The sequence below is a fragment of the Solirubrobacter deserti genome (genome assembly GCF_027587175.1).
Lineage (GTDB): Bacteria > Actinomycetota > Thermoleophilia > Solirubrobacterales > Solirubrobacteraceae > Solirubrobacter > Solirubrobacter deserti.
Map to the genome: position 1 here is coordinate 53,916 of NZ_JAPCID010000014.1, position 55,084 is coordinate 108,999.

Sequence of the window (55,084 nt, forward strand, 5' to 3'; positions counted from 1 at the left end):
GGTTCGGGTGGTCCGGGTACAGGCGCCACAGCACCGGCAGGATGCCCTTGTTGGACCACATCATCTTCCAGATCGGCTCGATCCACAGCGTCTGGTTCTGCTCGTCGCCCATCCGGTTCAGGGCGGCCTCCGCGAACTCCTCGTGGACGAGCCACTCCCACGGGTAGAGCTTGAAGATGCTGCGCATCGAGCGCCCTTCGCGGTCCACGAAGCCGACGTGCTGGTGTAGGCCCATCTGCTCGATCGGCAGCAGCTCGCACGTGAACCCGGCCTCGCGCGCGACCTCGACCATGTAGGCCGCGGTCATGAAGTCCTCGCCGGACTTCTCCGCGCTGGTGTGGACGAAGTGCACGCGGTCGCCCGGCAGCCGCGGCAGCAGCTCCTTCCAGCGCTGGACCAGCAGCTCGTGGACCATGTTCCACTGGTCGCCGCCCGCGCCGTAGACGTCCTGCACCCAGTGCCACTGGATCGCCGTCTCCACCAACGCGGTCGGCGTGTCCGCGTTGTACTCGAGCATCTTGAAGCCGTCCTCGCCGTAGGCGAAGTCGAAGCGCCCGTAGACCATCGGCGGCTCGGACTCCCACGTCTCCTTGATGCGCGGGACCGCCCAGCCGGGGATGCCCAGCTCCGAGAACAGGTTGCTCTCGATGATGTAGTCACCGGCCTCGACGAGCATCTCCATCAGGAGGCGCACGCTCGCCTCCATCTCGTAGACCTCGTCGCTGGTGAGCGTGTACGCGTTCGACTCGTGCCAGTAGGGCATCATCGACCCGTCCGGCAGCTCGGTCTTCCAGTAGATGAGGCCCTGCTGCTCGATGATCGTCGGCCAGCCCTGGCGAGGCTCAACCTCGATCCGGTACACCGCGGCTCAGCCTCCGGAGGAGCGGGAGGAGGCGACCGAGCGCCCGACGCCGCTCGCGCTGGTGCCGCGGCTGGAGGAGCCGAAGCCGCCGCGGCGCGCGTTCTCCGCGACGTTGGAGGCCGAGACGCGCTCGCCGCCCTTGAGCTTGGTACCCGTGGTGTAGCGGCTGCCGCTGACGGGGCTGCCGCCGTAGAACCAGAAGAACGCGCCGCCGCCTCCGCCGTTGCCGGCGTAGGCCTCGTCGTCGCAGTAGCGGTTCTCGACGATCTGGTCGTTCTCGTCGACGCAGTACGCGCTCTCCTCGTCGTCGCCGCAGGCGGCGAACGCGATCGCGAGGACGGGCACGGCCAGCAGCGGGACGGCGCGGGAACGGAGGCGTCGGCGTTCTGGGGTCACTTCATCTCTTCCTTGGAGGCCTCGTTGGCGTGGATGCGACGCAAGGCTTCGACCACCTCGGGGTGCGATACCCGCGCGCGGAGCTTGTCCATCTCCGCTTCAAGGATGGCCATCACGTGCTCAATATCGTCGTCGAGCTCAGGAGTTTCGTCACGCCCGTGTATCCGGGCCTCGCGGATCTCGTCCGCGAGCAGGCCGGTGAGGATGGCGACGGAGCCGAGCCCGCCCGCCATCACGAACATCGCGACCCAGCGGCCGGCGATCGAATCCGGCGCGAAGTCGCCGTACCCCACCGTGGTGAGCGTGACGATCGCCCACCACATGCCGTCGATCCAGTCGACGGGGTTGTCGGGGGGATCGTTCTCGACGAGGCTGAAGAACCCCCCGCCGAGGATGACGGTGGACACCAGCAGGTACAGGCAGGCCCGTCCGGGAAACTGTGCGATGAAGCGCAGGATGCGGCTCAAGGAGACGCAAGGCTAACGAGAGTCGCGGCGGTCTGCATGCGGTACGAGTCCCGCTAACGTCTCCGGGCGCGATGGCCTACTACGTCACGACGCCGATCTACTACGTCAACGCGGCGCCCCATCTGGGTCACGCGTACACCACGATCGGCGCCGACATCCTGGCCCGCCACATGCGCCAGCGCGGGGAGGAGGTCTTCTTCCTCACGGGCACGGACGAGCACGGCGAGCCCGTCGCGCAGGCGGCCGAGAAGCTCGGGATGACGCCGAAGGAGCTCGCGGACAAGAACGCCGAGCGCTTCCTCGCGCTCGGCCCGCGCCTGAACACCACCAACGACTTCTTCATCCGCACGTCCGACCCGCGCCACAAGCGGCGCGTCCAGGACGTGATGCAGCGCATCCACGACAACGGCTTCACGTACAAGGGCGCCTACGAGGGCCTGTACTGCCCGCGCTGCGCGGATTTCAAGACCGAGCAGGAGATCGGGCCCGACCAGACGTGCCCGATCCACAAGATCCCGCTCGAGCACCAGAGCGAGGAGAACTGGTTCTTCAAGCTCTCGGCCTTCCAGGAGCGCCTGGAGGCGTTGTACGCGGACCGGCCGGGCTTCGTGGCGCCGCGCTCGCGCTACAACGAGGCGCTGTCGTTCATCCAGGGCGGGCTCAACGACGTCTCGCTCTCGCGCTCCAAGCTCACGTGGGGCGTCGAGGTGCCGTGGGACGAGGGCCACGTCTTCTACGTCTGGTTCGACGCGCTGCTGAACTACTACACGGCCTTGTCCTTCGCGCGCGAGGGCGAGGACCTCACCGACACGTTCTGGCCAGCGTTCCACATCATCGGCAAGGACATCCTGAAGTTCCACGCCGTCTTCTGGCCCGCGATGCTGATGGCGGCGGACATCGAGGTGCCGCGCGAGATCTTCATCCACGGCTTCCTGCTGCTCAACGGCGAGAAGATGTCCAAGTCGCTCGGCAACGTGCTCGATCCGTTCGAGGTCATCGATCGCTTCGGCACCGATGCGCTGCGCTACTACTGCTTCCGCGAGGTCTCGTTCGGGCAGGACGGCTCGGTCTCCACGGGCGGGTTCGAGGAGCGCTACACGAGCGAGCTCGCCAACGACTTCGGCAACCTCGCCAGCCGCGCGACGAACATGGTCGCGCGCTACTGCGACGGCGCGGCGCCCACGGCGGAGCTGGACCCGCTGCTCGCGAGCGACTTCGAAGGCCTGCTGGACGAGGTCAAGGCGCTGCTGGACAAGGCGGAGGTCACGCAGGCGCTGGACCGCATCTGGCAGCGCGTGCGGCGGCTGAACCGCTACGTCGAGGAGACGCAGCCGTGGCAGCTGGCCAAGGACGAGACGCAGGCCGAGCGGCTGCAGGTCGTCCTGCGCTCGCTCGCCGAGGGCCTGCGCGTGGTGACGGTCCTGCTCGTGCCCTACATCCCGGAGTCCACGGAGAAGCTGCTGGCCGCGCTCGGCACGCCGGACACCGACCTGGAGGGCGCCCGCTACGGCGCGCACCCCGGCGGGCAGCCGGTCGAGAAGGTCGCTCCGCTGTTCCCGAAGCCGGAATGATCGACAGCCACACGCACCTGCACGCCGACCCCGCGGTCGCGGCCGAGTGGGTCGAGGCTGCGCGGGCGGTCGGCGTGAACCGCATCCTCACGATCGGGACCGACGAGGAGTCCTGCGGCGCGGCGGTGCGGGCGGCCGAGGCGCACGAGGACGTCTTCTGCGCCGTCGGGCTGCACCCGAACTACACCACCGACTACGCGGGGATCGAGTGGTTGCGCGCGCTCGCCGACCACCCGAAGGTGCGCGCGATCGGCGAGACCGGGCTGGACGACTTCCGCGACTACGCACCGCGGGGAGACCAGGAGCGCGCGTTCGCGGACCAGATCGCGCTCGCGCGCGAGGTCGGCAAGCCGCTGGTCATCCACACGCGCGCGGCCGACGAGGACACGATCTCCACCCTGGCCCGCGACGCCGCGGAGCTCGAGGTCATCCTGCACTGCTTCTCGATGGCGGACCGGCTCCAGGAGTGCCTGGACCATGGCTGGTGGATCTCGTTCGCCGGCAACGTGACCTACCCGAAGGCGAGCGACCTGGCCGAGGCCGCGGAGAAGGTGCCGCTGGACCGGCTGCTGGTCGAGACCGACGCCCCGTACCTGACGCCGCAGGCCGTGCGCAAGGAGCGCAACCGGCCGGCGTACGTCACCCACACCGCGCGCTTCATCGCCGAGCGTCGCGGGATCGCCTACGAAGAGCTGGAAGCCGCCGTCGAGGCGAACGCTGCCAAGCTCTTCGGCTGGTGACTCAGCCTTCTCAGCCCTCCATCCGGCGCATGCGCGAGTTCGGCGTGCGGCCGAACCGTGACCTGGGCCAGAACTTCCTCGTCGACTCGAACATCCTCGACGTCATCGGGCGTCTGGCCGAGCTCGACGAGTCCGACGTCGTGCTCGAGGTGGGCGGCGGGCTCGGCGTGCTGAGCGAGTACCTGGCCGAGCGGGTCGCGCACGTGCACGTCGTGGAGCTCGACCGTGGCCTGGAGCCGGCGCTGCGCGACGCGCTGGACCCGTACGACAACACCAGCTTGCATTTAGCCGACGCGGTCAAGCTCGACCTCGATGCACTGGAGCCCGCTCCCACGAAGGTCGTCGCCAACCTGCCGTACGGCGTGGCCGCGACCGTGATCCTGCGCACGACCGAGCTGGCGAGCGTCACCACGTGGGTGGCGATGGTGCAGAAGGAGGTGGGCGAGCGCTTCGCCGCGTCCGCCTCCACGCCCGCGTACGGCGTCCCGTCCGTGCTCGCCCAGCTCGCGTGCGACGTGCGCGTCGGCCGCAAGATCCCGCGCAACGTGTTCCACCCGGTGCCGAACGTCGACTCCGTGCTGGTGGTGCTGGAGCGCCATTCGCCCGCCCCGCCCGCGTCGCTGCGGACGCTCGTGCAGCGTGGCTTCAAGCACCGCCGCAAGGCGCTCGCGAAGTCGCTGGAGCTCTCGGGCGGCGGCAAGGACGAGCGTGACCGCGCCCGCGCCGCCCTGGAGGCGATCGGGAAGCCCGCCGACGCGCGCGCCGAGTCGCTGTCGCCGCCGGAGTGGCGTGCGCTGTGGGAGCGCCTGCGGTGAGGGCGCCGGGGAAGGTCAACCTGTGCCTGCTGATCGGCGCGCCCCGTCCCGATGGCCTGCACCCGCTGGTCTCGCTGGTGCAGCCGACGGACCTGGCCGACGAGTTGACGACGTCGCCCGGGGAGCGCGACGAGGTGATCTGCGCGGGCGTCGACGGCGAGAACCTCGCGTTGCGGGCGCTGCGGGAGTTCCGCGCGGCGACGGGGTGGGACGGGCCGCCGCTGCGGATCGAGATCACCAAGCGGATCCCGATCGCGGCGGGCATGGCGGGTGGGTCGAGCGACGCGGCGGCCGCGCTGAGGCTGATCAGCGAAGCGAGTGGCATCCCCGTCCCCGACGACGTGCCGATGCGGCTCGGCGCCGACGTGACCGTGATGCTGCACGCGCAGCGCGCGCTGATGACCGGAGCGGGGGAGTTTGTGGAGCCGTTGCCCGGGAACAAGCCGCCGCTGATCGTCGTGCCGCTCGGCGCCGCGCTCGGCGCGGGTGAGGTGTACCGCGAGTTCGACGCGCACGACCGGCCGCGGACGCCGGAAGAGCTCGAAGCCGCCGCGGCCGCGTTGCGCGACGGGACGTTCGAGTACGTCAACGACCTGGAGCCCGCCGCGCGCCGTCTGTGCCCGCTGATCGACCCGGCGCTGGACGCCCTGCGCGCGGTCGGCGCCGAGCACGCGATGGTCACCGGATCCGGCCCGACGGTGTTCGGGATCAGCGCCGACCCGGAGGCCCTCGCCTTCCTGCAGCGCACGTACCCGCGTGCGGTGGCCGCGTGAAGTTCACCTGGCTGCTCGCGGCCGCGGCGCTCGCCGGCTGGCTGATCATCCGCCGCCACAAGCAGCACCGCTGGGTGCAGGTCGCCGAGGTGGTCGCGATCGTCGGCGCGTGCCTGGTCGGCCTCGGCGTGATCGAGCTGCCGAACTTCGAGCACATCCTCGAGGACGCCGGCCGCGCGCTGGGCAAGTGGACCTATCTGGCCGTCGGCCTGCTGGCGTTCCTGGAGACGGGCGCGTTCCTCGGGTTCGTCGCGCCGGGCGAGACGGCCGTGATCGTCGGTGGGCTGGTCGCCGGCCAGGGCGAGATCTCGCTGCTGGCACTGATCGGGATCGTGTGGGTGTGCTGCGTGCTGGGCGACCTGACCGCGTTCGAGCTCGGCCGCCGGCTCGGCCGCCAGTGGCTGCTCACGCACGGCGAGCGGCTGAAGATCACCGAGGAGCGCCTGCAGACGGTGGAGTCGTTCCTCGACAAGCGCGGTGCGATCTTCATCGTCTTCGGTCGCTTCCTCGGCCTCGTGCGCCCGCTGATCCCGTTCACGGCGGGCGCGTCGCGGATGCCGATCCGGCGCTTCCTCCCGTACGACGTGCTCGCCGCGGGCCTGTGGTCGATCCTGTTCTGCACGCTCGGCTTCCTGTTCTGGCGGTCGATCGACCAGCTCACGACCTACGTGTCGCGCGGGCTGTTCGCGCTCGGCACGACCGTGGTCGTGATCGGCGGGATCGTCGCGCTGGTTCACCTGCGGCGCAGCCCGGAGGCCCGCGCGAAGGTCCGCGAGTTCATCTCCGAGCACGACCAAGAGCCGGGCTGGAAGCACGTCGCGAAGGTCGCGCGCCCGCTGTGGCACATGCTGCTCAGCCCGGCGGCGAGGGTCGCGGACGTCGCCGCGCGCTTCACCGCCGACCGCGTCACGCCCGGCAACCTCGGCCTCGAGCTCACGACGCTGCTGACGTTCGCGCTGGCCGGCTCGTTCAGCTTCTTCCTGATCGGCGACGCGATCCTCAACAACCCCGAGCCGCGCATCGACCGCATGGCGGCCGACCTCGCCGAACGCCTGCGCAGCGAGACGCTGGTGGATGTCGCGCGGGTCGTGACCGAGATCGGCTCCTCGCCCGTCACCGCCGCGCTGACGCTCGCGACGGCGGGGTTCGCCGCGGTCAAGCGCCGCTGGATCGACGCCGTGGCGCTCGTCGTGGGCTGGCTCGCCGTGTGGGGCGCCGTCCACTCCACCAAGACGGCCTACGACCGCGACCGGCCCGCCGAGGCGTTCACGGACACGTTCAACCAGGCGTTCCCCTCGGGCCACACCGCGTACGCGATCGGGCTGATCGCGCTGGCGACCGTCCTCGTGCGCGCCGGCGTCGGCTGGGCGGTCCGCATCGCGCTCGTCACGGTGGTGGTCATCCTGGCCGTGATCGTCGGCGTGACGCGGATCTACCTGCGGGCGCACTTCCTCACCGACGTGCTCGGCGGCGCGGCCCTGGCGATCGCGATCTGGGCGATCGTGGGCACGTTCGCGTTGTTCGCCGGGCGCGTCCGCCACAATGTGCCCAGCCAATGAGCGACAGCGAGAAGACCTACATCATCATCGGCGCCGCCGCGCTCGTCAGCCTCGTGGCCTGGCTCGTGCTGGTGGTCATCCCCGCGTGGAAGTCCTACTGGCGCCTGCGCGATCGGATCGTCGCGACCGTGCTCAGCGTCTACATCCTCGCCGCGTTCGTGCTCGCCGGCACCGGCGTCGGGCTCGCGGCGCTGTGGTACTTCAGCGACAGAGTCGAGTTGTAGAAGCAGGGGGGCATCCCCTCCGCCCCACCCCGATCATCCGACCTTGCTCACCGGTGTTCGAACGCGAGCATCAGCGGTAGCGCCTGGTAGAGCGCGTAGTCGCTCGTCGGCTGCAGGTCGTCCTCGCCCGGCAGCCAGACGCCCTCTTCGTCGGCGTCATACCAGGTGAGCTCGTGCTCCTCGATGCCCTCGTCGGTGTGGCGCAGGACGACCAGCGTCGTCTCCACGGCGGCTTCGAGATCGGGCGGCGTCGCGTCCGCGTCCAGCTCCGGATGCGTGTCGGGCCAGATGCCCAGCGCCTCGATCAGCCCGGAGTAGATGACGTCGGCCACCGGCTGCTCGAGCAGCGTGTACGTGTCGTCGGCCTCGGCCACCACGCGCAGCGCGCTCTGGCGCGGCAGGTCCACGTAGAAGCTCATCGCGGCGACGACGTCCATCGCGCTGCGCTCGATCCGGAAGACGTACGTCGGCTCGAGCGCGAGCGCGGCGAACTCCTCGCGCGTGACCGTCTGCTCGCTCACTGCGGCGGCCACCCGTAGCCCGTGACGTTGGCCAGCGGTACGGACTTCTCGTACACGCCGGTGCCGCCGCTCCCGCTCGTGTTGCCCGAGATGTAGTAGACGCTGTGGCCCTCGATCCGGGTCACGATCCCGATGTGATCGCTGGTGACGCCGCCGTTCTTCCAGTCGAACATGACGGCGGCGCCGATCCGCGGCGCGGTGTGCCAGTCGCCGCGGGCCTTGAAGTAGTCGATCCACTGCGAGACGGCCGCGTAGCCCTTGCCGTTCGGGCCCACCGGCTTGCCCGCCTGCGCGTAGGTCCAGGAGACGAAGTCCGCGCACCACGGCTCGGCCGGCCGGTTGGCCCAGGCGCTGAACTTGTTGCCGTTGTTGCCGTACTCGTCGTAGCCCCGCTGGCCGCGCGCGATCTTCACCAGCGAGGCGCCGAAGCCCTTGCCGGCCGCCGGCGCGTCGCCGCTCGGGCGGGTGACCGGCTTGGGCACGGGCTGGCCGAGCAACGCCGCCCACGTCTTCTGCCCGACGACGCCGTCGCTGTCGAGCTTCTTGGCCCGCTGGAAGCGCTGCACCGCGGCCTGGGTGAGCGGGCCGAAGATGCCGTCGACAGCCAGCGGCCCGAACCCGAGCCGGTTCAGCAGCCGCTGGAGCGTCTTGACCGTCGCGCCCGTCGCGCCGCGCGCGAGCACCGGCTTGCGCGCGAGCTTGGCCTTGCCGGCACTGCGCCGTGAAGCGCCCGCGGGCTCGTCGATGCGGTTCGCGCGCTTGCGCAGGTCCTCGGCCTGGTCCTCGGCGCCGTTGCCCAGCGCACGCATCCGGTACTGGATCGCCGCGATCTCGGCGAGCACGTTGGTCCGGACCTGCGGCGGCAGCGTCACCTTGCTGGCCTGCGTCTTGATCAGCTGCGCGTCCCGGTCGAGCTCGTTGCTGGTGCGGGCCAGCAGGCTGGCGGCGGAGCGCATCTTGTCCGGGTCCAGGACGATCATCGGGCCGCGCTTGGCGCCCTCGTTGACGAGGCGCCCCCGGCCGCCGTTCTTGGCGCCCTTCTCGTCGTCGGAGACCGGTCCCGGAAGCTTGCGGTCGCCGTCTTCGCCGGGCGGGTCGAAGCCGATCGCGACGCCGGCGCCGACCGTGATCCCCACCATCGCCGTCGGCAGGAACGAGACGATCGCCTTGCGCCGGGCGAGGACGTCGGAGGAGTAGTTGTCCCCGGTGGTGCGCGAGTCCACGGCGCCGGAGCGGTAGCCCGCCAGCGCGCCGCCCATGCCGGCGTTGTAGCCCGCCACGGCCACGCGCAGCCGGTCCTTCTCCGGGACGCCCTGCTCCTTCGCGTACTTCATGTTGCTCGCGATCAGCGAGGCGGCGTACATCGCGGAGGCGTCCACCGGCGGTGGCGAGCCGTGCTTGCGCAGGAAGTCCTGGTGGTAGCGGTCGTCGATCTGGAACACGCCGCGGCCGTGCCCGCCGTCGCCGTTGATGTTGCGCATGTTCGTCTCGCGCGAGGCGATCGCGAGCATCAGCCCGCGGGGCAGGTCGTAGCGCTCCTCGGCCTCCTGACACGCCCGGCGCAGGCCGATGGCCGCCGCGTTCTCGTACTCGCTGCGCAGCTGCGCTTGCGTCGGCATCGAGCTCACCGCTTTGCCGGGACGGCGAGCCGCTGTGCCTCTTCGAGTGCCTGGGCCTCGCGGCGCAGGTAGTGGGCGAGCTCGTCGAGCTTGCCCTTGGTCTGCGCCGCCTGCACCTGCTGATCGTTGGCCCAGTGGCGCAGCCGCTGCGCGGCCGGCCCTTCGTACGGCAGGTCCGTCACGCGCGTGTTCATCTGGTGGGCGGCCTGCCCGACCTGGCGACCCATCGCCACGAGCTGGTCAGCGAGCCTCCGCATTCCGTGCACATCGCCCACCGGCACGCCCTTTGCCACGCCCGGACCGTAACACAGACCAATCGGCTTTTGTCGAAGCGATTTGCCGGTAAGCTGGCCCGCGTACGCATTGGTGAAAGCGGCGAAGGGAGACGGAGCATGTCGGGCCAAATCGGCGCCGAGATGGGCCAGTTGGACGCACTGCGCAAGAAGTTCGATCAGGAAGCCGTGAACGTCTCGCAGTTGACGTCGAGCATCGGCAGCCAGATGGGCTCGACGTGGTGGAAGGGCCCGGCGGCTGACCGCTTCCGAAGCGAGTGGGAGAGCACCTTTCAGCCCACGCTGCGCCAGCTCGAGCAGGCTCTCCGCGAGGCCTCCGGCGAGATCGCGCGCCGCCACACCGCCCTCACGCAGGCGGGCTCGTAGCGCCCGAGCAAGGAACCGGCGGCCCGCGCCCACGGGCCGCCGCATCACCGCTGGATGCATCCTCTCGCTCCCGTTCCCGGCGACCCGGCCGCGATTCGCGCCTTCGCCGCCCGCGTCCGGTCCCAGGCGCGCCAGGTCAGCACCGTCGAGGCTGACGTGCGCGGCGCCGTGGACTGCATGACCTTCCAAGGCCCCGCGGCCACCGAGTTCCGGGCCGGCGCCGGCTCCTGGCGCGGGAGCGCGCGCTCGGTCGCCGCCGAGCTCGAGTCGATCGCGACCCGGCTCGAAGGCATCGCACGCAAGGTCGAGCACGACCAGCGCGAGCGGGAGCGCAAGCTCGAGCGGATGCGGCGCATGGACGCGGACGAGCGCCGCCGCGAGGCGCAACGCAACAAGCTGTGACGCGCATCGTCATCGATCCCGGCTCCGTCCGCTCCGCCGCGGGCCGCATGCGCACCGCGGCCGGCGAGCTGCAGGCCCTGAGCAGCCAGGTCTCGTGCGCGGCCATCCCGGAGATGCCGCCGGGCGAGCGCTGGGAGATCGAGCTGCGGCTGCGCACGGCCGGCGACCAGCTGCTGCGCGGCGCCTCCAGCATCCGCAGCGCGGCCGGAGACCTCGACCGGCGGGCGCACAAGGCCGTGCTCGCCAACCAGGGCAGCTTCATGGGGCCGGTGTTCGGCGGCCGCTCCTTCTGGCGCAGCACGCGCAAGATCGGCGGCCGCAACTGGCCCGGCTGGCGCCACGGATGGAAGCTCAGCCCGGGGACGTGGGAAGGGCGGAGCCTCGCGCGCGGCCAGCAGCCGCTGACCAAGAGCCAGCTCCGGGACTTCCGGCGCAACATCAACTCGGGCAACCGGGTGAGCCGCGACCTGGGCATCTACGTCGGCGACGGCGGCTCGATCGCGGCCAAGCGCTGGGGCGGCAAGGGCAGCAACCACGAGGTCGCGCTCGGCGAGGTCGCAGGCGAGTACAAGGCCGGCGCCAAGATCGGCCCAGACGGCGTCCGCGCGGCCGCGGAGGCGTCGGTCGCCGCGAACCTCGTGCGCGCCACCCGCCGCTTCGGCGGCGACGGGCCGCTGCAGGGGGAGATCGGCGGCTCGATCGGGGCCAACGCCAAGGGCGAGGTCGAGGCCAAGGTCGGCCGGGACGGCGTCGCCGGCCGCGCCGGTGGCCGCGCGTTCGTCGGCGGCGAGGCGCACGTCTCCGGCAAGGTCCAGCTTCCGGCGGGCGTCCAGAGCAAGGCGCAGGCGGGCGTCAGCTACGGCGCGGGCGTCCAGGCCGAGGCCGACTTCTCCGTGGGCAAGAAGATGAAGGCCAAGGTGCACATCGGCGCGACGCTCGGTATCGGCGGCAACGTCGCGGTCGAGGTCGAGGTGGACGCCGAGAAGGCGGTCAAGGACGTCGCGGGCGTCGCGGACAAGGGCATCGACGCCATCGGCGACGGCTTGGACAAGTTGGGGATCTTCTAGATGAGTCAGCGTTTCCGCCACCCGAGTGCTGAGATCCCGCCGTTCGCGGCCTTCGAGCTCGAGCTGCCCGACGGCTGGCGCGCCGACGAGGCACCGGACTGCCTCGCCGTGTTCTTCGACCCGGCCGCCACCGGCTTTCGCACCAACCTGCTCGTGAGCGCCGACCGCGTCGACGCGTCCGTGGACCTCGAGCAGGCGGCGCAGGACACGCTCGCGGATGCCGCGGCGTTCGCGGACTTCCGCGTCGAGCGCGAGAAGGTCGACGAGATCGGCGGGCAGCCGGCCTCGCTGCGCTACCAGAGCTTCACGGTCGAGGGCGTCCCGGACCGGTTGCTGCAGCTGCAGGTCCTGCTCTTCAGCCCGCCCGGCGGGCGCACCAAGACCCGCGACCTGTTCCACATCGACGGCACGTGCCTCGGTCGCGACACGGAGACCTATGCGGGCGTTTTCCTCGACATCGCCCGCAGCTTCACCTTCCTCGACTGACGTGACCGGGGTCCTGCTCACCGCCGAGGAACTGCACTTTCTGGCCGGAGCGTACGAGCTCGACGTGGTGCCGGGGCTCGAGCCGCTGCCCGTGGACCCTGACGACGCACCGGCGATGCGGCTGCTGATCGGCACGGCCGCACGCTCGCTGGTGGCGCGTGAGCTCGGCGCCTACGGCGCGGACGACAAGTTCGTGCCCGCGTCCTGGCTGGACCCGCTGCTGGAGACGCTTCCCGACGCGACATGGAGCATCAGCGCCGAGTTCGCGAGCGCCGAGGAGCTGGGCGCCGCGGCCTGGTGGGGCGGCGACGGGTTCGCCGTCGAGTTGATCCGCACCTCGTTCTCGGACTACGCGCTGAGCCTCGTCGAGGACGACGTGCGTGAGCGGGTGGGAGCGTTTCTCGGGTTGACCGGGGACGACACGAGCGTCGGCGCGCCGGAGCCGTTCGACGCGGAGGCGCTGCGCGAGGACCCGTCCCTGATCGCGCGCGCGTCGCGGCTGACGGTGGTCGGCGAAGGCGCCGAGGGCGTCGAGCTCGAGTGGCTGGACCGCGGTGACGGCCCGGTGCTCGTGATCGAGGACGACGCGCTGACGCCGACGGGTCGCGCGGCGGTCCTGGACGAGCTGTTCGGCTAAGTGGCGACCTGGACCAGCTCCAGCGCGCCGCGCCACACGTAGTAGCCGCGGCCGGGCGGGAAGACCGCGTTCGTGCGCCGCGGCAGGCGGACGCCGAGCAGGTCGCCGTCGACGTCCAGGTCGGGATCGAGCAGCAGCCCGTGCTCGTCCTTGCGCAGCTCGCGCAGCCAGCCGCCGTAGGCGCGCAGCACGGCCTGGGTCTCCGCGGCGGCGACGATCCGCACCGGCGCGTCCCGCCCGCGCCGCACGAGCGTCTCCAGCGCGGAGGAGCCGAGCGTCTCGGCCAGCTCGTCGCCGTCGTCGATCACGACCACGAGCGGCCGGTCGCCCTCGTCCATGTCCGCGGCGAGCGCCGCGAGCTCGGCCGCCTTGGCGTCACAGGCCTCGACGCCGCGGGCGACCGACGTCCAGCCGACGTCCGCGGTGGGCAGCGGGCTGCGACGCGGGGCGAGCAGATGCACCGCCGTGCCCGGGTCGCCGTCGAGCAGCGAGCGGGCGATCGTCTCCAGCGTCGTCGAGCGGCCCGAGCGGTACGGGCCGGCGACGAGGAAGTGCGCGTCGGCGAGGTCGACGGCGACGCTGTCGAGGTCCTCGTCGCCGAGGCCGAGGACCGGCCGCAGATGGGAGGCGGGCGGGAGCTCGTCGCGCGAGACGGACGCCGGCAGCGGCGCGATCGGCGGCACGTGGCCTTCGCCGTGGCGGTCCCGGAGCGCGCGGGCCGCGCGGTTGATCGCGGCCAGCTGGCCCTCACCGGACGGGTCGTCGCCGACGAGCGCGATCTGGGCCTCCATCGCGCCGCGCACGAAGCCGCGGCCCGCGGGAAGCGCCACGTCCTTGGTCGCCCGCATGTCCAGCCCGAGCGAGCCGTACTCGTCCGGGTCGGCCATCCGCAGCACGACCTTGGTCGGCACGATGCCGCTGAGCTGGCCGGAGATCGTCGCGCGCCGCTCGGCCGTGATCACGAAGTGCACGCCGAGCGGGCGGCTGTCGGCGACCAGGCGCGGCAGCAGGTCCACCATCTCGCCGAGGTTGATGCGCTCGAAGGCGGCGAAGAAGCCCGCGTAGCCGTCGAACAGGATCACGATCCGCGGCAGCGTCTCGTGCTCGGGGACGGCGCGGTTGTACTCGCTGAGCGTGAACGCGCCGCGCGCCGCGAAGCGCTCACGGCGGGCGGCGAGCGTCTTGCGGATCGTGCTGACCAGCCGCGTCACGCGCTCCTCGTCCTCGCCGAGGACGACGCCGCCGCAGTGCGGCAGCGCCTCCAGCGACGTGAGGCCGCGCGTGGCGAAGTCGAGCCCGTAGAGGTGCAGGCGGTCCGGGCCGGTCTGGCCGGCCAGGGCGAGCGCGATCGTGCGCAGCAGCGCCGTCTTGCCCGCGCCGCTGGCGCCGTAGACGAGCAGTGAGCCGTCGTTCTCGAAGTCGTGCGTGAGCGGGATGCGGCGCTGTCGCGCGGGCTCGTCGATGACGCCGAACGTCACGACGGGATCGGCGCTCGGGGGCAGCGACTCCAGCGGGATGATCGGCTCCAGCGCCGGCAGCCACGGAGACCGCTGGCGCGGGATCTCCTCGCGCTCGGCGGCGACGTTGACCGCCTTCACGAGCTCCTCGAGGTCGGTGGAGACGGTGCCGAACGCGCTCGAGGGGCGGCTCGGCTGCGCGCCGTCGTCGGCGGCGCGGCCGAAGCCGAAGTCGCGCAGCTCGATCGCGGGCGCCGAGTCCGCCGCGGCCGTGATGCCGCCGACGTAGGCGGCCTGGAACTCCTGCAGCTCGGCCGCGCCCACGCGGGCGAGCGCGCGGCCGGGCGTGGTGCGCGGGATGCGGGCCGCGTCGCCGACGCCGACGACGTCCGCGGACTCGGTCGCGGCGGCCATGCGCAGCGCGATCCGCAGGTTCACGTTGGCGCGGATGTTCTCGGACACGACGCCGCCCGGGCGCTGCGTCGCGAGCACGAGGTGCACGCCGAGCGAGCGGCCGCGCTGAGCCACGTCGACGACGCCCTCGACGAACTCCGGCACCTCCTTGGCCAGCGTCGCGAACTCGTCGATCACGATCACGAGGCTCGGCGGCGCGTCGCTGGAGCGGCGCTCCATGTCGATCAGGTCCTTGGCGCCCGCGTCCTTGAGCACGTGCTCGCGGCGCTTGAGCTCGGCGTTCAGGGACGTGAGCGCGCGCTGGGTGAGGTGCGTGTCCAAGTCGGTGACGAAGCCGACGGTGTGAGGGAGCCCGACGCACTCCTTAAACGCGGCGCCGCCCTTGTAGTCCACGAGCAGGAACGTGAGCCGGTTCGGCGGGTGCGCGAGCGCGAGCGAGGCGACGAGCGTCTGCAGCAGCTCGGACTTGCCCGCGCCGGTGGTGCCGCCAATCAGCGCGTGCGGGCCGTCCGTTCGCAGGTCGACCACGAGGTGCTCGTCGCCGGTGGCGCCCAGCGGGGCGGCGAGCTTACGCCTGGCGTCGGCGCGCCAGCGCTCGACGACGTCCTCCGGCGTGTGCTCGGACTGGCCGAGCAGCTCGAGCAGGGTCACGCGTGACGGGATGCCGCCGCGCACGCCGCTCGTGCTGGTGTCGCGCACGGGCGCGAGCGCGAGCGCGATCTCGCGCGCGCTGGCGCGGCTGAGGCCGTCGACCGTGACGTCCTCCAGCACGCCGCCGGTGCGGGCGTCGGTGACCACGACGCTCGCGAGCAGCGGGTCGTGCTCGATGGTGACGCGGCACTCGCCGGGCAGCTCGCGCATCTCGCGGCCGAGCCAGAGCACACCCACGTCGTGCTTGCCCGTGGCGCCGAGCAGCTCGGCGATCAGGCTGCGCTCGGGCGCGACGCGCTCGTCGAGCACGAGCAGCACGAACAGGCCGCGGCGCGGCGGGCCCGCGCCCATCCGCTCGGCCTCCGCGCGGCGGCGGCGCTGCAGCGCGATCACCTCTTCCACGAGCCGGCGCGCCTCGACGGGGCCGACCGCGAGCGGCTCGCCCTCGAGCGGGGACCCCTGCGGGCGCGTGTGCGGCGTCCACTTGATCCAGCCCAGCTCGGGGACGAGCTCCTCGCGCACGGCGGCGGCGACCATCATCTCGCGCGGGCTGTGCAGCGTCACGGCCTGGGCCAGCAGCCAGCGCGTGAGCGCGGTGACGCCCGCGGGCGAGCCGCCGAGGCCGACGGCGCCGGCCTCCGGGATCGCGACCAGCACGGGCGCCGCGGGGATGGTGCGGTGCTGCTCCTCGACGGTCTGCGCCTTGCGGCGCAGCTCCTCCTCGCCGCCCATGTCGACCGCGACCTCGTAGCGGGCGCGCTGGTCGGCGGTGCCGACGCGCAGGTGCAGGAAGTCGGGATCCGACGGGCGGCGCTCCCACAGGTCGGCGGTGTGGGAGACGGCGCGGTGGATGAGCTCGCCGGCGTCGGGCGCGGCGGCGTTGCGCTCGTGCTCCTCCTCGGCCGCCGCGGTCGCCAGCTGCTCGGAGAGCTTGGCCAGCTCGCCCTCCCAGCGCGTGCGCTCCTCCGCGCTGGCCTTCCTGCCGCCGCGGCGGTCCTCGATGTAGGTCCAGATCGCGAGCACCGGCGTGAGCGCCATGAACAGCAGCATCAGCGGGCTCTTGGTCACCAGGTACATGACCGCGCCCATCAGCAGCGGCGCGAGGCTGGCGGCGAGCGGCAGCCGCGCCTTGGTCGGCTTGCCGGGCGGGGCGGGCAGCTGAAAGCGCTGCGGCTGCCAGCGGCGCGGGACGCGCGGCGGGCGGTTGAACGCGACGTTGCCGGCGCCGTCGTCGCCGAGCGCGTCCTGACGCGGGCGGCTCGGGCGGATCGTGATCAGGCTGCGGGCGAGCCGCAGGCGCTCGCCGTTGGTGAGCGTGTAGGGCTCGTGGTGGCGCAGCGGAGTGTCTCTGACGAACGTGCCGTTGCCCGAGCCGGGGTCGACGACCGTGACCGCGTCGGGCAGGACCTTCACGCGCAGGTGCTGGCGCGACATCGAAGGGTCGGCGAGCGTGACGTCGCAGGCCTCGTCGCGGCCGACCATGAACGTGCCGGCGGGCAGCGAGACGATCTTGCCGGCGGCCGGGCCGCCGACGACGACCAGGTCGAAGCGCGCGTTGCCGGTGTCGGGCCGGCGCGCGGGCGCGTGGCCGAGCGTCAGCGTGTCGCCGTTGCGGACGCCGGCCGCGAGCAGACGCTCGTCGGCGCGCAGCGTGGTGCCGGTGCGCTCGAGCGTGACGGCCTGGGCGAGCGGCGCACCGAGCTTCGTGGCGATGGCGTCCGCGAACGCGCCGACGGTGACGCTGGGCGCGATCTCGGCCACGAGGTCGTGCGCGCGGTCGGCGCCGAGCCGGGCGCGCACGTGCAGGACGGTGCGGGTGCCGCTCATTGGATGAGCGCCCCGCGCAGCGCGTCGATCTCCTTCTGGAGCGCGGCCTCGGAGCGGCCGATGGATTCGGCCGTCCGGTCGTAGATGCCCTTCTTGTTCGTCTCCGCGGCCTGGCGCATCGTGCCGAAGCGGGTGGCGAGCTGGTCGACGCGCTGGACGAGCCGCCGGTGTCGGGCGGCGTCCGCGGGCGGCGCCTTGATCGCCTCCAGGTCGTCGCTCGCCTGCTCGAACGTTCGCTCGAGCCGGCCCACCGCGTCGATCTGGTCGGGGACCGTGGCCGCGTCGGCGAGCGCCCGGCGCTCGGCCCGGTAGGTCAGGCCGAGCCGGTCCACGGTGTCGTCGACGGCCTCGACGTAGCGCACGTGGGCGCGCTCCTGCGTCGACGGCCCGCGATCGGAGAGCGCGAAGCCGGAGCCGGCGGCGGCCGCGGTGATGACCACCGCGAGGGTGATCGTGATCGGCTTGCGGTAGGAGCGCCGCTCGGTCGGGCGCGGGCCGACCTGCGATGCCGAAGGCGGCCGGTCGACGAGCGTCTGGCCCGCCTGCGGCTGGATCAGCCGGCCGCCGAACGTAGTCGACGCGCTGCGCTCCTGCGGGCGCTCGCCCGTCGAGGTCCGGCGCGCGATCTCGGTCGGCGGTGGCGGGGGCAGGCGGGTTCCCGCGCCGGTCGCGGCTTCCAGCTCGTCCATCACGGCGGTCGCCGAGTCGACGCGTTGCTCCGGGTCCTTGGCCATCGCGTGGGCCAGGACGTCGTCCACCTGGCGCGGGACGTCGGGGCGGACCTCGCTCGGGCGCGGAGGCGGCTCGGAGACGTGGGCGAACAGGATCGCGGCGTCCGACTCGCGCTCGTAGGGGACACGGCCGGTCAGGCACTCGAACAGCACGGCGCCGAACGCGTAGACGTCGCTGCGGCGCGTCGCGGGCCTGCCGTGGATCTGCTCGGGCGCGATGTAGTCGAGCGTGCCCACGAACTGGCCCGTGCGCGTGAGACCCGGCTGCCCGAGCGCCTGCGTGAGGCCGAAGTCCGCCAGGTAGGCGTGGTCGCGGCTGCCGATCAGGATGTTCTGCGGCTTGAAGTCGCGGTGGATCATCCCGGCGTCGTGCGCGGCGTCCAGCGCGTCCGCGATCGGCCGCAGGATGCGGATGACGCGGTGCAGGTCGAGCTCCCCGCGCGTGATCAGGTCCTTCAGGCTCGGGCCCTTGATCAGCTGCATCGAGATGTACAGCTGGCCGTCGGCGTCCCCGAAGTCGTGCACGGTCACCACGTGCGGGTGATCGAGCGCGGCCTGGCTGCGCGCCTCGCGCCGGAACCGCTCCTGGAAGCGATCGTTGCGCGAGAGCTCCGGGGTGATCACCTTCAGCGCGACCCGGCGGTGCAGCGAGAGCTGGATGGCCTCATAGACCACGCCCATGCCTCCCTGGCCCAGCAGCGCTTCGATCTGGTAGTTCCCGATCAGGGATCCCGTTTGGAGCATCGACCCTGGAAAGGGTACGTTGGAGTGACGATGATCGAGCTTGTCGGCGACCCCGCAGCAATGCAGGCCCAGGCCGCGGCCTGGCGCGCCATCGCGGGGCGGATCGCCGACGCGGGCGCCCGTGGCGCGGCGGCCGTCACCGGCGCGCACTTCGAGGGTCCCGCGGCCGCGCGCGCGAAGGCCGAAGCGCGCTCCGCCGCCGCGCGCGCGACGGGCATCGCGGCCGAGCTGCGCGCGTTGGCGGGCGCGCTCTCGCGCGACGCCGAGGAGCTCGAAGCCGCCCAACGCCGCCAGCGCGCGCTGGAGGAAGCGGAGGCCGCCGAGTCGGCGGCCCGCGCCGCGGCCGCGGGGGCGGCCGGCAAGTCGTGAGCGGCGCCGCGCCCGCGCGCCTCCCGGCGCCCGCCCATCCCGCGGGACGTCGATGACGCGGATCTCCATCGAACCGTCCAGCGTTCTGCGGGCGGCGTCGGCGTTGCGCGATGTCGCCGGCGAGCACCGGCGGTCCGCGTCCCGGCTCGCCTCGGACGGGCTGCCGAGCATGCCGCCGGACCTTGTCGGGCGCTACGCGGGGCGCATCCGCGCACTCGCGGCCGACCTCGACGCGTTGGCGGGCGAGCTGGTGCGGGCGGGTTCGAACCTGGACAAGCGGGCGCGGCTCGCCGAGGCCAGCCAGGCCGGCGCGAGCACGACCACCGTCGTGCCGATCCCGATCCCGCCGCCCGAGCCACCGCTGCGCACGCCGCGCATCCCGAGCGTGAGGATGCCGCAGTCGGGCGGGCGGGCCGCGCACCTCGCCAACGCGCTCGGCGCGTCCGGCGGCGCGCCGCCCTCGCACCCGGCCGGCGCGGCGTCCCAGCAGGACGCCGCGTGCTGGCTGGCGGCGCAGTCGCGCTCGGCCGGCGCGCCCGGCGAGCTGCTCGTGATGGCGGCGCTGACCGAGTCGGGCGGCCAGAACCTGTCCTACGGCGACCGTGACAGCGTCGGGTACTTCCAGATCCGGCCGTCGACGAACTTCGCGCCTGCGGGGTTCGGCGTCCCGCCCGAGACCAAGGTCTCCGGCGACTGGTGGGTGCAGAACCCGGACGCGCAGGCGGCGTGGGCGCGCGACAAGATCGCCGAGACCGCGGGCGGCGAGCGCGACGCCGACCTCTCGGACCCGGTCGCACTCGGCGCGTGGGCGCAGGCGATCGAGCGCTCGGCCTACCCGGACCGCTACGCGCAGCACTACGACCAGGCGCGCGAGCTGGTCAAGCACTGCTCCGCGCAGGAGCCGAGCCGGGGCGGCGGGGACGCGCTGCGGATCGCGGCGCGCGAACTCGGCGTGCGCGAGTCGGGGGACAACACGGGCGCGCGCGTGTCCGTCTTCCAGGACGCGACCGGCGCCTACAACGCGCCGTGGTGCGCGAGCTTCGTCACGTGGGCGCTCGAGGAGTCCGGCCGCTCGATGCCCGACGGCAACTGGGCCGCGGTCGCCAGCTGGGTGGCCGCCGCGCAGGCGGGCACGGCGGGCCTGGAGCTCGTGTCCGCGGCCGAAGCGCGGCCCGGCGACCTCGTCGCCTACGACTGGGGCTTCGGTTCCGACTTCGGCCAGGACGGCCACATCGGCATGCTCGCCACCGACGTCTCGGGCGGGACGTTCGAGGCCATCGAAGGCAACTACCAGGACGCGGTCACGCACACGTCGCGCTCCGTCGACGACGCCAACGTCGTGTTCATCCGCGTCAGTTGAACGTCCTCGCGCTCACGGTCGACTACGGCGCGGAGGAGCTGAGCGCGCTCGGGCGCCTGCTCGCGGCCGACGACGCGCCCGGGCTCGCCGCGCCCGAGCCGGCGCCGATGACGCCGGAGACCCGCCGCGCCGTGCACGCCGCCGCCTGGCGTGGCCTCGTCGCGCGCCGCGCGATCCTGCTGGAGCCGGGCCCGCCGGCGTCGTTCGCGCTCGCCGAGCCGCACGCCTCGCTGCTCGCGCCCTTGATCGCGCCGGAGCGGACGGTCGTGCTCGACCGCTGGGAGCCCCGCGGCGGCGAGCGCCGGGTCGCGTTCTACCTGCGCGAGAACGTCGCGGTCGAGCAGGAGGCGTTGCCCGGGCTGATCTACCGGCACACGCTGATCGCACGCGCGGCCGTGCGCGAGCGGCTGCTGGCCGCCGCCGCCATCCCGGAGGACCGTCCGCCGGCGCAGGGCCAGCCGTTGGAGACGACGCGCAAGGCGCTCACCGCATCGCGCGACGACACCTCGCCGCCGCTGCTCTACGCCGCGCTCGCGGTCGGCATGGTCGGCGAGGAGGTCTGGGTCGACGGCGGCGAGCTCGGCCTCTGGCGCGGCCGCGGACAGCGCACGGTGACGCTGCGCCCGACCACGCCGGACGAGCTGCGCGCCGCGCTCAGTCCTCGATGATGATCGCCGGCGTGGGCTTCGGCTTGGGCTTGGACGTCTGCGGCCGCGGCGCGGTCGTCTGCCGGCGCGGCGCGCTGTAGACCGTCGGCACGGCCGTCACCTGCGGGGCGGCCGTCGGCTGCGGCGCCGGCGCCGACTGCGTCCGCTGGACCGTGGTGCGCCGCTTCGCCCGCGGCTTCTTCTTCTTGGGCTTCGGCTTGGGCGTCGCCGTCGGCGTGGGGGTGGCCGTCGGGGACGGCGTCGGCGTGGGCGTGCGCAGCGCGGGCACCGCGCCGCCGACTGCGAGCGTCGGCGCGGCGGAGTCGGCGTCCGCCGCCTGGGCCGCGGGGGCGCGGTCGAGCGCGCCGCCGCCGAGGTACGCGGCCGCGAACGCGCTCACGGCGAGCGTCGCGATCACGGCGATGGCGGTGACGGTCGAGCGCATCCGAACCGAAGTATGGCTCAGTGGCGAGCAGACCTGATCGAACGTCCGGCCAGCACGAGTCTAAGCTTGTCCGGTGACCTCGCCCGCCCGCAACGAGGCGGCGCTTCCCGACCTCGGCGCGCTCGGGGCCATGTCCGATGCCGTCGAGTCGGGCCTCGGCCTCCCGGAGGTCGTCCGCGCCGCGGCTCGCGCCCTCGACGCGTCGCTCGTGCTGATCGACCGCTCGAGCTCCGTGCTCGCGGTCGCGGCCCGCTCCACAGCGGACGAGCGCCAGCTGATGCGCGACGCCGAAGGGGTCCAGACGCACGAGCTGCGCGTCGGCGACGTCGTCGTCGGCCGCCTGCGCCTGCGCCCCCGCGGCGGCGGCCCGTCCGCGGCCATCCTGCGCATCGCGACCACGATGATCGCGTCCGAGGTCGAGCGCCTGCGCGCGCCCGACCGCGCGTCCGAGGCCGCGCAGTCCGCGTTCCTCACCGCGCTGCTGCAGCGCAAGGTCACCGACCGCGGGGACATCATCGCCCGCGGCTCCGAGCTGGGCGCCGACCTCTCGGAGGGCGGCGCGGTCGTCGTCGTCCGCGCCCACCACTTCGCGCCCGCCGACGACGACTGGCGCGCCCGTGTGCTCGCCGCCGCCGAGCGCGCTGCCCGCGCCGGCGCTCCCGGCGCCCTGGCCGCGGTCCACGACGAGCACGTGGTCGTGCTGCTCCCCACGGCGGAGGACAGCGCGCTGCGCCGCGTCGCGGACGCCATCGCCCGCGAGTTGCACGCCTCCGTCCACGGCTTCACCTTCGCCGTCGGCCACTCGCGTGTCGCCCAGGACCCGGTCGACCTCTACCGCGCCGGCAACGAGGCGCTGCTCGCCGCCAACGTCGCGACCGGCAACGAGAGCGACGACGACGTCGCCATGCTCGCCTTCGAGGACACCGGCGCCTACCGCCTCCTGCTGCCCGCCATGAGCGAGGACCCCGCCGAGCTCCAGCGCTTCTACGAGGAGACCGTCGCCCCGCTCGTCGCCTACGACGACCAGTACGAGACCGACCTGGTCCAGACGCTCGAGACGTTCCTGGACGCCGACGGCAACGTGGCCGGCACGGCCGCGCGGCTGTTCACGCACCGGCACACGGTCCGGTACCGGCTCGAGCGGGTGAAGGACCTGAGCGGGTTGGACGTCGCCTCGACCGACGGTCGCGAGAAGCTTGGGCTGGGACTGAAGGCGATGCGCGTGCTGGGCATCGCGGCGCCGCGCGGACCGGCGACGGAGGCCGGGACCGCGGGTGGGCGGGTCCGGCGCGAAGCGAAGGACCGCTAGACGCCCCGTGGCGCTTAGCTAGTAGCGCGCGAGGGGCGAGCCGTGTTCAACGGCGGCCACCGAGGGGGGCAGGGAGTGGCGGAGATCACGTGTGGTCGCTTCCTCCTGGTCCGGGCCCGAAACGATCACACTCGGGTTCGACCGCGCTTCGGACAAAGGGGGTGATGTACAAACGGGTCCTGAGAGGCGACGTTTGTACATCACCCCCCGCAGACCGGTGTTCGTTTCCACGAGATCCGCACACGGCGGGCGGAGATGGGGCGCCCCTCGATGAGCCGTTCTGCTGTTCGTCACGAGACCGCTGCCGGCGCCCGGCGGGAGCACCCAGCGGCTCGCCTCTAGGTCTCCACCGTCACCAGGTGCCGTCCCTGCACCCGCCCGGGCACGCGCACGACGACCTCGATCCCCTGGTTGGTCCTGCGCACCTGCGGCCGACGCACCCGCTCGCCGTCCAGCCACACCCGCTTCGGCCGGCGCGGCACCGTCGCGCCGATTCGCAGCATCCGTACGCGCTCGCCTCGGTAGGTGACCCGCGTCTCGTAGATGCGGTCGTCCTGGAGCGCGCGGACCGCCACGGTGTCGCGCTCTCCCAACCGGATCGAGTTGCCCGCGATGTACTCGTCGGCACCCACGTTCGCGACGACGTCGAGCCGGCGCTCGCCGACGGACGGCCGAACGCCGAGCTGCTGGGCGATCACGGGCCAGGCCGTGCCGTAGTGACCCCAGGCCTGCATGAACATCGACCGGCACGTCCAGCAGCGGTCGATGTTGCGGTTCTGATCGGGTGACGGGAGGATCTCGGGCAACGCGCCGGGCTGCTCGTCGACGACGCCGGCGGCGTTGGCGTCCGTGTAGCGGCGCTGGGACTCCGCGCGGCCGTACTCGCCATCCGCGACGGCCTTGATGGCGGTGTTGAGGCTGAAGACGGTCCGTTCGCCCTTGCCCTCGGGCCCGCCGGTGCAGCCGGTGTGGAACATGCCGAGGTTGAAGGGGGCGAAGCCGCTGAAGCAGTCCGACTCGCGCACGTCCAGGGCGGCGTCGGCGTGGGCGCGCGGGGCGAGGCCGATCTCCATCGGCGTCACGCCGGTCCAGTGCTGCTGCACGATCGGGCGGTTGCCGGCGTCCAACGAGTCGCCGTACTGGTTCGTCGCCGCGCTCCACCACGTGCGGTCGAACGCGCCGCGCAACCGGTCGGCGAGCCCGGCGGCCCAGCGCAGCGTCGCCCGGTCGCGCTTGAACTCGGCCATTGCGGCGAGGTCGGTCAGCCCGCGGATGAGGTAGACGGTGTTGTCGAGCTTCTCCTCGCCCATGCCCTCGCGCTCGACGTTGCCGAGGCCCTCGGGCCAGCCGTCCTTGTCGGCGTCGAGGTTGTCTACGACGTAGCGAGTCGCCCGGCGCGAGAAGTCGTAGAGCCGGTTGAGGAAGCGGTTGTCGCCGCTCCAGCGCCAGACGAGCGCGACGGCGCTCGGGAACTTCACCGACTCGTCCGTGTTGCCCGGGTCGGTGTTGGCGCCGAAGTACACCGAGCCGTCGGTGACGATCTCGTGCGCGACCTTGCCCGACTTGGCGTTGAGCCGGTCCGACACCTGCTGCAAGGCGATCAGGTGAGACTTGATCGGCTCGAACTGGCCCAGCGCGACCGCCGCGAACGCCGTGTACTCGCCGTCGGTGGCGAACAGCCACGGGTAGTCGGGGTAGCCGGCGCCGATGAAGGTGACGCGGTCCAGGGCGCCGATCGGGCGTGGGTACGCCTTGCCGCGGTCGACGAAGCGCAACTGCAGGTTCTCCGCCGTCTGCGTGAGGTCCGCGAGGTTCTGCTTGCCGTAGTCGACGGCGTTCTGGAGGGTGCGGTTGCCCGGAAGGCTGACGCGGCTGCGCTGGTGCAGCTTCGTGCGCGCCAGGTACTTGTCGCGCAGCGCCTCGTCGGGGTTCGCGAGCGCGCGCCGCAGGTCCTCGCGCGTCGCCGCGACCGCGAACCACAGCGTCGTCGGCTGGTCGAGGTTCACCTGATAGCGCAGCTGGCCACCGGTCCCGCGGCCGACCGGACCGTCGTCGCACCCGGACGGCAGCGACTGGTTCCCGTCCGCGCAGACGATGCCCGTGCGCGGCCCGCGGTGGCCGGGGCCCGTCTCGACGCCCACAGCGGCGGTGTCAGAACCGGCGAACGCGGTCAGCGGCCCGTCACTGAAGGTGAGCACGCCGTCACCCGCCGTGACCGCGTCCTGCCCGTTGTCGGACGCCGTCGGATGGCCCTGGCTCGAGGTCCACGGATACGCGGTCAGCAGCTCGGAGTGGACGTCGACCTTGACGGTGTGCGTGCCGCTGCCCGTGAGCGTGAGGCCGAACAGCGCGCCACGGACGCCGTCCGGCACGAAGTCGGTCCGCGTCATCTTCACGCCGTTGATCGCCGGCAGTTCGTAACGCACGTAGCCGCGCCCCGAGGTGAAGCGCGTCGCCGGCCCGACCCACTGGTCGTCGACGCCGAACCAGACGCCGTCGGCGAGCTTGAGCGGCGGCGCCCAGATGCCGCCCATCTCGCCCGTGATGTGCCAGCCGTTGGCGTACCAGCCGCCGTCCTGGAACCCGACGGCGTACGCGCGATCTCCCGCGGCGACCTCCCGCCGGTCCTTGAGCCGGTCGGTGGTGGACACCTCGTCCGCCGCCTGTGCCGCGGTCACCGGAAGCGCCGCGAGCACCATCGCCACGATCAACGCACGCGCCATATCTGCCTCTCTCTCCCCTGAAGCGCTTCAGGATTGCTACCCGTGCAGCGTTCGTGGGTAACGACGTGCGGAGTGACCCGTCGCCGTCCCACGATCGCCGATGTCGCGCGCCGCGCCGGCGTGTCGGCGGCCGCGGTGTCGTTCGCGGTCAACGACCGGCCCGGCGTGTCGCCGGAGACCCGCGAGCGCATCCTCGCGGCCGCCCGGGAGCTGGGCTGGCGACCTTCGGCGAGCGCCCGCGCGCTGACGGAGGCGCGCACGCGGGCGATCGGGCTCGTGCTCGCCCGCGACGCTGCGCAGCTCGACGTCGACGCGTTCTTCGTCCGCTTCCTGTCCGGGATCGGACGCGCGCTCAGCGCGGCCGACTACGCCCTGCTGCTCCAGCTCGTGCCGGAGGGCGCCGCGGCCGCGCTGCCCGCCTACGAACGGCTCGCGGCCGCGGGGCGGGTGGACGGCTTCCTGCTCACCGACGTCGAGGTCGACGACCCGCGGTTCGCGGTGCTGGAAGCGGCGGGCGTGCCGGTCCTGCTCGCCGGGCGGCCCGTGGGGGAGTGCCCCTTCGCATGGGTCGAGACGCGCCACGAGGAAGGCATGGCCGGGCCCGTCGCGCACCTCGCCCGGCTCGGGCACACCCGCGTGTGCTTCTTCGGCGGGCGCGCCGACTTCGAGCACGTGCAGGTGCGGCGCGAGCGCTGGCGCAACGCGGTGGACGACGCGGGCGTGGAGGAGGGCGTCGCCGTGCACGCGGCCGACGACGAGATGGCCGAGGCCGCGCGGGTGCTGCTCACGAGCGAGCCGACCGCGGTCGTGTGCGGCAGCGACGTGCTGGCCGTGGCGCTGGTGCGCGCCGCGCGCGAGCGCGGGCTCGACGTCCCCGGCGACCTCTCCGTCACCGGGTTCGACGACTCACCGCTGGCCGCGCTCTCGGGCCTGACCTCGGTGCGGGTGGACTACGCCGAGTTCGGCGAAGCCGCGGCCGGCGCGTTGCTGGCCGAGCTCGGGGTCGCCGAGGCCCCCGCGTTCGAGCCGTCGGCGCCGGAGCTGGTGCTGCGCGCGTCCACCGCTCCCCCGCCGTCGCGCGGGTAAGGTCCCGCGCCATGGCGATCGGCATCCTCACCGGCTCCGGCACCTACGCCCTCCCGGGCCTGTCCACCTCCGGCTCAGAGCCGGTCCTGACCGAGTGGGGCGAGGCGTTCGTCTCGCACGGCACGTGGGGCGGGGTCGACGTGCTGCATATCTCCCGGCACGGGGTCGGGCATCCGCGGCTGTCGAACCACGTCACGCACCGCGCGAACATCGCGGCGCTCAAGCAGCTCGGCGCGCAGGGCGTGCTGGCCGTGACCGTGTGCGGCGCCGTCGACCCGGACGCCGACCTCGGTTCGGTCGTCTGCTTCGACGACCTGCACTTCGTCTCCAACCGCCTGCCGGACGGCTCGCTGTGCACGTTCTTCACCGAGCCGGGCGCGAAGGAGCGCGGGCACTGGATCTACGAGTCGCCGTTCTCCGCCGACCTGCGGGCGGCGTTGCTCGCGGGCACCGAGGAGGCGGGCGTGCCCGTGCGCGACGGGGGCTGCTACGGCCACGTCGACGGCCCGCGCTTCAACACCCGCGCCGAGATCCGCGGACTCGCGGCGGCGGGCGTGACCGCCGTGTCCCAGACGGCCGGCCCGGAGACCGTGCTGGCCGGCGAGCTGGAGCTGCCGTACGCGCTGCTGGGCTTCCTGACCGACTACGCCAACGGCGTCAAGGAGGAGGCGACGCCGGTCGAGACGCTGGTGGAGATGATGGCCGCCTCGACCGAGACGTTCGCGTCGATCCTGCGGGCCGCGCTGCCGCACGCCGCGGCGGCGACCCCGGCGCCGCCCGGGGTCGTCTACCGCTTCGGGGCCTAGCGGACCACGCGGGTCGACGCGTCGGCCGTGCCCGAGATGCGGAACTCGTCATCCCGGAACGCCTCCACGCGCGAGCCGCGGCCGGCGCGCACGGTCACGCCGTCGAAGCGCCCGATCGCCTTGATCTGGGCCTCGAGTTCGCGCAGGCTGCGCGGACCCGGGTCGCCGCCCTCGTCGCGCTCGTCCTCGTCGCCGATGATGATCGTCGTGAAGCCGTCCTCGCCCTGGTCGGCGTCCTGGCCGACGAAGCGCAGGCGCTGCGTGCCGCGCGCCGCGTCGGACGGGATCCGCATCGTGTAGCTGCGCGTGAGCGTCCCGCCGCGCACGCGCTGCAGGGAGACGCGGACGCGAACGCGCTGCCCCGGGCGCACCCGCGCGGGCAGCTTGACCGAGCGGATGAACGCCTGGTCGGCGCCCCGGCGGACCTTCATCAGCACGTTGACGCCGGTGACGTTCGGCGGGGTCCCCGTGTAGGCGTCGATGGCGGAGATGGCGGTCGCGAGGTCGTTCGACGCGCCGCTCAGCACCGCGTTGAGCGTCGTGCCGTCGTCGGCCTGCGCCGCCGACACCGAGACGTACCGGTTGCAGAAGCGCACGGGCTTGCCGATCTGCTGGATCGTGATCCGCGCGCACATCTCGCCGGTCAGGCGTGAGGGCACGCTGCCGAGCAGGCCCGCCGCGGCCTGCGAGACCGAGAGCGGCGCGACGAACGACGTCCACGACCCGCCGCTGGGCAGGTCCACGGCCGCCTCGTCCGCCGCGGCGGCGTTCACGGCGAGCAGCCCGTTGGTGTCCTGGTCGCGTGCGATCACCTGGACCGGCACCGTGTGCGGCAGCGCGCCGGTCCGCCCCGCGACGGCGCTCAGCCCGTCCGAGCTGATCGTCCCGAGATCGTGCCCGGAGGACGCGAGCTTGTACGTGCTGCCGATCTGTCCCAGCGCGTTCGGGTTGTTGACGATCCGGAACACGTACGCGTCCTGCAGGATCAGCGCGCGCCGCCCGACGCCCTCGAGCTGGTGCCCGAACACCCACACGCGGTCGCCGTCGACGTAGGTGACCGTGCCCACCGAGCTCGTCCGCACGTCGCCCGTCGAGTACCCGACCGCGACCGCCGACCCCGGCTGCAAGGTCTGCGGCGGGAAGAACCCGAGCGGCCCGGGCGGGACCGCGAGCACCGGCCGCCCGGCCTTCGCCGACGCCTTCACGAGCGCGTCCGCGACGGTCCCGGTGAGCCCGCTCACGCTCATCGGCGCCGCGATCGGCTTGGCCGACGCGAGCGCCGCCTTCATGCGCGCGGACGTGCCCTTCGTGCTCGCGCGCGAGGAGGCGGCGTTCGTCCGGCCGGGCACGTCCACGGGGGTGCCGAGGATGGCCTCGATCGGCGTCGCCAGCGCGGCCTTGCCGCCGTACTCGTTGATGGACTCGGAGATCGCGCCGATGACCCGGTTGGTGCCGGCGGCGTCCGGGCAGTAGATCGGCGAGCCGGAGAAGCCGGGCCCGATGCCGGTCGCGTCCACGGCCGGGCCGGACACCTCGACGAGGATGCGGCCGCCGCCCGAGGCCTCGCCGGCCGCCACGTCTTGGACGAGGACGTCGAACGAGCTGATGGTCGTGCCCTGGATCACCGAGTAGCCGGTGCAGCGCATCCCGCCGTGCACCTGCCACAGGGGCATCGTCGGGTCGCCCGCGAACGCCGGCGCGGCGGGCACAAGAAAAGCCGCGACCGCGGCGGCAACTCCAAGCAAGCGCATGAGGTCGCCAGCCTAGGGGGTTGAACGCATTCATCGACCCCTGCCCGACGAAAGGCTGACTCGGGCGGCGCGTTGGCACTCGCGGGCGTTTCACTGGGGGGCCCGGATTCGAACCGGGGTCGCAAGGCACCAAAAACCTGCGTCTTGCCGCTAGACCACCCCCCATCGCTCGGTGAACCCCATTGGTCCAGGGGCCGAGCTGCCCTCGGATACTACGATGCGAGCGGTGTCTGCGCCCACCGTCGTGATCATCGCCGCCGGCGAGGGAACGCGCATGCGTTCCGCCACGCCCAAGGTCCTCCATCCGCTCTGCGGCCGCCCGCTGATCCTGTGGCCGGTGCTCGCGGCCGAGGAGGCCGGAGCCGGGAAGGTCGTCGTCGTCGACAACCCGAAGCGCCGGCTCGAGGATCGGCTGCCCGAGACGGTCACGCACGCGATCCAGCCCGAGCCGAACGGCACGGGCGGCGCGGTCCAGGCCGCGACCGAGCACATCGACCCCGACGCCACCGTGGTGATCCTCGCGGGCGACGTCCCGCTGATCACCGCCGAGGCCATCCAGCAGCTCGTCGAGGCGCACGAGCAGTCCGAGGCCACGGCCACGATGGCGACGATGGAGCTCGACGACCCCGGCCAGTACGGCCGCGTGATCCGCGACATCACCGGCAACGTGACCCAGGTCGTCGAGGCCAAGGGCGGCGCGGGCGACGCGACGCCCGAGCAGCTGGAGATCCGCGAGGTCAACACGGGCATCTACGCCTTCGACGGCGCCGCGCTGATCGACGCCCTCGCCGCGCTCACGCCCGACAACGCGCAGGGCGAGCTCTACCTGCCCGACGTGCTGCCGCGGATGAAGACGATCCAGGCGCACCTGATCACGGACCCGACGCTCACGCTCGGCGTCAACGACCGCGTCCAGCTCGCCGAGGTGCGCAAGCTGGCCCAGAAGCGCATCCACGACGAGCTCCAGCGCGCCGGCGTCAGCATCATCGACCCCGACAGCACGCACATCGACGCGGACGTGCGCATCGGCCAGGACACCGTCATCGAGCCGGGCACGTCGCTGAAGGGCAACACCACGATCGGCGCCGACTGCAGCGTCGGCCCGCACACGACGCTGATCGACTGCCGGCTCGGCGACGGCGTCAGCATCCCGCACAGCTACGCGGTGCAGGCGGTCGTCGACGACTTCGGCACGATCGGCCCGTTCGCGTACCTGCGCCCGGACGCGCACCTGCACGCCAAGGCCAAGGCGGGCGCGTTCGTCGAGATCAAGAACTCGAACATCGGCAGCGGCACCAAGGTCCCGCACCTGTCCTACATCGGTGACACCGACATCGGCGAGAACTCCAACATCGGCGCCGGCAACATCACCGCGAACTACGACGGCCGCAACAAGCACCGCACGACGATCGGCTCCAACGTCCGCACCTCGGTGGACACCGCGTTCGTCGCCCCGGTGACGGTCGGCGATGGCGCGTACACCGGAGCGGGTAGCGTCATCACCGAAGACGTCCCCGCCAACGCCCTCGGCATAGCCCGCGCCCGGCAGAAGAACATCGCGGATTATGCGGAACGACGAAAGCCGTGACGACCGCTGCCCCTCGTACACTCCGCCATGCCGTGAGTGCCTTGACATCTCGCCCCTCATCGGCCACGTCACTGCCGCTCAGCGGCTATGACAAGCGGCTGATGCTCTTCTCCGGCCGCTCCAATCCGGAGCTCGCCGCGAAGATCGCCAACAAGCTCGGGCTCGGCCTGGGCGGAGTCACGCTGAAGACGTTCTCCAACGGCGAGGTGTACTGCCGTTACGAGGAGTCCATCCGCGGCGCTGACGTGTTCATCGTCCAGCCCACGTGCGGCAACGCGGCCACCGGGGTCACCGCGAACGACGCCCTGATGGAGCTGCTCGTGATGATCGACGCGGCCGTCGGCGCCTCCGCGCACCGCGTGATCGCCGTCACGCCGTGGTTCGGCTACAGCCGCCAGGACAAGAAGTCCGCCCCACGCGAGCCGATCTCCTCTCGCCTGGTCGCCCACATGCTGGAGGCGGCGGGCGCCGACCGCGTGCTCACGATGGACCTCCACGCCGGCCAGGTGCAGGGCTTCTTCTCCAAGCCCGTGGACCACATGACGGCGATGTTCATCCTCACGCAGTACTTCAACGACCAGCACCTCGAGGACCTGGTCGTCGTCAGCCCGGACGCCGGCCGCGTGAAGCTGGCCAAGAAGTTCGCGGAGAAGGTCGGCGCGGAGCTGGCGATCCTCAACAAGGAGCGCCCCGCCCAGCAGGTGGCCGAGATCGCCTACGTGATCGGTGATGTCAAGGACAAGACCGCGGTGATCGTCGACGACATCATCGACACCGCCGGCACGCTGCGGGCCGCGGGGGAGACGGTCAAGGACGAGGGCGCCAAGCGCGTGTTCGCGGCCGCCACGCACCCTGTGCTCTCCGGCAACGCGTACGAGAACCTGAAGGCGAGCCCGTTCGAGCGGATCGTCGTGACGGACACGATCCCGATGCAGAAGGACGCGCCGGACAACATCACGGTCCTGTCGGTGGCCGACCTGTTGACCGACAGCATCCGCCGCATCTTCACCGACGACTCCGTCGCCGAGGTCTTCGGCGGCGAGAACCAGCTGTTCTGAGCACCCAGCGCCTGCAACTGCTCCTGGGCCTCTCGGATGAGGAGCTGCTGCAGATCCTGGACTCGGACCCGCTCGCGGTGATCACGGGCGACGAGGACTACCGGCCCGAGGTGCAGATCCTGCTCGAGCTGATCGGCGACGAGCCGCCGCCGAAGGCCTGGGTCCGCGGCCGCCCGCTGCAACTGCTCTTGCAGCGGGACTTCGCGGGCTTCGAGGACGCGCTCGCCGAGTACCGCGAGCGCGGTCACATCATCCGCAAGCGCGGAGAGTGATCACTCGTCGGGGTCGGGGCGCTTCTCGCCCGGCCACGAACCCGTGAGGTAGTTCCAGCCGATCGCTCCGTAGCGATCGACGACCACGCGCGTGACCTTGAAGATCACGCCCTGCAGCGCCGCGGCGCTGAGGATCTTCACCCAGGACGCCTGCTCGGTCGTGCCCTTCGGCGGATCCTCGTCGTCGATCTTCGTCCAGGCGAAGTTGAAGATCCGCTTGCCGACCAGGGCGGCCACGATGCTCAGGAAGAGGCCAAACGGCTTGTAGATGAGTCCCACGGTCGCCGACATTACCCATTTCGACGCGCTGGCCATTCGACCATGGCGTATTCCGACCGGCGGGCGGTAATGATGTTCGGCACGAAGACCGATACTTCGCTCAAGGACGGACGCGATGAACGAAGATCACTCAGACGACCTGCTCAAGCGAGCGCTGATAGACGCCGAGGCGGCCGCTTCGGTCGCCCTGCGCGTCACGCCGCTCGCGCTCTCGGAGGCCCTGACGGTGGTGTTCCACGGTCGCAAGGACCTCGGGACCATCCAGACCTACGTCGCCCACGGGGGGCGCGGAGCCGGCGACGCCGTCGGCAAGGACGAGCTCTTGCGCGTCCCGTGCGACCTCGACCTCGCGGAGGCGGGCGACCGCGCCGAGGCTGAACAGCTCTTCCAGGAGCAGGCCGCGGCGCTGCGCGACGCGCTCGTGGGCGCCGACACGGTGCTCGAGATCTGGCGCGAGCCGCTGGAGGACCTCGCCCACGACCACGTCCGCGTGGACCGGCGCCTGAAGCTCGACGTGCGGCTGCCCGCGCACCGGCTGCTGCCGACCGCGCTGCTGAGCCCGGAGAAGCAGATCGTGGTCACGCCCGTGTGCAGCGCCCGCTCGCTCAACGAGGGTCGTCCGCCGATGGGGATCGCGGTCGGCCAGCAGGACGTCGTGCGCGTGTACCCGCTGCCCGACGACCCCGAGCGCTGCCTGAACGACTTCCTGGACGCCGCGGCCGAGCACGCCATGAAGCTCGCCGAGCAGCTGGGCCGCCAGGAGGCGTCCGTCCAGCGCTTCCTCGAGCTCAACGGGGACGATTTCCCTCAGACTGGATAACCCGCCCCCCGCCCCCCGCCTTCCTATAGAACTCACGCCTTCTGAGGCGGACCCGGGTTCTGATAGTCGTCGGCTTCGCGCTGTTCTTCTTCATCGGGATCAGCGCGATGCTGGCCCGTGCGCTGGCGGCCACGGGCACCGAGCGCAGCCGCGTGCTCGAGGTCGCGCAGGCAGAGGCCCGCGGGGACGCCCGCGCCGTCCTGCAGGCCACGCCCGCGTGCGCCCGCCAGCCCGCGTGCGTGGCCGCGACGACGACGTTCGTGAACACGCTCCGGCGCGGCGGTGAGGTCGAGATCCTGCAGTACAAGCCGAGCGTCCAGCTGCCGCTCACGCGTGTGACCGGGACGGGCCGCGTCGCCTGGCGCGCCGGGGCCAGCCCGCCCGTCGTCCAGTGCGTGCGCGTGCGCCGCGACGGCCCGCTGTCCGGCGCGAAGGTCGAGCTGCTGGCCATCTCGGCGCCGATCGGCAACGACGACGCCTGTCCCTAGCTGCACCGAAAGGCGCAACGACGTACCTCGTTCGATCGAGGACGGCGACCCGGGGCCGGCCGTACGGTCGGCCGCATGTTCCGAGCAACGATCCTGACGGTGACGCTGACCCTGTCGATCCACGCGGCGGCGGCGCGCGCGAGCACGATCGGCCACGATGCCGGCGGCTGGACCTTCGCGGGCGCGCCCGGGGAGCGCAACGCGCTGACGCTCAGCGAACAGGCCGACGGCGCCCTGCGCTTCTCCGACGACGGCGCGAGCATCACCGTCCACCCGCCCGGTTGCACGCGCGTCGACGTGCGCGCCGTCAGCTGCCCGCCCGCGCCGGTCCGCGTCGCGCTCGCCGACGGCAACGACACGTTCGGCCTCCACCGGGTGGGCGCGGCCTTCCCGCTCACGGTCGACGGCGGCGACGGCGACGACCAGCTCACCGGCGACATCCTGGCCAAGGACAAGACGTTCCTGGGCGGTCCCGGCAACGACCTGCTCGACGGCGCCTCCGGAAACGACGTCCTGCGCGGCGGTGCCGGCAACGACATCCTGTGGGGCGACGCGGGCGCCGACCAGCTGCACGGCGAGGACGGCGACGACCAGCTCAAGCCCGACAACGGCAAGGCGCCTGCCCCCGACTTCGTCGACGGCGGCCCCGGGATCGACAAGATCGACGACTGGGTCGAGCTGGCCGCGTCCACCTACCCGCGGCTCAACGTCACGCTGGACGGCGTCGCGGACGACGGCCGGCCGGGCGAGGGGGACAACATCGTCAACGTCGAGAAGGCCGAACCCAAGGTCTCCGGGCACTTCGTGCTCACCGACGGCCCGGACGACTGGTACGTGATGGCCAACCTCGACAGCGGCGCCTCGACGATCCTCGCCGGTGGCGGGAACGACCGGATCGTCGGCGAGGACGCCGCCGAGACGATCGACGGCGGCGCCGGCGACGACTACCTGGAGGGCGGCCGCCGCTCCGACGTGCTGCGCGGCGGGCCCGGCCGGGACCTGATCGTCGCCGACGAGTCCGAGATCACGTGCGTGTGGGGTCCCGACAGCTGCCTGATCTTCGGCGACGACGTGATCGACGCCCGCGACGGCGAGCGCGACGAGATCAACTGCGGGCCGGGCACCGACCGGCTGACCGCCGACCCGGTCGACGCCCATCTCGGCTGCGAGAGCGTCGACACGGGTGGCGCCGCCCCGGGGCCGGTGCCGACCGGCGACGGCAGCACGCCGACGCTCGGCCTGAAAATCACGCGGGTGAAGCTCGGCAAGGCGCTGCGCGACGGGCTGCGCGTGAAGCTGACCGGCACCGCGACGGGCACGATCACGGTCCGCGCGCGGCGCGGGAAGACCGTCGTGGCCAAGGGCAGCGGCCGGGCCGGCACGACGGTCCGCGTCAAGTTCACGAAGGCGGCGAAGACCAAGCTGCGCCGCGTGAAGACGGTCACGCTGACGGTGTCCGCGGGCGCCGCGAGCACGACGCTCAAGCTTCGTCGCTGAATCTGCGGAACTTCCCGCCGGACGGCGTGTTGAGATTCGCCGTGATGGCCCGCCTCCGTTTCCTCCTGCCGATTTTCGCGCTCTTGGCCCTGTTCCCGGCCGCCGCGCACGCCGAGAAGCCGAACGAGCAAGCGCTCTACCAGGACGGTCCGGAGGGCCGCTACCTGCTCGACGGGGACTGGCTGTTCCGGCTGGACCCGACCGACCAGGGCATCAAGCAGCGCTGGATGCGGAGCACGTCGAAGTCGGGCTGGAACACGGTCGAGGTGCCGAACGTCTGGAACCTGGGCGATCCCTCGAACGAGTCGATGGCGGGCGGCGTCGGCTGGTACCGCAAGGACTTCGAGCTGCCGAACGCCGACTCCGCGCTGGAGTGGGCGTTCCGCTTCGAGTCGGTCAACTACCGCACGCGCGTGTGGCTGAACGGCAAGCCGATCGGCGAGAACACGGGCGCGTACATCCCCTTCGAGATCGAGGCGGCGGACGCGGTCAAGCGGCGCGGCACGAACCGGCTGGTGGTGCGCGTGGACTCCAAGCGCCTGGACCGCGACTTCCCGCCCGCGCGCACGAACGCGGACGGCGTGCCGTCCGGCGGCTGGTGGAACTACTCCGGCATCCAGCGCGAGGTGTACCTCAAGAAGCTGGACACGGTCGACTTCCAGACGGTCACGGTCCGGCCGGAGCTCTCGTGCGGCACCTGCGACGCGACCGTGCGCATGGACCTCGACCTGCGCAACGTCACCCGCGACGGCCAGCGCGTCACGGTCACCGGCAAGTTCGGGGACCGTAACGTCCGCCTGGGCACCAAGACGCTCGGCCCGGACGGGATCGCGAGCTTCACGGACTCGATCCGGGTCGCCGACCCGCGTCTGTGGTCGCCGCAGACGCCGAACCTCTACGACGTCTCCTTCACCGTGCGCGTGGACGGCGAGAAGGTCGCCGGCTACCAGCTGCACAGCGGCATCCGCTCGATCAAGGTCTCCCAGGGCCGGCTGTTCCTGAACGGCGCGCCCCTGAACGTGCGCGGCTTCGGCCTGCACGAGGAGTCCAAGGCCGACGGCTTCGCGATCACCAACGAGCGTCGCGAGGAGCTCGTGAACCTCACGCGCGAGGCGGGCGGCACGGTGTTGCGCACGCACTACCCGTTCCACCCGTACACGCACGAGCTCGCGGACCGGCTGGGCCTGCTCATCTGGTCCGAGATCCCGGTCTACAGCGTCTCTACGGCGGTCCTGAAGGAGCCGTCCGTGCGCCGCCTGGCGGTCGCGGAGCTCGAGCGCATGATCGGCGCGCACCAGAACCACCCGTCGGTGATGGTGTGGTCGATCGGCAACGAGCTGTCCTCGCAGCCCGGCCCGGTGCAGGTGGCCTACATCAACGCGGCGGCCAAGTTCGCCAAGGAGATGGACCCGACGCGGCCCGTCGGCATCGCGGTCGCCGCCTACCCGAGCTCGCTCTGCCAGGCGCAGGAGTACAAGGCGCTCGACGTGCTGGGCTTCAACAACTACTTCGGCTGGTACCCGGGGCCGAGCGGCCAGATCTTCGACCGCACCAAGCTCTCCGGGTACCTGGACGCGGTCCGCGCCTGCTACCCGAACCAGGCCCTGATGGTCACGGAGTTCGGCGCGGAGGCCAACCGCGAGGGCCCGATCGAGGAGAAGGGCACCTGGGCCTTCCAGCAGGAGTGGATCAACTACCAGATGACGGTCATGAACTCCAAGCCGTGGCTGAGCGGCGTCCTCTACTGGACACTCAACGAGTTCTGGGTCCGCCCGGGCTGGGAGGGCGGCAACCCGCGGCCGGCCGCCCCGGTCCACCAGAAGGGCCTCGTCAGCTACGACGGCGTGAAGAAGCCCGCGTTCTTCGACATCCAGCGCTGGTTCAAGGCGACGCCCCAGTTCGGGCCGCCGCCTCCTGCCGCCTAGCGGTTCACTCGGCGCCTCGCCGGGCGCGCGGGCTCCATCGGCTTGCGCGTCCGGACACGGCGCCGACCCGGGTCGGCGAGCTTGTCGTGCGATCCCCGTAGGCGCTTGTCGGACTGCACGGCGAAGGGCAGCGGGATGCCGCCGTTGGGCGACGTCTTCGGCTTGTCCGAGATGCGGTCGTTGCCGCCGCCCCCGGAGTCGTCCTCGTCCTCGCCGGACCAAGTAGACGCATTGTCGGAGCGCAAGAACATCAGGAACAGCGCGCCGCCGAGGACAAGGGCCACAAGATGGAGGACTCCGAAGATCACGAGCAGCTCCGCGTCGGGGGACATTGCTCTCTGGTTACCCGTCGTACGTGGGCGCCATAACACATTCGCTACCATCCTCGGCCGCTCATCGCGCCGAGTTTCCCTGCCCGCGATGTCCCCAAAGATCATGGCCGAAGATACGACTCTCTCACTGACTGCGCGCGACCCCGAGGGCTCGCGCGCCACCCGCCGTCTGCGTCGCGCGGGCAACGTCCCCGGCGTCATCTACGGCGGTGACGGTGAGCCGTCGCACTTCGCCGTCGACGCGCGCATCCTGCGCAACACGCTCGCCCACTCCGGCGCGATCCTCGACGTCGCGCTCGACGGCGGCAAGAAGGCTCCCGTCCTGGTCAAGGACGTCCAGCGCCACCCGGTGCGCGGCGACATCATGCACGTGGACTTCCTGCGCGTGAACATGAACGAGACGATCCAGACCACGGTCGTCATCGACCTGGTCGGCGCCGAGACGGCGCCGGGCGTCGTCGAGGGCGGCGTGCTCAGCCAGGAAACGCGCGAGGTCACCATCGAGGCGCTCCCGGGCGACCTGCCGGAGACCATCCAGCACGACGTGTCGGGCCTGGAGATGAACGCCACGCTCACGCTCGGCGCGATCACCGCGCCGGAGGGCGTCACGTTCGTCGACGATCTCGAGGAGACCGTCATCGCGTCGATCACGCCGCCGACCGCCGAGCCGGTCGAGGACGAGATCGAGACCGAGACGGCGCTCGTGGGCGACGACGCGGTCGCCGAGGGCCAGGCCGAGGGCGACACCGCCGAGGAGGCCGCGCAGTCGGCCGAAGACTCCTCGGACGCGTCCTGAAGGTTTTCGGCTCCACACCCGTCGATTGGCTGATCGTCGGGCTCGGCAACCCCGGGCCCGGCTACGCCGACACCCCGCACAACGTCGGCTTCAAGGTCGCCGACGAGCTGGCGCGCCGCTGGGACCTCCCGCGCGCCAAGAAGAAGTTCGCGGGCGAGCTGGCCGAGGGCCGGACTCGCCCCGGGGGCCCGCGCGTCGCGCTGCTCAAGCCGCAGACGTACATGAACGAGGCCGGCCGCTCCGCCGGCCCCGCGCGCGGCTCGTTCAAGCTCGAGCTCGACCAGGTGCTCGTGCTGCACGACGAGATCGACCTACCGTTCGGTGAGATCCGCACCCGCCTCGGCGGCGGCCTCGCGGGGCACAACGGCCTCAAGTCGCTCAAGCGCGAGATGGGCGCGGCGGAGTTCCACCGCGTGCGCATCGGCGTCGGCCGCCCGGACTCCACGGACCCGGAGCTCGTCGCCGCTTACGTGCTCGGCAAGTGGCGCCAGCCGGCGGCCGAGGTGGCGGACCTGATCGGCCGCGCCGCGGACGAGGCCGAGCGCTTAGTGAACGTTTAGGTCACACGCCGTCGTCGAGCGACTAAGTCCATCTCAGAATGGACGCGCGCACCGACGACGAGCTCCTCGCGGCGACGAAGACCGAGCCTGAGGCGTTCGCGCTCTTCTACCGCCGCCACGTCGCCGGCGTGCTCGCGTACTTCGCGCGCCGGTCGCGCTGCGCTGAGACCGCCGCCGACCTCGCGGCGGAGACGTTCGCGGCCGCGCTCGACGGCGCGCACCGCCACCGCCCGGACAAGGGCCCGGCGGTCGCGTGGCTGTACGGGATCGCGCGCCGCCAGCTCATCCACGCCGCTCAGAAGGGCGCGGTCGAGGACCGGGCCCGCACGCGGCTGGGCATGCAGCCCATCCCGCTCGGCGACGAAGGGCTCGAGCGCGTGGAGGCGCTGGCGGTCGCCGACGCCGCTTCGCCGCTGCTGCGCGAGGGCCTGCGCGCGCTTCCGCCCGACCAGCGCGAGGCCGTGCTCGCCCGCGTGCTCGACGAGGACGAGTACGCGGACATCGCGCGCCGCGCGCGCACGTCGGAGTCCGTCATCCGCAAGCGCGTCAGCCGCGGGCTCACCGGGCTGCGCCAACGCCTGGAGTCGAGCGCATGAACGACTTTGAGCGCGCCCTCGAGCGCGAACTGCTGGCCGCCGCGCGGCGCCGCACCGCCGCCCGCCGACGGCGCACCCCCACGCTGTTTCTCGCCACCGCCCTTGCGACGGGCGTCGCCGCGTTCGCCGGCGCGCCCGCCCTGGTGGCCACCGACACCTCGTCCTCAGGCGCCATCACGGCCCCGCCGTGCTCGGCCCAGGAATCGCTCCTGGGCGCCGGCGCCTGCACCTCCAACCCCTTCTCCTCCCTCACTCAATGAAGAAGCTGCTCCCCTTTGCCGCGGCCGGCCTCGTGCTCGCCGCGTGCGGCGGCGTGCCCGGGAACTCGGTCGCGACCGTCGACGGCGACCCGATCGAGAAGACCGATTACGACCACTGGACCAAGGTCGTCAAGAAGCTCTCGCCCGGGATCAAGAACGACGAGGTGCGCAATCAGGTCGTCAGCCTGATCGTGTCCTTCCGCTGGCTCGACGGCGAGGCCGAGCGCCAGGGCGTGACGGTCTCCGACGCCGAGGTGAAGAAGTCCTTCGACGCCCAGAAGCGGCAGGCGTTCCCCAAGGACGCCGACTACGTGAAGTTCATCCGCGAGTCCGGGCAGACCGAGGAGGACATCCGCGCCCGCGTGCGGGTCGAGCTGCTCGGCCAGAAGCTCCAGGCCAAAGTGGTGAAGGGCAAGGACCAGGTCTCCGACAAGGCGATCGCGGATTTCTACGCGAAGAACAAGACGCGCTTCGCCCAGCCCGAGAAGCGCGACCTGCGCGTGGTGCTGACCAAGGGCAGGCGGGACGCCGAGCGCGCCCACGCCGCGCTCGACGACGGTGGCTCGTGGACCGCGGTGACCAAGAAGTACTCGATCGACGACACGTCGAAGGCGTCCGGCGGCAAGCTGCCGGCTCAGGCCAAGGGCACGCTCGACGCCGCGCTCGACAAGGCGGTCTTCGGCGCCGAGCAGGGCGAGCTCGTCGGCCCGGTCAAGACCCAGTACGGCTACTACGTCTTCACGGTGACGAACGTCGTCGCGCCGTCGCAGCAGTCGCTCGCGGAGGCGAAGGAGACGATCAAGCAGACGCTCGCGTCGCAGAACCAGCAGAAAGCGCTGACGGCGTTCATGGCGGACTTCACCCGGCGCTGGCGCGAGAAGACCCAGTGCGCTGAGGGCTACAAGACGCCCGACTGCGCGAACGGACCCAAGCCGACTCCAACGCCGCGTATGCAATAACATACGGATGTATGCCGCCACGTGAATGGGACGCCGCCTCGTACGACCGCATGTCCGACCCGCAGCTCGCGATGGGCCGCGACGTCATCGACCGGCTCGATCTCCGTGGCGACGAGCGCGTCCTCGACGTGGGCTGCGGCTCCGGCCGCGTCACCGAGGAGCTGCTCGCGCGCGTCCCGAACGGCACGGTCGTGGGCGTGGACGGCAGCGAGGCGATGGTCGAGCAGGCCCGTGCGCGCCTGGGCGACCGCGTCGAGCTGTTCACCGCCGACGCGGCCGAGCTGGAGGTCACGCAGCCGTTCGACGCGATCCTCTCGACGGCGACGTTCCACTGGATCGGCGACCACGAGCGGCTGTTCGCCCGCCTGCACGCGGCGCTGCGGCCGGGCGGGCGCCTGTCCGCCCAGTGCGGGGGATACGGGAACATCGCCAACGTGCAGGTCGCGATCGACGCCGTCGACCACCCGGCGCTGCGCGGGTGGGCGGGCCCGTGGAACTTCGCGACGCCGGACGAGACGACCGCGCGGCTGACCGCCGCCGGCTTCAAGGACGTCTGGACGTGGCTGCAGCCGTGGCGCGTCGAGCCGCCGGACCCGCGCGAGTACTTCGCCACCGTCATCCTCGGCACCCACCTCGAGCGGCTGCCGGACGAGGACCAGGACGCGTTCGTGGCCGACGTGCTCGCGCAGCTGCCGGAACCCGCGCACGCGGACTACGTTCGGCTCAACATCCTGGCCCGAACCTAGATCTTCACCTGCAAAGCCCGGCATCCGCGTTGGATGCCGCGCATGAAGACCAGACTCGCTCTGGCGGTCGCGGCGACCCTGTTCGTCGCCCCGGCCGCCCAGGCGCAGACGACTCCGCCCGATGACCCGCGCGTGGTCGCCATGCGCGCCCAGATCGACGCGCTCGACGACCTCGTCCAGCGCCCGGCCTGCGATCAGGCCGCCGAGCCGGACCGCTGGCTCAGCGTCGGCACGCCGGACGCCGGTCGTGCCCGCCCGCTGATCTCCGCCCATCGCGGCGCGCTCACGCTGGCGCCGGAGAACACGATCCAGTCCTACGAGTACGCGTTCGCGTTCGGGGTGGAGCTGGTCGAGGTCGACATCCAACAGACCAAGGACGGCAGGTTCGTCGCGCTGCACGACTCCACGGTGGACCGCACGACCAACGGCACGGGCGACATCTCCACGCTGACCTTCGACGAGGTCCGCGCGCTCAACGCCGCCGACTACGAGCCGTGGAAGGGCGGCGCGTACGACCCCGCGCAGGTCGCCTCGCTCGAGGAGGTGCTGGCGCTGGCCAAGCGCGTCGGCGGCGGGCTCGAGCTCGACATCAAGGGCTCCGTCACCGAGGAGGGCAAGCTCACCGAGCTGGTCAAGGAGTACGGGCTGATCGAGCAGTCGATCTTCAACTCGGGTGACATCCGCGTCCTGCAGGCGGCCCCAAACGCGCGCATCATCTACAACCGCGACCGCTGGGAGCCGCCGTACCTGATGTACGAGATCGCGAAGGTCGCGCCGGTGTTCGGCTCGCGGCGCGACGAGTACAACGCGGAGGCGATCGCGGCCATCCACGACAACTGTGGCCTGGTCATGCCGCACGCCTACGACGCCGGCGAGGCGCACGAGGTCGAGGAGTTCCGGCTCGCGCGCGCCATGGGCGCCGACGGCGTCCAGACCAACCAGCCGGAGGCGATCGTCGCCGCGGCCGGCATCCCCGCGCCGTCGACGATCGTGCGCCACGACGACGAGGTCTGCCTCGTCAACCGCGACAACGGCCTCGGCTTCCCGGGCAAGACGCTGATCGTCGACGGCGTGGCCCGCACGGCCGGCCGCGGCGGCTGCGTCGCGGCGCCGGGCGCGAGGGACATCACGTTCGCCGGCACGGGCGCGGTCACGCCGTCGACGGCGACGGTCACCGCGATCACGGGCGGCGTCGGCGGCTCGGTCGGGCCGGCGCTTTCGCTCACGCTCGGCCCCGCGCCGGCCTTCGACCCGTTCGTCCCGGGCGTCGAGCAGGACTACACGGCGAGCACGGAGGCGACCGTGCTCTCGACGGCCGGCAATGCGACGCTCAGCGTCTCCGGGCCCGGCCATCTGACCAACGGCGCGTTTACGCTCGCGCAGCCGCTGCGGGTGGAGATCTCCCCGAACCACTGGCCCGGCCCGGTCACCGCGGCCAAGTCGACGATCACGTTCAAGCAGTCGATCGGGGCCCACGACCCGTTGCGCACCGGCACCTACAGCAAGACGCTCACGTTCACGCTGTCGACGACAGCGCCGTGAGCACCGCCTCGACGCGTTCGTCCACCGTCCCGCGAACCTCGATCCAGGGTTGGCGCAACCGCTCCCGGAAGCGCTGAGTCATCCACCCGCGGATGTGCTCGCCGTCGCGGTACCCGTCCTGCACGAACGGGATGTCGTCGGCGGTGAGCACCGTGAGGTGGTAGCGCCGTGACGCCGCGATGGCCTCGACGTCCGCCGTTGACCGGCCCCTGTATCGCTCCTGCCAGATGCACGTCGCCAGGGCGTCGGTATCGCACACGAGGATCGGGCCCGCGACCCGCGCGGCGTGGTCCTCGTCGCGCTGCTGGCGGCGGGCGATCATCGCGAAGTCCGCGTCGCTCCACGGATGGTCCAGGCCGCGCTGCTCGGTGACGGCGCGGCCGACCTCCGGCACCCAGACGGTGTTCAGCCGGGCGGCGAGGGCTTGAGCGAGCGTCGTCGTGCCCGTCGACTCCGCGCCGGTGATGACGACCCGGCGCGTGAGGTAAGCGCGTACGGACGGCGTCAGCTCGCCCCAGAACGCGGCCGGGTCCGCGCGCACGGCCGTGCCGCTGATGTGGCCGTCGCGCTGGAGCCGCACGTGCTCGACGCCCCAGCGCTCCGCGAGCAGGTCGCCGTAGGCCTCGCCGGTGAACACGGCGTCGATCGGCTCGTTGAGCAGCCGCTCCATCAGCGCGATGTGCAGGTCGTGGACGTGGGGATCGTCGAAGTCGACCGGGATCTCGTCCCAGCCGGCGACCACGCGCGCGGCCGGGTGGCGCTCCTTCATCCACTCCCGCCGCAGGGGCAGTGGGATCGGCTCAGTCACCGACCCCAGCACGAGCACCGTCACGCGCTCGCACCGCTCGACCGCGAAGTCGACGAGCTCGTGATGACCGCCGTGCGGCGGGAGGAACTTGCCGAGGACTAGTCCGTGACGGTACGCCACTGGCGGTAGCCCTGGATGCAGAGCGCGAGAAAGACGATGTAGACGAGCGCGGTCAGGTTCAGGTCACGGCTGAAGTACAGCGGGACGTAGATGATGTCGACGGTGATCCACACGAACCACGTCTCCAGCCGCTTGAGGTTGAGCAGCAGCTGCGCGCCGAGGGACATCGAGGTCGTCAGCGCGTCCCAGCCGGGCGCCGCGCCGTGCGCCGCGCGCAGGATCGGGATCAGGATGAGCGTCGCCGCGCCGACCGCGAGGGTCGTGCCGGCCAGGAGCCGGTACCCGGCGCGGGAGACCGCGAGCGGTGAGCGCGCGCGGGTGGCCCACACCCACCAGCCCATCACGCCGAGGGCGATGTAGACGACCTGCAGGCCGGCGTCGGCGTACAACCGCGCGTCGGCGAACAGGATCACGAAGAACACGTTGTTGGCGATGCCGACAGGGAAGGTCTCGATCCGCTGGGCGACCGCGAGCGCGACGCACGCGATGCCCGTGATGAACCCGAACAGCTCGGCCCACGAGACCGGCTCCCCGAAGAGCTCGAACACAGTTTTGGTCAACACGACCAGAACTATAGCCCTTCTAACCTGAAGTGGTTGCTCCGCACCTTCCTGAACCACCTCGATCACGATCCCGCGGCCGCTCAGCTGGCCAACGAAGGCGGGTCGGCGTTCGTCTCGCTCTCACTGCGCCCGTTCGTCGTGGCCGCGCTCGCGGACCAGGACGCCAAGCGCCCGGCGCTCGTCGTCGTCGGCGACGACCGCGCGGCGCGTGACCTCGCCGCCGACCTGAAGGCGTGGCTGCACCCGCGGACCGTCCGGTACTACCCGAGCCGCGGCGTCGCCTACGAGTCCCACCTTACGCCGCCGCCGCACCTCGTCGGCCTGCGCGTCGCCGCGCTGGACGCGCTGACGGACACGCCGGAGGGCTCCGAGCAGCCCGTCGTGGTCGTCTCGGCCACAGCGCTGAGCGAGAAGGTGCCCGACCCGAAGCTGCGCCCGCACGGGTTCATGCTGCGCGTCGGCGACCTGATCGACCTCAACGAGGTCTCCGCCGACCTCGTCGCCGCCGGCTATGAGCGCGTCGACCAGGTCGAGGAGCGCGGGCAGTTCGCGATCCGCGGCGGCCTGCTCGACGTCTACCCGGCCACGGAGGAGCGCGCGGTCCGCGTCGACCTGTTCGACATCGAGATCGAGGCGCTGCGCTGGTTCTCCACCTTCACGCAGCGGTCCCTCGGGGAGACGGAGTGCGTCGAGATCTCGCCCGCGGCCGAGTTGGCGCCCGAGCACCGCGAGATGGCGGAGATCGCCGCGTCCGACGCGCCCGAGGACCGGCCGGACATCGCGGAGTTGCTGCCGGTCGAGCACTTCCAAGCGCTGCTGGAACTGATCCCGGAGCGGACGCAGGTCATCGTCGCCGCCGAGGAGGACGTCGAGCCGACGCTGCGCGATCACTGGGAGGACGTCTGCACGGCGTTCGACGACCAGGACGCGCGCGACCTCTACGTCAACCCGAAGACGATCAACGAGGCGCTGGCCGCGCGGGCCCAGGCGCGGCTGTCGAGCATCTCGCAGAACCAGCCGATCGAGATCCGCGCGCAGGCCGCCGACTTCGCCGCGCGCAACCTGTCCGAAGCGGAGTCCGAGCTGGAGAAGCTCGTCCGCAGCGACTACACGACCGTCGTCGCGTGGCCGCAGATGGGCGCCGCCGAGCGTGCCGCGTACAACCTGGATCGCATCAAGGCGTCGCTCAACGGCGCGCGCAAGGGCCTGATCTTCACCGAGGCGAGCCTGCGCGACGGCTTCGTTGCCCCGGGCCTGAAGCTCGCCGCGTTCCCCGAGCACCGGCTGATCCACCGCAAGAAGGCGTCCACCCGTCCCACGCGCAAGGGCCGCGGCCTGCTGCGCTCGTTCACCGACCTGCGCACGGGCGACTACATCGTCCACGAGGACCACGGCATCGCGCGCTTCGCGGGGTTTGACACCAAGACCGTCGCCGGCACGACGCGCGACTATCTGAACCTCGAGTTCCAGGGCGACGACAAGGTCTTCATGCCGGTCGACCAGCTGGCGAAGATCTCGCGCTACCTGGGCGCGGACGGCGGCGCGCCGACGCTGAGCAAGCTCGGCGGCACGCGCTGGGACAAGGTCAAGGCCCGCGCGCGTCGCGCGGCCCAGGAGCTCGCGGGCGAGCTGCTCAACCTCTACGCGGAGCGCAAGCGCCGCCGCGGCCACGCGTTCCCGGAGTTCTCCGAGGAGCTGCGGGACCTGGAGGCGAACTTCCCCTACCGCGAGACGCCCGACCAGCGCGACGCCATCGACAACGTGATCGCCGACATGGAGTCCGAGCGGCCGATGGACCGGCTGATCTGCGGCGACGTCGGCTACGGCAAGACCGAGGTGGCACTGCGCGCGGCGGTGAAGGCCGCGTCGGACGGCAAGCAGGTGCTGATGCTCGTGCCGACGACGATCCTCGCGCAGCAGCACTACGGCACGTTCGTCGAGCGCCTGCGCGACCAGCCGTTCGAGATCGAGCACGTGTCCCGCTTCCGCTCGGCCGCCGAGCAGCGCGACGCCGTCAAGCGGTTCGCCGAGGGCAAGGTCGACATCCTGATCGGCACGCACCGGCTGCTCTCGCGCGACGTGCGCGCGAAGGAGCTCGGGCTGCTGATCGTCGACGAGGAGCAGCGCTTCGGCGTCAAGCAGAAGGAGCTGATGCGCCAGCTCAAGCTCAAGGTCGACGTGATCTCGATGTCCGCGACGCCGATCCCGCGCACGCTGCAGATGTCGCTCGCCGGCCTGCGCGACATCTCCGTGATCGAGACGCCGCCCGAGGGGCGCCGGCCCGTCAAGACGTACGTCGGCGAGTACGACGAGCAGCTCGTCAAGCAGGCGCTCGAGCGCGAGATCGCGCGCCAGGGCCAGGCGTTCTTCCTGCACAACCGCGTCGACGACATCGAGGAGACGGCCGAGCGGCTGCGCTCGCTGTGCCCGCAGCTGACGTTCACCGTCGCGCACGGGCAGATGGACGAGAAGACGCTCGAGGAGCGGATGATGGGCTTCCTGCGCGGCGAGGCCGACGTGCTGGTGTCGACGTCGATCATCGAGTCCGGCATCGACATCCCGCAGGCCAACACGCTGATCGTCGACCGCGCGGACCTGTTCGGCCTCTCGCAGCTCTACCAGATCCGCGGTCGCGTGGGCCGCTCGCGCGAGCGCGCCTACGCGTACCTGCTGTATCCGAGCGCGGCGGCTCTGACGCCCGAGGCGGCGGATCGTCTGAGCGCGCTGTCGGACTACACCGAGCTCGGCGCGGGCTTCAAGGTCGCGATGCGCGACCTCGAGCTGCGCGGCGCCGGCAACCTGCTCGGCGACGAGCAGTCCGGTCACGTCGCGGCGCTCGGCTTCGAGCTCTACATGCAGATGCTCGACGAGGCCGTGCGCGCCATGGACCCGGACGAGGACGGTGCGGAACCGCCGGAGCCGGTGCGGCTGGACATCAACGTGGACGCGTACGTGCCGGCGGACTACATCCCGTACGAGCAGGCCAAGGTCGACGTGCACCGCCGGATCGCCGGTGCGCGCGAGAACAGCGAGCTGATGGAGCTGCGGACCGAGCTCGAGGACCGCTTCGGCGAGATCCCCGAACCGCTGGAGAACCTGATCACGCTCCAGCAGGCGCGCATCAAGCTTGGGCGCGCGGGCGCGACCGCGGTGTCGTTCAAGCAGGGCCGGCTCGCGGTCACGCCGATCGAACTCGACTCCACACGCGCGCGCCAGCTGCGCGAGATCCTGCCCGGCGCGAACTACGAGGCGGGCCGCTCACAGCTGTCGCTGCGGGTCCCTGACGATCCCCAGCAGCGATTCCCGGCCGTAGTACAGGCAGCCGACGCTTTGTTGAGCGTCTGCGTAGCTGCCTAAAGGTCGAGTCAAAAGATGTCGGGGTACCCGGAACCCGCCGCTACCATGCGCAGCCGGGAGAAGGTCAATTTCCTCGCTTGCGCCGGGCGGTTCTGCCTCGGCATCAACCGTACGTCCATCGATCCCCTTCTCAGGCACTAAATGATCAAGGCTGCTCGCATCGCTCTGAGCCTCACCGCCGTAGCCGGCGTTGGCGCTACCTTCGCCGCCTGTGGTGGCGTCCCCGGAAACGCCGTCGCGACGGTGGACGGTGAGGCCATCGAGAAGTCGGACTTCACGCACTGGATGAACGTCGCTGCCAAGTCGACGGGTCAGGCCAACGCGGCTGTTCCGGACCCCGAGGCCGGCTACAAGAAGTGCATCGCCGCCAAGCGCAAGGCGACGCCGGCTCCGGCCAAGGGTCAGCCCAAGGTCACCGACTCCCAGCTCAAGACGCAGTGCGAGCAGGAGTACGAGCAGCTGCGCAACCAGGTGCTCCAGCTGCTGATCTCGTTCCAGTGGATCCAGGGCGAGGCCGACGCGATGGACGTCAAGGTGACGGACGCCGAGGTCAAGAAGTCCTTCAACGAGCAGAAGAAGCAGTCCTTCCCCAAGGAGGAGGACTACAAGAAGTTCATCAAGACCTCGGGCCAGACCGAGGAGGACATCCTCCAGCGCGTCAGGCTCGACCTGCTCTCGAACAAGATCCGCGACAAGGTCGTCAAGGGCAAGGACGGCGTCTCCGACAAGGCGATCGCCGACTTCTACAACAAGAACAAGGCCCGCTTCGCGCAGCCCGAGAAGCGTGACCTGCGCGTCGTGCTGACCAAGGGCAAGGGCGAGGCGGACGACGCCAAGGCCGCCCTGGACAACGGCGACTCCTGGAACACCGTCGCCAAGAAGTACTCGATCGACGACACCTCCAAGGCCTCCGGCGGCAAGCTGCCCGCGCAGGCCAAGGGCACGCTCGACAAGGAGCTCGACGACGCCGTCTTCGGCGCCAAGAAGGGCGAGCTCGTCGGCCCGGTCAAGACCCAGTACGGCTACTACGTCTTCACGGTGACCAACGTCACCGCCGCCTCCCAGCAGACGCTGCAGGAGGCCAAGGAGACCATCAAGCAGACGCTCCAGTCGCAGAACCAGCAGAAGGCCCTCGACTCCTTCGTCAAGGACTTCACCAACCGCTGGAAGGAAAAGACGGAGTGCTCCGAGGGCTACAAGACCACGGACTGCAAGAACGGCCCGAAGGCCACGCCGACCCCGACCGCTCCGGCCGGCACGGTGCCGGAGGGCGCGGCTCCGCCGCAGGGCACGGTCCCCGAGGGCTCGTAGTCCCCAGCGTCATCTGATTTCGCGAAGCGCCGCCATATCGAGCGGCGCTTCGTCGTTAACTAGCCTCTTCGCGTATGGGAAATGGGGCTGACGCGGTCGCGCGTCTGGACGAGCTGACCCGGAAGCTGCGGCGCGAGTGCCCGTGGGATCGCGAGCAGGACGAGCGGTCGATCGTGCCGCACACGGTGGGGGAGGCGTACGAGCTCGCCGCCGCGGCGCACAGCGGTGACGACTCCAAGCTGGTCGACGAGCTCGGGGACGTGCTCTTCCAGGTGCATTTCCTGTCGCTGCTGCTGGAGGAGCGGGGGACGGGGTCGCTCGAGCAGGTGGCCGAGCACGTGCACGCGAAGCTCGTGCACCGGCACCCGCACATCTTCGGCTCTGCGGTGGCCGACGATGCCGGCCAGGTGCTGCAGAACTGGGATCAGATCAAGAAGGGCGAGGCGGGGCGCGAGCCGGGCATCTTCGGTGACGTACCGGAGAACCTGCCCGGGCCGCTGTACGCGCTCAAGACGCAGCGCCGGGCGGCGTCCACGGGCTTCGACTTCGACCACGTGCCCTACGACGGCGTGACGGGCGAGCTGGAGGAGCTCGAGGAGGCGCAGACGCGCGAGGAGCGCTTCCACGAGGTGGGCGACGTCCTGTTCGCGGCGATCAACGTCGCGCGCAAGCTCAAGGTCGATCCGGAGCTCGCGCTGCGCGCCTCGGCCGACCGCTTCCAGGAGCGCGTGGAGGCGGCGGAGGAGATCGCGAACCGGGACGGGCACCAGTGGGAGGCACTGGATACCGAGGCGCAACTCGGCTACTACGCTCGAGCCCGTACCCTGCTGGGGAAATGAGCCAGATCGAATCCGTACACGCGCGCCAGATCCTTGATTCCCGCGGCAACCCCACCGTCGAGGTGGAGGTCACGCTGCGCTCCGGCGCGCACGGCCGCGCGGCCGTGCCCTCCGGCGCCTCCACCGGCGAGTTCGAGGCCACCGAGCTGCGCGACGGCGGCGACGCCTACATGGGCAAGGGCGTCACGAAGGCCGTCGCCAACGTCAACGGCGAGATCGCGGAGGCGGTCAACGGCCTGGACGCGTCCGATCAGAAGGGCCTCGACGGCAAGCTGATCGAGCTCGACGGCACCGACAACAAGTCCCGCCTCGGCGCGAACGCCATCCTCGGCGTGTCGCTCGCCAACGCTCGTGCGGCGGCCACCGAGGAGAACCTGCCGCTGTGGCGCTACCTGGGCGGCGACGCAGCGCGCATCCTGCCCGTGCCGATGATGAACGTCGTCAACGGCGGCGCGCACGCCGACAACAACGTGGACTTCCAGGAGTTCATGGTCATCCCGGTCGGCGCGTCCTCGTTCGCGCAGGCGCTGCAGACCGGCGCGGAGGTCTTCCACAACCTCAAGGCGACTTTGAAGAAGCGCGGCCTGAACACGGCCGTGGGTGACGAGGGCGGCTTCGCGCCCGACCTGGAGTCCAACGAGGCGGCGCTGCAGGCGCTGATCGAGGGCATCGAGGCCGCCGGCTACACGCCCGGCGAGGACGTCGCGATCGCGCTCGACCCGGCCGTCTCGGAGATCTACAAGGCCGGCAACTACGAGCTGGCCGGCGAGTCGCGCACGCTCTCCGCCTCCGAGCTGACGTCCTACTGGACCGACCTCGCCGCCCGCTACCCGATCCTCTCGATCGAGGACGGCATGGACGAGGAGGACTGGGACGGCTGGAAGCAGCTCACCGATTCCATCGGCGAGAAGGTCCAGCTCGTCGGCGACGATCTGTTCGTGACCAACGTCAAGCGCCTGCAGAAGGGCATCGACACCGGCACGGCCAACTCGATCCTGATCAAGGTCAACCAGATCGGCACGCTGACCGAGACTCTGGCCGCGATCGACCTCGCCCGCTCCAACGGCTACACGGCGGTCATGAGCCACCGCTCGGGCGAGACCGAGGACACGACGATCGCCGACCTCGCCGTCGCCACGGGCTGCGGCCAGATCAAGACGGGCGCGCCGTCGCGCTCGGATCGCGTGGCCAAGTACAACCAGCTGCTGCGCATCGAGGAGGCCCTGGGCGGCGACGCCGAGTACCCCGGCCGGTCCGTCTTCCGCAGCTAGGAGAGATCCGGGCGGTCCATTGCAGAGGAAGGGAGCCTGCCGCGTGGAAAGAACGCGGCAGGTATGGACCGCCGCCGTTCCCTCGGGATTCGCTGGGACCGACTCGGGCGCTGGGCGCTCATCGGTGTCTTCGCGCTCGTGCTCTACCTGTACATCGGGCCTGCCCTGACGTGGATCTCCACCTATAAGGAGGCCGCGCGCCAGCGCGAGGCCGTCGCCAAGCTCAAGGAAGAGAACGAGCGCCTGCTGGAGCGCAAGGCCGAGCTGAGCGCCCCCGGCGCCATCGAGCGCGAGGCGCGCCGGCTCGGCATGGTCAAGGCCGGTGAGCGCGCCTACATCGTTGAAGGGCTCGATTAACGCGTTCGTAGACTGAGACGCGTGTCGTCCTACGAGACCGCACGCGAGCAGTGGGAGCAGGGGGTCAAGCGTCTCGACGACGCCTACCCCGAGCAGGTGCCGACGCTCGAGCGCGTCACGCGCGCGATCCAGAACGAGCTGCGCCGCCGCCTCGGCGGCGCGTTCACCCTCGACGAGCTCGTCGACCTCTACGACGAGGGCACGGGCTGGTGCACCGACCTCGCGGTCGAGGAGGCGCCGGACGAGCCGTTCGCGTGGGACGCCCGGGTCGTCGCCGACGCCGCGTTCGGCCGCTACGCCCGCGCAGCACGCGACTTCGCCGGCGGCCGCCGGATCAGCTAGCCGCACCGGCCGGTGCGTCGAGCGCCGAGCCGTGATTTCACGGCTCGACGCTGTCCGCTTCAGTCGTCGTCGGAGTCTTCACTCGCGCCGGCACGGCGGATCACGATCTGGTCTTCCTCGATCGAGATCTCGACGGGACGGTGGCCCGCCCAGTGCTCGGCGTAGATGGGGTCGTCCTGGATCGCGGGGTCCAGCCACAGGCCGTATCCCTCTTCACCATGGTCGAACGTACCCTCGAGCGGGCCCGCGGGCCCGGAGCGGCGGCGTGACCGGCCACCGCGGCGACGCGAACCCCGCTTGGGCTTCTCGTCTTCTTCGTCGACCTCGGCCGCGGCTGCGGCACGGGCCTCTTCTTCAGCGGCCTTACGTGCGGCCTCTTCGGCGGCACGGGCCTCTTCTTCAGCCTTGCGCTTGGCTTCCGCCTCGAGCTCGGCGGCGATCTGCGCGTCGTCTTCCGCGCGCAGGTCCACCTCCTCGACGGCGGCGCCGTTGTCTTCGGCGTCGGGCTCGAGGCCCTGCTCGCGCTTGAAGGCTTGGATCTGCTGGACGGTCACTTCCAGCTGGTGTGCGATCCACGCATCGGTACGACCCTGTCGCACCCACCCGCGGATCTGGTTAAGCTGAGGACGCAGGGACCGGCGGCTCATAAGAGGCCCGGAGACTAGCGCATAGGGTCCAACCATCATCTAGGGGCTCATCGGGTGCAAGCCCCATACCGGATACATCAATCACAACTAGCCTCACCAGTGCTCACCACGCGGGCAGAAGCGGGTCTGCTCAGTGGGCCGAGTCGGAAATCGCCAGGGAGGCGGCGGCATGCTGGTACTGACACGTAAGTCCAACCAGTCGATCATGATCGGCGACGACATCGAGGTCTCCGTGCTGTCGATCATGGGCGAGAAGGTCCGTATCGGCATCCAGGCCCCACGGGACATCCCCGTGTTCCGCAAAGAGGTCTATCTGGAGATCCAGCAGGAGAACGTGGCCGCCGGGGCGTCCGCGCGGGCCGAGGTCGACGACGCGCTCAAGCGCCTCGCTCGCACCAATGAGCCCTAGGACGGGCTGAGGACGTAGTAGAGCGTGGCGAACATGGCGTAGGTCACGATCGCCGCGGTCGCCACGAGCACCAGGACGAGCACCACGAAGCGCATGGAGCCGTGGCGGTGCGTGCGCTTGGCCTGCCGCTCGGCGGCCCGCCGCTCCGCTCGCTTGCGGAGCTTCTCGCGCCGCTCGCGGTCCTCCTCGATCTCCTCGAAGAAGGCGTCTTCGATATCGGCGATGCTCTGGCGCATGCGCATGGCGGAGTAACCATAACGCTCGGCGTGACACCATCCGAGGTCATGTCCAGCCTGCAGGCGCCGGCGGGGCTCCAGCCCTCGGCCTCGTACTCGTTCACCATGCGCATCGAGCTGCGCCAGCTGCCGGGGGCCTTCGCGGCCGTCGCGCACGCGGTCGGCGCCGAGGGGGCCATCCTCGGCGCGATCGATCTCGTCCGCGTCGACCAGCGGGGCGTCGTGCGCGACGTGACGGTCGCGTGCGTCGACGCTGCCCACGGTGAGCGCGTCGTCGCCGCCGTGCGCGCGCTGGAGGGCATCAAGGTCGCCAGCGTCTCCGACCGCACGTTCCTGATGCACAAGGGCGGCAAGATCGAGGTCCGCCCGAAGGTCCCGATCAAGACCCGCGACGACCTCTCGATGGCCTACACGCCGGGCGTGGCGCGCGTGTGCCGGGCGATCGCCGACGACCGCGAGTCCGCCTGGACGCTGACGATCAAGGGCCACACGGTCGCCGTCGTGTCCGACGGCACGGCCGTCCTCGGCCTCGGCGACATCGGGCCCGAGGCCGCCATGCCCGTGATGGAGGGCAAGGCGATGCTGTTCAAGGAGCTGGGCGGCGTCGACGCCTTCCCGCTGTGCGTGAACACGACCGACGTGGACGAGATCGTCCGGCTCGTCGAGCAGGTCGCGCCCACGTTCGGCGGCATCAACCTCGAGGACATCTCCGCGCCGCGCTGCTTCGAGATCGAGCGGCGCCTGAAGGAGTCGCTGGACATCCCGGTCTTCCACGACGACCAGCACGGCACGGCGGTGGTCGTGCTCGCGGCGCTGCTCAACGCGCTGCGCGTGGTGGGCAAGCGCGCCTCCGACGTGCGCGTGGTGGTCGTCGGCGCGGGCGCCGCGGGCCTGGCGTGCGCGAAAATCATCCTCGAGCACGGCGTGCAGGACCTCGTCGTGTGCGACATCGGCGGCATCCTGCACCCCGAGCGCACGGACCTCGAGGGGGAGCTGGCCGCGATGGCGGCGCGCACGAACCCGCGCGGGCTGCGCGGCACGGCCAACGACGCGCTGGAGGGCGCCGACGTAGTGGTGGGGGTGAGCGCGCCGGGCGCGTTCACGGCCGACGCGGTCAAGACGATGGCCAAGGACGCGATCGTGTTCGCGATGGCCAACCCGACGCCCGAGGTGCAGCCCGAGGACTGCTGGGACCACGTCGCGATCATGGCCACCGGCCGCAGCGACTATCCGAACCAGATCAACAACGTGCTGGCCTTCCCGGGGATCTTCCGCGGGGCGCTGGACGTGCGCGCGCGGGGCATCGACGAGGCGATGAAGCTTGCCGCGGCGCGGGCGCTCGCGAGCGTGATCCCGGACGAGGAGCTCGGGCCGGAGTACATCGTGCCGAGCGTGTTCAACCGCAACGTGGCGCCGGCGGTCGCGCAGGCGGTGGCCGCGGCGGCGATCGAGTCGGGCATCGCCCGCCGTGAGCGGCTCCCGGTGCAGGGAGCGCCGCCCACGGAGGAGATGAAGCTGCCTGGCTTCTGAGCCCTAGGCCGAGACGGAGGACTCGGCCTCGTCGTAGACCTTGATGAAGCGCAGGTAGTTGTCGGCGATCTTCTCGGCCTGCTCGGCGCGGTCGCCGCCGTCGAGGTAGGCCTTGAGCGGGTCCCACCAGATCGAGCGGCCGATGGCGAAGCCGATGAAGCCCTCGACGGGCGCGGCGGCCTGCAGCCACTGGTCGACCTTCTCGTTGGACGCGCCGCGGCCCAGGAGCACGGTCTTGACGTTCTCGCGGCCCTCGCCCTTGCGGGTCTGCTCGGCGAGCATCTCCGCGTCCTCGCGGGTGTCGACGCCCTCGATCTTCCAGATGTCGACCTCGACGCCCTCGTTCTGGAAGTGCTCGATCGCGCGGCGCATCAGCTCGGGCCGCAGCTCGGCGTCGTAGCGGTCGGCGTCGCCGCCGACGGACTCCAGCTGGGCCGGCTCGGCCGGGACCAGCAGCT

General features: G+C 71.6%; 57 protein-coding genes and 1 tRNA gene (2 of these 58 only partly in view). 39 read left to right on the forward strand and 19 right to left on the reverse strand.

Annotated elements, in window-relative coordinates; translation table 11 throughout:
• The 3 genes in view from OJ962_RS11805 to OJ962_RS11815 are tightly spaced (at most 6 nt apart) and all read right to left on the reverse strand, a layout consistent with a single transcriptional unit that may run on beyond the window.
• Positions 1-862 carry the 5' portion of a glutathionylspermidine synthase family protein gene (locus OJ962_RS11805; RefSeq protein ID WP_202956427.1) on the reverse strand. It extends 314 nt beyond the left edge of the window, so only the first 862 of its 1,176 coding nucleotides appear in the window; the start codon lies at positions 860-862; the stop codon falls past the left edge of the window.
• 6 nt (positions 863-868) lie between these two features.
• Complete coding sequence (locus tag OJ962_RS11810) at positions 869-1,258, reverse strand: hypothetical protein (RefSeq protein ID WP_202956428.1); 390 nt, start codon at positions 1,256-1,258, stop codon at positions 869-871.
• Positions 1,255-1,725, reverse strand: a complete 471-nt coding sequence (locus OJ962_RS11815; protein ID WP_202956429.1) for a potassium channel family protein — start codon at positions 1,723-1,725, stop codon at positions 1,255-1,257. The genes OJ962_RS11810 and OJ962_RS11815 overlap by 4 nt, the downstream gene beginning before the upstream one ends.
• Positions 1,726-1,796: 71 nt before the next feature.
• Here OJ962_RS11815 and metG point away from each other — a divergent pair, with 71 nt between their 5' ends.
• The 6 genes from metG to OJ962_RS11845 are packed head-to-tail and all read left to right on the forward strand — an operon-like array spanning position 1,797 to position 7,407.
• Complete coding sequence (gene metG, locus OJ962_RS11820; protein ID WP_202956430.1) at positions 1,797-3,296, forward strand: methionine--tRNA ligase; 1,500 nt, start codon at positions 1,797-1,799, stop codon at positions 3,294-3,296.
• Complete coding sequence (locus tag OJ962_RS11825; protein ID WP_202956431.1) at positions 3,293-4,036, forward strand: TatD family hydrolase; 744 nt, start codon at positions 3,293-3,295, stop codon at positions 4,034-4,036. Before metG ends, OJ962_RS11825 begins: the two co-directional genes overlap by 4 nt.
• Positions 4,033-4,851 carry a 16S rRNA (adenine(1518)-N(6)/adenine(1519)-N(6))-dimethyltransferase RsmA gene (gene rsmA, locus OJ962_RS11830; RefSeq protein ID WP_202956432.1) on the forward strand — a complete coding sequence of 273 codons (819 nt, stop codon included), beginning with the start codon at positions 4,033-4,035 and terminating at the stop codon, positions 4,849-4,851. The genes OJ962_RS11825 and rsmA overlap by 4 nt, the downstream gene beginning before the upstream one ends.
• Complete coding sequence (locus tag OJ962_RS11835; protein ID WP_202956433.1) at positions 4,848-5,624, forward strand: 4-(cytidine 5'-diphospho)-2-C-methyl-D-erythritol kinase; 777 nt, start codon at positions 4,848-4,850, stop codon at positions 5,622-5,624. Before rsmA ends, OJ962_RS11835 begins: the two co-directional genes overlap by 4 nt.
• Complete coding sequence (locus OJ962_RS11840) at positions 5,621-7,183, forward strand: bifunctional DedA family/phosphatase PAP2 family protein (protein WP_202956434.1); 1,563 nt, start codon at positions 5,621-5,623, stop codon at positions 7,181-7,183. The genes OJ962_RS11835 and OJ962_RS11840 overlap by 4 nt, the downstream gene beginning before the upstream one ends.
• Positions 7,180-7,407 (forward strand): hypothetical protein, encoded by a 228-nt coding sequence (locus tag OJ962_RS11845; RefSeq protein WP_202956435.1) that lies wholly within the window; start codon positions 7,180-7,182, stop codon positions 7,405-7,407. The genes OJ962_RS11840 and OJ962_RS11845 overlap by 4 nt, the downstream gene beginning before the upstream one ends.
• Positions 7,408-7,454: 47 nt before the next feature.
• Here the strand turns inward: OJ962_RS11845 and OJ962_RS11850 are convergent, their stop codons facing one another.
• The 3 genes from OJ962_RS11850 to OJ962_RS11860 are packed head-to-tail and all read right to left on the reverse strand — an operon-like array spanning position 7,455 to position 9,804.
• Positions 7,455-7,940, reverse strand: a complete 486-nt coding sequence (locus OJ962_RS11850; RefSeq protein WP_202956436.1) for a hypothetical protein — start codon at positions 7,938-7,940, stop codon at positions 7,455-7,457.
• Positions 7,925-9,547 carry a peptidoglycan-binding protein gene (locus tag OJ962_RS11855; RefSeq protein ID WP_202956437.1) on the reverse strand — a complete coding sequence of 541 codons (1,623 nt, stop codon included), beginning with the start codon at positions 9,545-9,547 and terminating at the stop codon, positions 7,925-7,927. The genes OJ962_RS11850 and OJ962_RS11855 overlap by 16 nt, the downstream gene beginning before the upstream one ends.
• A gap of 5 nt (positions 9,548-9,552) precedes the next feature.
• The gene (locus OJ962_RS11860) at positions 9,553-9,804 is read right to left on the reverse strand and encodes a hypothetical protein (protein ID WP_202956438.1); all 252 of its coding nucleotides are present in this window, start codon (positions 9,802-9,804) and stop codon (positions 9,553-9,555) included.
• Positions 9,805-9,807: 3 nt separating this feature from the next.
• Here OJ962_RS11860 and OJ962_RS11865 point away from each other — a divergent pair, with 3 nt between their 5' ends.
• The 5 genes from OJ962_RS11865 to OJ962_RS11885 are packed head-to-tail and all read left to right on the forward strand — an operon-like array spanning position 9,808 to position 12,798.
• Complete coding sequence (locus tag OJ962_RS11865; RefSeq protein WP_270006356.1) at positions 9,808-10,206, forward strand: WXG100 family type VII secretion target; 399 nt, start codon at positions 9,808-9,810, stop codon at positions 10,204-10,206.
• 54 nt (positions 10,207-10,260) lie between these two features.
• Positions 10,261-10,608, forward strand: a complete 348-nt coding sequence (locus OJ962_RS11870; protein ID WP_202956440.1) for a WXG100 family type VII secretion target — start codon at positions 10,261-10,263, stop codon at positions 10,606-10,608.
• Positions 10,605-11,675: a hypothetical protein gene (locus OJ962_RS11875; protein ID WP_202956441.1), complete on the forward strand. Its 1,071-nt coding sequence runs from the start codon at positions 10,605-10,607 to the stop codon at positions 11,673-11,675. The genes OJ962_RS11870 and OJ962_RS11875 overlap by 4 nt, the downstream gene beginning before the upstream one ends.
• Positions 11,676-12,161 carry a DcrB/PsbP domain-containing protein gene (locus OJ962_RS11880; RefSeq protein WP_202956442.1) on the forward strand — a complete coding sequence of 162 codons (486 nt, stop codon included), beginning with the start codon at positions 11,676-11,678 and terminating at the stop codon, positions 12,159-12,161.
• Position 12,162: 1 nt separating this feature from the next.
• Entirely contained in the window at positions 12,163-12,798 is a 636-nt protein-coding gene (locus OJ962_RS11885) for a hypothetical protein (protein ID WP_202956443.1), read from the forward strand.
• On the opposite strand, the gene OJ962_RS11890 is transcribed toward OJ962_RS11885, so the two are convergent.
• Complete coding sequence (locus tag OJ962_RS11890; protein ID WP_202956444.1) at positions 12,795-17,147, reverse strand: FtsK/SpoIIIE domain-containing protein; 4,353 nt, start codon at positions 17,145-17,147, stop codon at positions 12,795-12,797. The genes OJ962_RS11885 and OJ962_RS11890 overlap by 4 nt on opposite strands.
• Positions 17,144-18,622, reverse strand: coding sequence for a serine/threonine-protein kinase (locus tag OJ962_RS11895; protein WP_202956445.1), 1,479 nt, complete (start codon positions 18,620-18,622; stop codon positions 17,144-17,146). Before OJ962_RS11895 ends, OJ962_RS11890 begins: the two co-directional genes overlap by 4 nt.
• 30 nt (positions 18,623-18,652) lie before the next feature.
• On the opposite strand from OJ962_RS11895, the gene OJ962_RS11900 reads away from it, so the two are divergent.
• Genes OJ962_RS11900 through OJ962_RS11910 form a run of 3 tightly spaced genes read left to right on the forward strand, consistent with a single transcriptional unit; the run spans position 18,653 to position 21,019 of the window.
• Positions 18,653-18,991 carry a hypothetical protein gene (locus OJ962_RS11900; RefSeq protein WP_270006357.1) on the forward strand — a complete coding sequence of 113 codons (339 nt, stop codon included), beginning with the start codon at positions 18,653-18,655 and terminating at the stop codon, positions 18,989-18,991.
• A gap of 52 nt (positions 18,992-19,043) precedes the next feature.
• Positions 19,044-20,351, forward strand: coding sequence for a CHAP domain-containing protein (locus tag OJ962_RS11905; RefSeq protein WP_202956447.1), 1,308 nt, complete (start codon positions 19,044-19,046; stop codon positions 20,349-20,351).
• Positions 20,348-21,019 carry a hypothetical protein gene (locus OJ962_RS11910; protein WP_202956448.1) on the forward strand — a complete coding sequence of 224 codons (672 nt, stop codon included), beginning with the start codon at positions 20,348-20,350 and terminating at the stop codon, positions 21,017-21,019. Before OJ962_RS11905 ends, OJ962_RS11910 begins: the two co-directional genes overlap by 4 nt.
• Here OJ962_RS11910 and OJ962_RS11915 read toward each other — a convergent pair.
• Entirely contained in the window at positions 21,006-21,443 is a 438-nt protein-coding gene (locus OJ962_RS11915; RefSeq protein ID WP_202956449.1) for a hypothetical protein, read from the reverse strand. The two genes, OJ962_RS11910 and OJ962_RS11915, sit on opposite strands and share 14 nt — an antisense overlap.
• Positions 21,444-21,516: 73 nt before the next feature.
• On the opposite strand from OJ962_RS11915, the gene OJ962_RS11920 reads away from it, so the two are divergent.
• Entirely contained in the window at positions 21,517-22,752 is a 1,236-nt protein-coding gene (locus OJ962_RS11920) for a PucR family transcriptional regulator (protein ID WP_202956450.1), read from the forward strand.
• A 338-nt stretch (positions 22,753-23,090) separates the two neighbouring features.
• Here OJ962_RS11920 and OJ962_RS11925 read toward each other — a convergent pair whose 3' ends face one another.
• Positions 23,091-25,475: a glucosidase family protein gene (locus OJ962_RS11925; RefSeq protein WP_202956451.1), complete on the reverse strand. Its 2,385-nt coding sequence runs from the start codon at positions 25,473-25,475 to the stop codon at positions 23,091-23,093.
• Between the two features lie 72 nt (positions 25,476-25,547).
• On the opposite strand from OJ962_RS11925, the gene OJ962_RS11930 reads away from it, so the two are divergent.
• Entirely contained in the window at positions 25,548-26,561 is a 1,014-nt protein-coding gene (locus OJ962_RS11930) for a LacI family DNA-binding transcriptional regulator (RefSeq protein ID WP_202956452.1), read from the forward strand.
• Between the two features lie 11 nt (positions 26,562-26,572).
• Entirely contained in the window at positions 26,573-27,367 is a 795-nt protein-coding gene (locus OJ962_RS11935; RefSeq protein WP_202956453.1) for an MTAP family purine nucleoside phosphorylase, read from the forward strand.
• On the opposite strand, the gene OJ962_RS11940 is transcribed toward OJ962_RS11935, so the two are convergent.
• On the reverse strand, positions 27,364-29,118 hold the full coding sequence (locus tag OJ962_RS11940; protein ID WP_202956454.1) for a hypothetical protein: 1,755 nt from the start codon (positions 29,116-29,118) through the stop codon (positions 27,364-27,366). The two genes, OJ962_RS11935 and OJ962_RS11940, sit on opposite strands and share 4 nt — an antisense overlap.
• Positions 29,119-29,211: 93 nt before the next feature.
• Positions 29,212-29,283, reverse strand: a tRNA-Gln gene (locus OJ962_RS11945).
• A 52-nt stretch (positions 29,284-29,335) separates the two neighbouring features.
• Here OJ962_RS11945 and glmU point away from each other — a divergent pair.
• The 3 genes from glmU (at position 29,336) to OJ962_RS11960 (ending at position 32,036) form a co-directional block, all read left to right on the forward strand.
• On the forward strand, positions 29,336-30,706 hold the full coding sequence (gene glmU, locus OJ962_RS11950; protein WP_255526094.1) for a bifunctional UDP-N-acetylglucosamine diphosphorylase/glucosamine-1-phosphate N-acetyltransferase GlmU: 1,371 nt from the start codon (positions 29,336-29,338) through the stop codon (positions 30,704-30,706).
• 101 nt (positions 30,707-30,807) lie between these two features.
• Entirely contained in the window at positions 30,808-31,764 is a 957-nt protein-coding gene (locus tag OJ962_RS11955; RefSeq protein ID WP_202956932.1) for a ribose-phosphate diphosphokinase, read from the forward strand.
• Between the two features lie 77 nt (positions 31,765-31,841).
• Positions 31,842-32,036 carry a hypothetical protein gene (locus tag OJ962_RS11960; RefSeq protein WP_238932047.1) on the forward strand — a complete coding sequence of 65 codons (195 nt, stop codon included), beginning with the start codon at positions 31,842-31,844 and terminating at the stop codon, positions 32,034-32,036.
• On the opposite strand, the gene OJ962_RS11965 is transcribed toward OJ962_RS11960, so the two are convergent.
• Positions 32,037-32,315, reverse strand: a complete 279-nt coding sequence (locus OJ962_RS11965) for a DUF4235 domain-containing protein (protein ID WP_202956456.1) — start codon at positions 32,313-32,315, stop codon at positions 32,037-32,039.
• A 115-nt stretch (positions 32,316-32,430) separates the two neighbouring features.
• On the opposite strand from OJ962_RS11965, the gene OJ962_RS11970 reads away from it, so the two are divergent.
• The 4 genes from OJ962_RS11970 (at position 32,431) to OJ962_RS11985 (ending at position 37,045) form a co-directional block, all read left to right on the forward strand.
• Positions 32,431-33,135 (forward strand): hypothetical protein, encoded by a 705-nt coding sequence (locus tag OJ962_RS11970; RefSeq protein WP_202956457.1) that lies wholly within the window; start codon positions 32,431-32,433, stop codon positions 33,133-33,135.
• 107 nt (positions 33,136-33,242) lie between these two features.
• A complete protein-coding gene (locus OJ962_RS11975; RefSeq protein ID WP_202956458.1) occupies positions 33,243-33,623 on the forward strand; it encodes a hypothetical protein in 381 nt (126 codons plus the stop codon).
• 75 nt (positions 33,624-33,698) lie between these two features.
• Complete coding sequence (locus tag OJ962_RS11980; protein WP_202956459.1) at positions 33,699-35,120, forward strand: calcium-binding protein; 1,422 nt, start codon at positions 33,699-33,701, stop codon at positions 35,118-35,120.
• Positions 35,121-35,164: 44 nt separating this feature from the next.
• Positions 35,165-37,045, forward strand: coding sequence for a glycoside hydrolase family 2 protein (locus OJ962_RS11985; protein ID WP_202956460.1), 1,881 nt, complete (start codon positions 35,165-35,167; stop codon positions 37,043-37,045).
• Here OJ962_RS11985 and OJ962_RS11990 read toward each other — a convergent pair.
• Positions 37,042-37,377: a hypothetical protein gene (locus tag OJ962_RS11990; protein WP_202956461.1), complete on the reverse strand. Its 336-nt coding sequence runs from the start codon at positions 37,375-37,377 to the stop codon at positions 37,042-37,044. The two genes, OJ962_RS11985 and OJ962_RS11990, sit on opposite strands and share 4 nt — an antisense overlap.
• Positions 37,378-37,480: 103 nt before the next feature.
• On the opposite strand from OJ962_RS11990, the gene OJ962_RS11995 reads away from it, so the two are divergent.
• From OJ962_RS11995 to OJ962_RS12025, 7 genes are read left to right on the forward strand one after another with little or no spacing between them, the layout of a single operon-like run.
• The gene (locus tag OJ962_RS11995) at positions 37,481-38,173 is read left to right on the forward strand and encodes a 50S ribosomal protein L25 (protein ID WP_202956462.1); all 693 of its coding nucleotides are present in this window, start codon (positions 37,481-37,483) and stop codon (positions 38,171-38,173) included.
• Positions 38,174-38,205: 32 nt separating this feature from the next.
• Positions 38,206-38,733: an aminoacyl-tRNA hydrolase gene (pth, locus tag OJ962_RS12000; protein ID WP_270006363.1), complete on the forward strand. Its 528-nt coding sequence runs from the start codon at positions 38,206-38,208 to the stop codon at positions 38,731-38,733.
• Positions 38,734-38,771: 38 nt separating this feature from the next.
• Positions 38,772-39,329 carry an RNA polymerase sigma factor gene (locus tag OJ962_RS12005; protein WP_202956463.1) on the forward strand — a complete coding sequence of 186 codons (558 nt, stop codon included), beginning with the start codon at positions 38,772-38,774 and terminating at the stop codon, positions 39,327-39,329.
• Positions 39,326-39,589 (forward strand): hypothetical protein, encoded by a 264-nt coding sequence (locus OJ962_RS12010; RefSeq protein ID WP_202956464.1) that lies wholly within the window; start codon positions 39,326-39,328, stop codon positions 39,587-39,589. Before OJ962_RS12005 ends, OJ962_RS12010 begins: the two co-directional genes overlap by 4 nt.
• Positions 39,586-40,548 (forward strand): peptidyl-prolyl cis-trans isomerase, encoded by a 963-nt coding sequence (locus tag OJ962_RS12015; RefSeq protein WP_202956465.1) that lies wholly within the window; start codon positions 39,586-39,588, stop codon positions 40,546-40,548. Before OJ962_RS12010 ends, OJ962_RS12015 begins: the two co-directional genes overlap by 4 nt.
• Before the next feature lie 11 nt (positions 40,549-40,559).
• Complete coding sequence (locus OJ962_RS12020) at positions 40,560-41,294, forward strand: class I SAM-dependent methyltransferase (RefSeq protein WP_202956466.1); 735 nt, start codon at positions 40,560-40,562, stop codon at positions 41,292-41,294.
• Between the two features lie 42 nt (positions 41,295-41,336).
• Entirely contained in the window at positions 41,337-42,836 is a 1,500-nt protein-coding gene (locus OJ962_RS12025) for a glycerophosphodiester phosphodiesterase (protein WP_202956467.1), read from the forward strand.
• Here OJ962_RS12025 and OJ962_RS12030 read toward each other — a convergent pair.
• Together OJ962_RS12030 and pnuC are read right to left on the reverse strand one after the other, a co-directional pair.
• On the reverse strand, positions 42,811-43,764 hold the full coding sequence (locus OJ962_RS12030) for an AAA family ATPase (protein WP_202956468.1): 954 nt from the start codon (positions 43,762-43,764) through the stop codon (positions 42,811-42,813). The genes OJ962_RS12025 and OJ962_RS12030 overlap by 26 nt on opposite strands.
• Complete coding sequence (gene pnuC, locus OJ962_RS12035) at positions 43,743-44,327, reverse strand: nicotinamide riboside transporter PnuC (RefSeq protein ID WP_202956469.1); 585 nt, start codon at positions 44,325-44,327, stop codon at positions 43,743-43,745. Before pnuC ends, OJ962_RS12030 begins: the two co-directional genes overlap by 22 nt.
• A gap of 33 nt (positions 44,328-44,360) precedes the next feature.
• Here pnuC and mfd point away from each other — a divergent pair, with 33 nt between their 5' ends.
• The 6 genes from mfd to OJ962_RS12065 all read left to right on the forward strand — a co-directional run bounded on the left by mfd (position 44,361) and on the right by OJ962_RS12065 (position 51,804).
• Entirely contained in the window at positions 44,361-47,684 is a 3,324-nt protein-coding gene (mfd, locus tag OJ962_RS12040; protein ID WP_202956470.1) for a transcription-repair coupling factor, read from the forward strand.
• A 243-nt stretch (positions 47,685-47,927) separates the two neighbouring features.
• Positions 47,928-48,995, forward strand: coding sequence for a peptidyl-prolyl cis-trans isomerase (locus OJ962_RS12045; protein ID WP_270006359.1), 1,068 nt, complete (start codon positions 47,928-47,930; stop codon positions 48,993-48,995).
• A 74-nt stretch (positions 48,996-49,069) separates the two neighbouring features.
• The gene (mazG, locus tag OJ962_RS12050) at positions 49,070-49,834 is read left to right on the forward strand and encodes a nucleoside triphosphate pyrophosphohydrolase (protein WP_202956472.1); all 765 of its coding nucleotides are present in this window, start codon (positions 49,070-49,072) and stop codon (positions 49,832-49,834) included.
• Positions 49,831-51,105 carry a phosphopyruvate hydratase gene (eno, locus tag OJ962_RS12055; RefSeq protein ID WP_202956473.1) on the forward strand — a complete coding sequence of 425 codons (1,275 nt, stop codon included), beginning with the start codon at positions 49,831-49,833 and terminating at the stop codon, positions 51,103-51,105. The genes mazG and eno overlap by 4 nt, the downstream gene beginning before the upstream one ends.
• A 63-nt stretch (positions 51,106-51,168) precedes the next feature.
• Positions 51,169-51,462 carry an FtsB family cell division protein gene (locus OJ962_RS12060; RefSeq protein WP_202956474.1) on the forward strand — a complete coding sequence of 98 codons (294 nt, stop codon included), beginning with the start codon at positions 51,169-51,171 and terminating at the stop codon, positions 51,460-51,462.
• Between the two features lie 21 nt (positions 51,463-51,483).
• Entirely contained in the window at positions 51,484-51,804 is a 321-nt protein-coding gene (locus OJ962_RS12065; RefSeq protein WP_202956475.1) for a hypothetical protein, read from the forward strand.
• A gap of 59 nt (positions 51,805-51,863) precedes the next feature.
• Here the strand turns inward: OJ962_RS12065 and OJ962_RS12070 are convergent, their stop codons facing one another.
• On the reverse strand, positions 51,864-52,451 hold the full coding sequence (locus OJ962_RS12070; RefSeq protein ID WP_202956476.1) for a hypothetical protein: 588 nt from the start codon (positions 52,449-52,451) through the stop codon (positions 51,864-51,866).
• 169 nt (positions 52,452-52,620) lie between these two features.
• Between OJ962_RS12070 and csrA the strand changes: the two genes are divergently transcribed.
• On the forward strand, positions 52,621-52,860 hold the full coding sequence (gene csrA, locus OJ962_RS12075) for a carbon storage regulator CsrA (RefSeq protein ID WP_202956477.1): 240 nt from the start codon (positions 52,621-52,623) through the stop codon (positions 52,858-52,860).
• Here the strand turns inward: csrA and OJ962_RS12080 are convergent.
• Positions 52,857-53,102: a hypothetical protein gene (locus OJ962_RS12080; RefSeq protein WP_202956478.1), complete on the reverse strand. Its 246-nt coding sequence runs from the start codon at positions 53,100-53,102 to the stop codon at positions 52,857-52,859. The two genes, csrA and OJ962_RS12080, sit on opposite strands and share 4 nt — an antisense overlap.
• A gap of 42 nt (positions 53,103-53,144) precedes the next feature.
• On the opposite strand from OJ962_RS12080, the gene OJ962_RS12085 reads away from it, so the two are divergent.
• Entirely contained in the window at positions 53,145-54,626 is a 1,482-nt protein-coding gene (locus tag OJ962_RS12085) for an NAD-dependent malic enzyme (RefSeq protein WP_238932048.1), read from the forward strand.
• A gap of 3 nt (positions 54,627-54,629) precedes the next feature.
• Here the strand turns inward: OJ962_RS12085 and OJ962_RS12090 are convergent, their stop codons facing one another.
• Positions 54,630-55,084 carry the 3' portion of a 2-deoxy-5-keto-D-gluconate 6-phosphate aldolase domain-containing protein gene (locus OJ962_RS12090; protein ID WP_202956479.1) on the reverse strand. The gene runs 469 nt beyond the window's last position, so 455 of the gene's 924 nt are visible here — the last part of the coding sequence; its start codon lies beyond the right edge, outside the window; it ends in the stop codon at positions 54,630-54,632.

Coding starts and splice junctions, on each gene's coding strand:
- metG (WP_202956430.1), top strand. CDS start 1,797: ATGGCCTACTACGTCACGACGCCGATCTACTACGTCAACGCGGCGCCC.
- OJ962_RS11825 (WP_202956431.1), top strand. CDS start 3,293: ATGATCGACAGCCACACGCACCTGCACGCCGACCCCGCGGTCGCGGCC.
- OJ962_RS11845 (WP_202956435.1), top strand. CDS start 7,180: ATGAGCGACAGCGAGAAGACCTACATCATCATCGGCGCCGCCGCGCTC.
- OJ962_RS11855 (WP_202956437.1), bottom strand. CDS start 9,547: ATGCCGACGCAAGCGCAGCTGCGCAGCGAGTACGAGAACGCGGCGGCC.
- OJ962_RS11860 (WP_202956438.1), bottom strand. CDS start 9,804: ATGCGGAGGCTCGCTGACCAGCTCGTGGCGATGGGTCGCCAGGTCGGG.
- OJ962_RS11870 (WP_202956440.1), top strand. CDS start 10,261: ATGCATCCTCTCGCTCCCGTTCCCGGCGACCCGGCCGCGATTCGCGCC.
- OJ962_RS11880 (WP_202956442.1), top strand. CDS start 11,676: ATGAGTCAGCGTTTCCGCCACCCGAGTGCTGAGATCCCGCCGTTCGCG.
- OJ962_RS11890 (WP_202956444.1), bottom strand. CDS start 17,147: ATGAGCGGCACCCGCACCGTCCTGCACGTGCGCGCCCGGCTCGGCGCC.
- OJ962_RS11895 (WP_202956445.1), bottom strand. CDS start 18,622: ATGCTCCAAACGGGATCCCTGATCGGGAACTACCAGATCGAAGCGCTG.
- OJ962_RS11900 (WP_270006357.1), top strand. CDS start 18,653: ATGATCGAGCTTGTCGGCGACCCCGCAGCAATGCAGGCCCAGGCCGCG.
- OJ962_RS11905 (WP_202956447.1), top strand. CDS start 19,044: ATGACGCGGATCTCCATCGAACCGTCCAGCGTTCTGCGGGCGGCGTCG.
- OJ962_RS11915 (WP_202956449.1), bottom strand. CDS start 21,443: ATGCGCTCGACCGTCACCGCCATCGCCGTGATCGCGACGCTCGCCGTG.
- OJ962_RS11925 (WP_202956451.1), bottom strand. CDS start 25,475: ATGGCGCGTGCGTTGATCGTGGCGATGGTGCTCGCGGCGCTTCCGGTG.
- OJ962_RS11935 (WP_202956453.1), top strand. CDS start 26,573: ATGGCGATCGGCATCCTCACCGGCTCCGGCACCTACGCCCTCCCGGGC.
- OJ962_RS11940 (WP_202956454.1), bottom strand. CDS start 29,118: ATGCGCTTGCTTGGAGTTGCCGCCGCGGTCGCGGCTTTTCTTGTGCCC.
- glmU (WP_255526094.1), top strand. CDS start 29,336: ATGCGAGCGGTGTCTGCGCCCACCGTCGTGATCATCGCCGCCGGCGAG.
- OJ962_RS11955 (WP_202956932.1), top strand. CDS start 30,808: ATGCTCTTCTCCGGCCGCTCCAATCCGGAGCTCGCCGCGAAGATCGCC.
- OJ962_RS11970 (WP_202956457.1), top strand. CDS start 32,431: ATGAACGAAGATCACTCAGACGACCTGCTCAAGCGAGCGCTGATAGAC.
- OJ962_RS11975 (WP_202956458.1), top strand. CDS start 33,243: ATGCTGGCCCGTGCGCTGGCGGCCACGGGCACCGAGCGCAGCCGCGTG.
- OJ962_RS11980 (WP_202956459.1), top strand. CDS start 33,699: ATGTTCCGAGCAACGATCCTGACGGTGACGCTGACCCTGTCGATCCAC.
- OJ962_RS11985 (WP_202956460.1), top strand. CDS start 35,165: ATGGCCCGCCTCCGTTTCCTCCTGCCGATTTTCGCGCTCTTGGCCCTG.
- OJ962_RS11990 (WP_202956461.1), bottom strand. CDS start 37,377: ATGTCCCCCGACGCGGAGCTGCTCGTGATCTTCGGAGTCCTCCATCTT.
- OJ962_RS11995 (WP_202956462.1), top strand. CDS start 37,481: ATGGCCGAAGATACGACTCTCTCACTGACTGCGCGCGACCCCGAGGGC.
- OJ962_RS12005 (WP_202956463.1), top strand. CDS start 38,772: ATGGACGCGCGCACCGACGACGAGCTCCTCGCGGCGACGAAGACCGAG.
- OJ962_RS12010 (WP_202956464.1), top strand. CDS start 39,326: ATGAACGACTTTGAGCGCGCCCTCGAGCGCGAACTGCTGGCCGCCGCG.
- OJ962_RS12015 (WP_202956465.1), top strand. CDS start 39,586: ATGAAGAAGCTGCTCCCCTTTGCCGCGGCCGGCCTCGTGCTCGCCGCG.
- OJ962_RS12020 (WP_202956466.1), top strand. CDS start 40,560: ATGCCGCCACGTGAATGGGACGCCGCCTCGTACGACCGCATGTCCGAC.
- OJ962_RS12025 (WP_202956467.1), top strand. CDS start 41,337: ATGAAGACCAGACTCGCTCTGGCGGTCGCGGCGACCCTGTTCGTCGCC.
- mazG (WP_202956472.1), top strand. CDS start 49,070: ATGGGAAATGGGGCTGACGCGGTCGCGCGTCTGGACGAGCTGACCCGG.
- eno (WP_202956473.1), top strand. CDS start 49,831: ATGAGCCAGATCGAATCCGTACACGCGCGCCAGATCCTTGATTCCCGC.
- OJ962_RS12060 (WP_202956474.1), top strand. CDS start 51,169: ATGGACCGCCGCCGTTCCCTCGGGATTCGCTGGGACCGACTCGGGCGC.
- OJ962_RS12070 (WP_202956476.1), bottom strand. CDS start 52,451: ATGAGCCGCCGGTCCCTGCGTCCTCAGCTTAACCAGATCCGCGGGTGG.
- csrA (WP_202956477.1), top strand. CDS start 52,621: ATGCTGGTACTGACACGTAAGTCCAACCAGTCGATCATGATCGGCGAC.
- OJ962_RS12080 (WP_202956478.1), bottom strand. CDS start 53,102: ATGCGCATGCGCCAGAGCATCGCCGATATCGAAGACGCCTTCTTCGAG.
- OJ962_RS12085 (WP_238932048.1), top strand. CDS start 53,145: ATGTCCAGCCTGCAGGCGCCGGCGGGGCTCCAGCCCTCGGCCTCGTAC.